General features: G+C 66.2%; 52 protein-coding genes and 2 tRNA genes (2 of these 54 running past the window's edge). 34 read left to right on the top strand and 20 right to left on the bottom strand.

Going from position 1 to position 56,052, the window contains the following annotated elements:
* Positions 1-319: the 5' end (the start) of an FUSC family protein gene (locus HWY37_RS11865; protein WP_175205057.1), read on the bottom strand. Its footprint begins 1,904 nt before the window's first position; 319 of the gene's 2,223 nt are visible here — the first part of the coding sequence; it begins with the start codon at positions 317-319; its stop codon lies beyond the left edge, outside the window.
* A gap of 418 nt (positions 320-737) precedes the next feature.
* Between HWY37_RS11865 and HWY37_RS11860 the strand changes: the two genes are divergently transcribed.
* The 4 genes from HWY37_RS11860 to pssA all read left to right on the top strand — a co-directional run bounded on the left by HWY37_RS11860 (position 738) and on the right by pssA (position 5,056).
* Entirely contained in the window at positions 738-2,507 is a 1,770-nt protein-coding gene (locus tag HWY37_RS11860; protein ID WP_258129260.1) for an acetolactate synthase 3 catalytic subunit, read from the top strand.
* Between the two features lie 11 nt (positions 2,508-2,518).
* Positions 2,519-3,010 carry an acetolactate synthase small subunit gene (ilvN, locus tag HWY37_RS11855; protein WP_006223608.1) on the top strand — a complete coding sequence of 164 codons (492 nt, stop codon included), beginning with the start codon at positions 2,519-2,521 and terminating at the stop codon, positions 3,008-3,010.
* A 76-nt stretch (positions 3,011-3,086) separates the two neighbouring features.
* Positions 3,087-4,103, top strand: coding sequence for a ketol-acid reductoisomerase (ilvC, locus tag HWY37_RS11850; RefSeq protein ID WP_175205055.1), 1,017 nt, complete (start codon positions 3,087-3,089; stop codon positions 4,101-4,103).
* A gap of 179 nt (positions 4,104-4,282) precedes the next feature.
* Positions 4,283-5,056: a CDP-diacylglycerol--serine O-phosphatidyltransferase gene (gene pssA, locus HWY37_RS11845; RefSeq protein WP_175205054.1), complete on the top strand. Its 774-nt coding sequence runs from the start codon at positions 4,283-4,285 to the stop codon at positions 5,054-5,056.
* A gap of 58 nt (positions 5,057-5,114) precedes the next feature.
* Here pssA and HWY37_RS11840 read toward each other — a convergent pair whose 3' ends face one another.
* Positions 5,115-5,633: a hypothetical protein gene (locus HWY37_RS11840; RefSeq protein WP_175205053.1), complete on the bottom strand. Its 519-nt coding sequence runs from the start codon at positions 5,631-5,633 to the stop codon at positions 5,115-5,117.
* A gap of 311 nt (positions 5,634-5,944) precedes the next feature.
* Here HWY37_RS11840 and rpsO point away from each other — a divergent pair, with 311 nt between their 5' ends.
* The 4 genes from rpsO to HWY37_RS11820 all read left to right on the top strand — a co-directional run bounded on the left by rpsO (position 5,945) and on the right by HWY37_RS11820 (position 10,630).
* The gene (rpsO, locus tag HWY37_RS11835) at positions 5,945-6,214 is read left to right on the top strand and encodes a 30S ribosomal protein S15 (protein ID WP_006223612.1); all 270 of its coding nucleotides are present in this window, start codon (positions 5,945-5,947) and stop codon (positions 6,212-6,214) included.
* Positions 6,215-6,304: 90 nt separating this feature from the next.
* Entirely contained in the window at positions 6,305-8,470 is a 2,166-nt protein-coding gene (gene pnp / locus HWY37_RS11830; RefSeq protein ID WP_176088699.1) for a polyribonucleotide nucleotidyltransferase, read from the top strand.
* Positions 8,471-8,673: 203 nt separating this feature from the next.
* On the top strand, positions 8,674-9,399 hold the full coding sequence (locus tag HWY37_RS11825) for a hypothetical protein (RefSeq protein ID WP_176088698.1): 726 nt from the start codon (positions 8,674-8,676) through the stop codon (positions 9,397-9,399).
* Between the two features lie 13 nt (positions 9,400-9,412).
* Complete coding sequence (locus HWY37_RS11820) at positions 9,413-10,630, top strand: threonine ammonia-lyase (protein ID WP_175205050.1); 1,218 nt, start codon at positions 9,413-9,415, stop codon at positions 10,628-10,630.
* Between the two features lie 13 nt (positions 10,631-10,643).
* Here the strand turns inward: HWY37_RS11820 and HWY37_RS11815 are convergent, their stop codons facing one another.
* The 3 genes from HWY37_RS11815 to HWY37_RS11805 all read right to left on the bottom strand — a co-directional run bounded on the left by HWY37_RS11815 (position 10,644) and on the right by HWY37_RS11805 (position 13,549).
* Positions 10,644-11,207: a PIN domain-containing protein gene (locus HWY37_RS11815; RefSeq protein WP_246302277.1), complete on the bottom strand. Its 564-nt coding sequence runs from the start codon at positions 11,205-11,207 to the stop codon at positions 10,644-10,646.
* Positions 11,208-11,418: 211 nt separating this feature from the next.
* Entirely contained in the window at positions 11,419-12,108 is a 690-nt protein-coding gene (locus HWY37_RS11810) for a glutathione S-transferase family protein (RefSeq protein WP_176088696.1), read from the bottom strand.
* Between the two features lie 517 nt (positions 12,109-12,625).
* A complete protein-coding gene (locus HWY37_RS11805) occupies positions 12,626-13,549 on the bottom strand; it encodes a carbon-nitrogen hydrolase family protein (RefSeq protein WP_176088695.1) in 924 nt (307 codons plus the stop codon).
* An 80-nt stretch (positions 13,550-13,629) separates the two neighbouring features.
* On the opposite strand from HWY37_RS11805, the gene HWY37_RS11800 reads away from it, so the two are divergent.
* Positions 13,630-14,562 (top strand): LysR substrate-binding domain-containing protein, encoded by a 933-nt coding sequence (locus HWY37_RS11800; protein WP_176088694.1) that lies wholly within the window; start codon positions 13,630-13,632, stop codon positions 14,560-14,562.
* 9 nt (positions 14,563-14,571) lie between these two features.
* Here the strand turns inward: HWY37_RS11800 and HWY37_RS11795 are convergent, their stop codons facing one another.
* Positions 14,572-16,107 (bottom strand): tetratricopeptide repeat protein, encoded by a 1,536-nt coding sequence (locus tag HWY37_RS11795; RefSeq protein WP_176088693.1) that lies wholly within the window; start codon positions 16,105-16,107, stop codon positions 14,572-14,574.
* Between the two features lie 21 nt (positions 16,108-16,128).
* Positions 16,129-17,214, bottom strand: coding sequence for an RDD family protein (locus tag HWY37_RS11790; protein ID WP_176088692.1), 1,086 nt, complete (start codon positions 17,212-17,214; stop codon positions 16,129-16,131).
* A 106-nt stretch (positions 17,215-17,320) separates the two neighbouring features.
* Between HWY37_RS11790 and HWY37_RS11785 the strand changes: the two genes are divergently transcribed.
* The 4 genes from HWY37_RS11785 (at position 17,321) to HWY37_RS11770 (ending at position 21,667) form a co-directional block, all read left to right on the top strand.
* Positions 17,321-18,244 (top strand): LysR family transcriptional regulator, encoded by a 924-nt coding sequence (locus HWY37_RS11785; RefSeq protein WP_176088691.1) that lies wholly within the window; start codon positions 17,321-17,323, stop codon positions 18,242-18,244.
* Between the two features lie 227 nt (positions 18,245-18,471).
* Complete coding sequence (locus HWY37_RS11780; RefSeq protein ID WP_176088690.1) at positions 18,472-19,680, top strand: CaiB/BaiF CoA transferase family protein; 1,209 nt, start codon at positions 18,472-18,474, stop codon at positions 19,678-19,680.
* Between the two features lie 75 nt (positions 19,681-19,755).
* Entirely contained in the window at positions 19,756-20,715 is a 960-nt protein-coding gene (locus HWY37_RS11775; RefSeq protein ID WP_176088689.1) for a Bug family tripartite tricarboxylate transporter substrate binding protein, read from the top strand.
* A gap of 25 nt (positions 20,716-20,740) precedes the next feature.
* Complete coding sequence (locus HWY37_RS11770) at positions 20,741-21,667, top strand: hydroxymethylglutaryl-CoA lyase (protein ID WP_176088688.1); 927 nt, start codon at positions 20,741-20,743, stop codon at positions 21,665-21,667.
* Positions 21,668-21,683: 16 nt separating this feature from the next.
* Here the strand turns inward: HWY37_RS11770 and HWY37_RS11765 are convergent, their stop codons facing one another.
* Both HWY37_RS11765 and HWY37_RS11760 read right to left on the bottom strand, forming a co-directional pair.
* The gene (locus HWY37_RS11765) at positions 21,684-22,121 is read right to left on the bottom strand and encodes a universal stress protein (RefSeq protein ID WP_175205039.1); all 438 of its coding nucleotides are present in this window, start codon (positions 22,119-22,121) and stop codon (positions 21,684-21,686) included.
* A gap of 96 nt (positions 22,122-22,217) precedes the next feature.
* Entirely contained in the window at positions 22,218-23,774 is a 1,557-nt protein-coding gene (locus tag HWY37_RS11760) for an AMP-binding protein (protein WP_175205038.1), read from the bottom strand.
* Positions 23,775-23,998: 224 nt separating this feature from the next.
* On the opposite strand from HWY37_RS11760, the gene HWY37_RS11755 reads away from it, so the two are divergent.
* Positions 23,999-25,012: a Bug family tripartite tricarboxylate transporter substrate binding protein gene (locus HWY37_RS11755; RefSeq protein ID WP_175205037.1), complete on the top strand. Its 1,014-nt coding sequence runs from the start codon at positions 23,999-24,001 to the stop codon at positions 25,010-25,012.
* Here the strand turns inward: HWY37_RS11755 and HWY37_RS11750 are convergent.
* Entirely contained in the window at positions 25,009-25,935 is a 927-nt protein-coding gene (locus tag HWY37_RS11750) for a LysR family transcriptional regulator (RefSeq protein ID WP_175205036.1), read from the bottom strand. The genes HWY37_RS11755 and HWY37_RS11750 overlap by 4 nt on opposite strands.
* 87 nt (positions 25,936-26,022) lie before the next feature.
* Between HWY37_RS11750 and HWY37_RS11745 the strand changes: the two genes are divergently transcribed.
* Positions 26,023-27,177: an acyl-CoA dehydrogenase family protein gene (locus HWY37_RS11745; RefSeq protein WP_176088687.1), complete on the top strand. Its 1,155-nt coding sequence runs from the start codon at positions 26,023-26,025 to the stop codon at positions 27,175-27,177.
* Positions 27,174-28,313: a CaiB/BaiF CoA transferase family protein gene (locus tag HWY37_RS11740; protein ID WP_176088686.1), complete on the top strand. Its 1,140-nt coding sequence runs from the start codon at positions 27,174-27,176 to the stop codon at positions 28,311-28,313. The genes HWY37_RS11745 and HWY37_RS11740 overlap by 4 nt, the downstream gene beginning before the upstream one ends.
* A gap of 93 nt (positions 28,314-28,406) precedes the next feature.
* Here HWY37_RS11740 and HWY37_RS11735 read toward each other — a convergent pair.
* Positions 28,407-28,494, bottom strand: a tRNA-Ser gene (locus tag HWY37_RS11735).
* Positions 28,495-28,609: 115 nt separating this feature from the next.
* Here HWY37_RS11735 and HWY37_RS11730 point away from each other — a divergent pair.
* The 9 genes from HWY37_RS11730 (at position 28,610) to HWY37_RS11690 (ending at position 39,119) form a co-directional block, all read left to right on the top strand.
* A complete protein-coding gene (locus tag HWY37_RS11730; protein ID WP_176088685.1) occupies positions 28,610-29,587 on the top strand; it encodes an NAD(P)H-quinone oxidoreductase in 978 nt (325 codons plus the stop codon).
* 140 nt (positions 29,588-29,727) lie between these two features.
* Entirely contained in the window at positions 29,728-30,474 is a 747-nt protein-coding gene (gene tpiA, locus HWY37_RS11725) for a triose-phosphate isomerase (protein WP_054450238.1), read from the top strand.
* A gap of 21 nt (positions 30,475-30,495) precedes the next feature.
* The gene (gene secG, locus HWY37_RS11720; protein ID WP_176088684.1) at positions 30,496-30,993 is read left to right on the top strand and encodes a preprotein translocase subunit SecG; all 498 of its coding nucleotides are present in this window, start codon (positions 30,496-30,498) and stop codon (positions 30,991-30,993) included.
* 132 nt (positions 30,994-31,125) lie between these two features.
* The gene (locus HWY37_RS11715) at positions 31,126-32,067 is read left to right on the top strand and encodes a LysR substrate-binding domain-containing protein (protein WP_176088683.1); all 942 of its coding nucleotides are present in this window, start codon (positions 31,126-31,128) and stop codon (positions 32,065-32,067) included.
* Between the two features lie 79 nt (positions 32,068-32,146).
* Entirely contained in the window at positions 32,147-33,532 is a 1,386-nt protein-coding gene (hglS, locus tag HWY37_RS11710) for a 2-oxoadipate dioxygenase/decarboxylase HglS (RefSeq protein ID WP_176088682.1), read from the top strand.
* Positions 33,529-34,704, top strand: coding sequence for an alpha-hydroxy acid oxidase (locus tag HWY37_RS11705; RefSeq protein WP_176088681.1), 1,176 nt, complete (start codon positions 33,529-33,531; stop codon positions 34,702-34,704). Before hglS ends, HWY37_RS11705 begins: the two co-directional genes overlap by 4 nt.
* Positions 34,705-34,803: 99 nt before the next feature.
* On the top strand, positions 34,804-35,793 hold the full coding sequence (locus HWY37_RS11700; RefSeq protein ID WP_175205029.1) for a Bug family tripartite tricarboxylate transporter substrate binding protein: 990 nt from the start codon (positions 34,804-34,806) through the stop codon (positions 35,791-35,793).
* Positions 35,794-35,946: 153 nt separating this feature from the next.
* Positions 35,947-36,031, top strand: a tRNA-Leu gene (locus HWY37_RS11695).
* 184 nt (positions 36,032-36,215) lie between these two features.
* Entirely contained in the window at positions 36,216-39,119 is a 2,904-nt protein-coding gene (locus HWY37_RS11690) for a tetratricopeptide repeat protein (RefSeq protein ID WP_176088680.1), read from the top strand.
* A gap of 116 nt (positions 39,120-39,235) precedes the next feature.
* On the opposite strand, the gene HWY37_RS11685 is transcribed toward HWY37_RS11690, so the two are convergent.
* Positions 39,236-40,486, bottom strand: a complete 1,251-nt coding sequence (locus HWY37_RS11685; protein WP_175205027.1) for a flavin-containing monooxygenase — start codon at positions 40,484-40,486, stop codon at positions 39,236-39,238.
* 410 nt (positions 40,487-40,896) lie between these two features.
* On the opposite strand from HWY37_RS11685, the gene HWY37_RS11680 reads away from it, so the two are divergent.
* The 5 genes from HWY37_RS11680 to HWY37_RS11660 all read left to right on the top strand — a co-directional run bounded on the left by HWY37_RS11680 (position 40,897) and on the right by HWY37_RS11660 (position 45,187).
* On the top strand, positions 40,897-42,018 hold the full coding sequence (locus HWY37_RS11680; protein ID WP_175205026.1) for an ABC transporter ATP-binding protein: 1,122 nt from the start codon (positions 40,897-40,899) through the stop codon (positions 42,016-42,018).
* Positions 42,019-42,105: 87 nt separating this feature from the next.
* Complete coding sequence (locus HWY37_RS11675) at positions 42,106-43,104, top strand: NAD(P)H-quinone oxidoreductase (protein ID WP_175205025.1); 999 nt, start codon at positions 42,106-42,108, stop codon at positions 43,102-43,104.
* 15 nt (positions 43,105-43,119) lie between these two features.
* On the top strand, positions 43,120-43,734 hold the full coding sequence (locus HWY37_RS11670; RefSeq protein ID WP_175205024.1) for a glutathione S-transferase: 615 nt from the start codon (positions 43,120-43,122) through the stop codon (positions 43,732-43,734).
* 10 nt (positions 43,735-43,744) lie between these two features.
* Positions 43,745-44,215, top strand: a complete 471-nt coding sequence (locus tag HWY37_RS11665) for a type II 3-dehydroquinate dehydratase (RefSeq protein ID WP_176088679.1) — start codon at positions 43,745-43,747, stop codon at positions 44,213-44,215.
* Between the two features lie 12 nt (positions 44,216-44,227).
* Complete coding sequence (locus HWY37_RS11660) at positions 44,228-45,187, top strand: 2-hydroxyacid dehydrogenase (protein WP_176088678.1); 960 nt, start codon at positions 44,228-44,230, stop codon at positions 45,185-45,187.
* A gap of 578 nt (positions 45,188-45,765) precedes the next feature.
* Here HWY37_RS11660 and HWY37_RS11655 read toward each other — a convergent pair.
* The 8 genes from HWY37_RS11655 to HWY37_RS11620 all read right to left on the bottom strand — a co-directional run bounded on the left by HWY37_RS11655 (position 45,766) and on the right by HWY37_RS11620 (position 52,487).
* Entirely contained in the window at positions 45,766-46,587 is an 822-nt protein-coding gene (locus HWY37_RS11655) for an ABC transporter permease (protein WP_175205021.1), read from the bottom strand.
* Between the two features lies 1 nt (position 46,588).
* Complete coding sequence (locus HWY37_RS11650; RefSeq protein WP_175205020.1) at positions 46,589-47,443, bottom strand: ABC transporter permease; 855 nt, start codon at positions 47,441-47,443, stop codon at positions 46,589-46,591.
* Between the two features lie 71 nt (positions 47,444-47,514).
* Positions 47,515-48,540: an ABC transporter substrate-binding protein gene (locus HWY37_RS11645; RefSeq protein ID WP_176088677.1), complete on the bottom strand. Its 1,026-nt coding sequence runs from the start codon at positions 48,538-48,540 to the stop codon at positions 47,515-47,517.
* A gap of 25 nt (positions 48,541-48,565) precedes the next feature.
* Positions 48,566-49,351 (bottom strand): amino acid ABC transporter ATP-binding protein, encoded by a 786-nt coding sequence (locus HWY37_RS11640; RefSeq protein WP_246302264.1) that lies wholly within the window; start codon positions 49,349-49,351, stop codon positions 48,566-48,568.
* Between the two features lie 37 nt (positions 49,352-49,388).
* Positions 49,389-50,078, bottom strand: a complete 690-nt coding sequence (locus HWY37_RS11635) for an ABC transporter permease (protein ID WP_175205018.1) — start codon at positions 50,076-50,078, stop codon at positions 49,389-49,391.
* The gene (locus HWY37_RS11630; RefSeq protein WP_175205017.1) at positions 50,068-50,781 is read right to left on the bottom strand and encodes an ABC transporter permease; all 714 of its coding nucleotides are present in this window, start codon (positions 50,779-50,781) and stop codon (positions 50,068-50,070) included. Before HWY37_RS11630 ends, HWY37_RS11635 begins: the two co-directional genes overlap by 11 nt.
* Positions 50,782-50,851: 70 nt before the next feature.
* Positions 50,852-51,643: a transporter substrate-binding domain-containing protein gene (locus tag HWY37_RS11625; protein ID WP_175205016.1), complete on the bottom strand. Its 792-nt coding sequence runs from the start codon at positions 51,641-51,643 to the stop codon at positions 50,852-50,854.
* 46 nt (positions 51,644-51,689) lie between these two features.
* Positions 51,690-52,487 carry a maleate cis-trans isomerase family protein gene (locus HWY37_RS11620; RefSeq protein ID WP_176088676.1) on the bottom strand — a complete coding sequence of 266 codons (798 nt, stop codon included), beginning with the start codon at positions 52,485-52,487 and terminating at the stop codon, positions 51,690-51,692.
* A gap of 384 nt (positions 52,488-52,871) precedes the next feature.
* Here HWY37_RS11620 and HWY37_RS11615 point away from each other — a divergent pair, with 384 nt between their 5' ends.
* The 4 genes from HWY37_RS11615 to argE form a co-directional block, all read left to right on the top strand.
* Positions 52,872-53,285 (top strand): RidA family protein, encoded by a 414-nt coding sequence (locus tag HWY37_RS11615; RefSeq protein WP_175205014.1) that lies wholly within the window; start codon positions 52,872-52,874, stop codon positions 53,283-53,285.
* A gap of 20 nt (positions 53,286-53,305) precedes the next feature.
* A complete protein-coding gene (locus HWY37_RS11610; protein ID WP_176088675.1) occupies positions 53,306-53,977 on the top strand; it encodes a DUF1028 domain-containing protein in 672 nt (223 codons plus the stop codon).
* Between the two features lie 176 nt (positions 53,978-54,153).
* Positions 54,154-55,119: a LysR substrate-binding domain-containing protein gene (locus HWY37_RS11605; protein WP_175205012.1), complete on the top strand. Its 966-nt coding sequence runs from the start codon at positions 54,154-54,156 to the stop codon at positions 55,117-55,119.
* A gap of 47 nt (positions 55,120-55,166) precedes the next feature.
* On the top strand, positions 55,167-56,052 hold the 5' portion of the coding sequence (gene argE, locus HWY37_RS11600) for an acetylornithine deacetylase (protein WP_176088674.1). 290 nt of this gene lie beyond the right edge of the window; only the first 886 of its 1,176 coding nucleotides appear in the window; its start codon is at positions 55,167-55,169; the stop codon falls past the right edge of the window.

The raw sequence follows: 56,052 nt of genomic DNA, 5'->3' as shown, positions 1-56,052 counted from the left end.
AATAGACGAAGCACTGCACGATGACCGCCAGCCAGATCAGCACGGGATGCGATGACGCCAGGCCGGTGATGATGACAGTCAGCGTGCCCAGCGCGGCGCCGCCCAGCATCTCGTTGGTGCGGTGGCGCTGCGGCCCGCCCGGCTGGTCGATGATGGCCAGGCATTGCGCGCCGAAGGTCGCGACCAGTCCGGTGGTGTAGTTGCCGAACAGCCCGCCCAGCACCAGCACGGGCAACAGCATCCCCACCCCCTGCCGCACCCCTCCGAAGAAGTAGTGGCTGTAGAGGAAGCGGCGGATGCTGGCGATGCGCAAATCCATGAGGCGGCGGCTTGGTTCTGGATGACGAAACAAGTATAGAGAGACTGTTCAGATTTTTGGGGCCGGATGGTTACCGAACCTTCCACGCAACGCCCTGGGAAAGGTCGATTTGCCACCTTTGACGCAACGCGGTAAATTGCTCCACTTGCGCCGGTCTGCCTATCCGAAACCGGTGCGTTGAGGCGGATTGCCAGGGTCACCTCCCAGCCATCCCGCAGCAGTTACACCTGCCGTTGGCCGCGCCACAAGCGTGTGTTGCCAAGGCTTCCATTTCGACCTCCAGCGTCCCCCAGGGGCGTTTGCACTGCGTTCTGTCGAGCGTGTGCCGGGTCGGCAAGGTGTCCGGGTGGCGTGGCTCCGTGAGCCGCAAAGCGCCGGATCATGTTGTCGGAACCGGTATGGGTTCAGTTGCCGCCGTATCCGGGCGAGCAGCAGTCAGGGTTGCAGGGCCGGTACTGAAAGGAATGACAACATGGAACTGAATGGCGCCGATATCGTCGTGCGCTGCCTGGCCGATGAAGGCGTGGAACACGTTTTCGGCTACCCCGGCGGCGCGGTGCTTTACATCTACGACGCGATTTTCAAGCAAGACAAATTCCAGCATATCCTGGTTCGTCACGAGCAGGCCGCCGTGCACGCCGCCGATGCCTATTCGCGCTCGTCGCAAAAGGTCGGCGTCTGCATCGTGACCAGCGGACCGGGCGTGACCAATGCCGTCACCGGCATCGCCACCGCCTACATGGACTCCATCCCCATGGTCATCATCAGCGGGCAGGTGCCCACTGCGGCCATCGGCGAGGACGCCTTCCAGGAATGCGACACCGTCGGCATCACGCGTCCCTGCGTCAAGCACAACTTCCTCGTGCGCGACGTCAAGGACCTGGCCGAAACCATGCGCCGCGCGTTCTACATCGCGCGCACCGGCCGTCCCGGCCCGGTGCTGGTGGATATCCCCAAGGACATCACCGTCGCGCAGTGCAAGTACACGCCGCCCAAGGGCGAGATCTCGATGCGTTCCTACGCGCCCGTCAACAAGGGCCACCAGGGGCAAATCAAGAAAGCCGTGCAGATGCTGCTGGCCGCCGAGCGGCCCATGATCTACACGGGCGGCGGGGTGATCCTGTCGAACGCCGCGCCCGAGCTGAACAAGCTCGTGACGCAGCTGGGTGCGCCCTGCACCAGCACCCTGATGGGCCTGGGCGGCTACCCGGCCAGCAGCGGCCAGTTCGTCGGCATGCCCGGCATGCACGGCACCTACGAAGCCAATATGGCGATGCAGCATTGCGACGTGCTGCTGGCCATCGGCGCTCGTTTCGATGACCGCGTTATCGGCAACCCCAAGCACTTCGCCCAGAACGCGCGCAAGATCATCCACATCGATATCGATCCTTCGTCGATCTCCAAGCGCGTGCGCGTGGACGTCCCGATCGTCGGTAACGTCAAGGACGTCCTGGCCGATCTCAGCGCGCAGTACGACATCGCCGCGGCCGAGCACAAGCCCGCCTCCATCACCAAATGGTGGGAGCAGGTCGAGACCTGGCGCGGCAAGGAATGCCTGAAGTTCGCCAACTCGGACGAGGTCATCAAGCCGCAGTACGTGGTGGAAAAGCTCTGGGAAGTGACCGGCGGCGACGCCTTCGTCACCTCCGACGTGGGCCAGCACCAGATGTGGGCGGCGCAGTACTACAAGTTCGACAAGCCGCGCCGCTGGATCAACTCCGGCGGCCTGGGCACCATGGGCGTGGGCCTGCCGTACGCCATGGGCGTGCAGATGGCCAATCCTGGACACGACGTTGCCGTCATCACCGGCGAAGCGTCGATCCAGATGAACATCCAGGAACTGTCGACCTGCCACCAGTACCGCCTGACGCCGAAGATCGTCTGCCTGAACAACCGCTTCCTGGGCATGGTCCGGCAGTGGCAGCAGATCGACTACGGTTCGCGCTATTCCGAGTCCTACATGGATTCGCTGCCCGATTTCGTCAAGGTGGCCGAGGCCTATGGCCACGTGGGTCTGCGCATCGAACGCCCGGCGGACGTCGAGCCGGCGCTGCGCGAGGCATTCAAGAAGCACAAGGACCGCCTGGTCTTCCTGGACTTCATCACCGACCGCACCGAGAACGTGTGGCCGATGGTCAAGGCCGGCCGCGGGCTGACCGAAATGCTGCTTGGCTCTGAAGACCTGTAAGGAGGCCACCCATGAAGCACGTGATTTCCGTCCTCCTCGAAAACGAACCCGGCGCGCTGTCGCGCGTGGTGGGCCTGTTTTCCGCGCGGGGCTACAACATCGAGACCCTGACGGTGGCGCCCACCGAGGACTCCACGCTATCGCGCATGACCATCGTGACCACCGGTTCCGATGAAGTCATCGAGCAGATCACCAAGCACCTGAACCGCCTGGTGGACGTGGTCAAGGTCGTCGACCTGACCGAAGGCGCGCACATCGAGCGCGAACTGATGCTCGTGAAGGTGCGCGCGGTCGGCAAGGAGCGCGAGGAAATGAAGCGCATGGCGGATATCTTCCGCGGCCGCATCATCGACGTCACCGACAAGTCCTACACCATCGAATTGACGGGGGTGCAGGAAAAAGTACAGGCCTTCCTGGAGGCCCTGGACCGTAGTGCCATCCTTGAAACCGTGCGCACCGGCGTGTCCGGCATCGGACGCGGTGAACGGATTTTGAAGATTTGACCGGCCTTCCAGGCCAAGCCGCACCCTACATCTGAACCAAACAATTATCCAAAATACTGGAATCTGGAGCACAACCATGAAAGTTTTCTACGACAAAGACTGCGATCTCTCCCTCGTCAAGGGCAAGACTGTCGCCATCATCGGCTACGGTTCGCAAGGCCACGCGCACGCGCAGAACCTGCATGACTCGGGCGTGAAGGTCGTGGTCGGCCTGCGCAAGGGCGGCGCCTCGTGGAACAAGGCCGCCAACGCCGGCCTGGAAGTCAAGGAAGTCGCCGACGCCGTCAAGTCCGCCGACATCGTCATGATGCTGCTGCCCGACGAGAACATCGCTTCGGTCTACAACAAGGAAGTGCACGCCAACATCAAGGCCGGCGCCGCCCTGGCGTTCGCCCACGGCTTCAACGTGCACTACGGCCAGGTCGTGCCGCGCGAAGACATCGACGTCATCATGATCGCGCCGAAGGCTCCGGGCCACACCGTGCGCAACACGTACAAGCAGGGTGGCGGCGTGCCCCACCTGGTGGCCGTGTACCAGGACAAGTCGGGCGCCGCGCGTGACGTGGCCCTGTCGTACGCCAGCGCCAACGGCGGCGGCCGCGCCGGCATCATCGAAACCAACTTCCGCGAAGAAACCGAAACCGACCTGTTCGGCGAACAGGCCGTGCTGTGCGGCGGTACCGTCGAACTGATCAAGGCCGGTTTCGACACGCTGGTGGACGCCGGCTACGCGCCCGAAATGGCGTACTTCGAGTGCCTGCACGAACTGAAGCTGATCGTCGACCTGATCTATGAAGGCGGCATCGCCAACATGAACTACTCGATCTCGAACAACGCCGAATTCGGCGAGTACGAAACGGGTCCGAAGATCGTCACCGACGAAACCCGCAAGGCCATGCGCCAGTGCCTGACGGACATCCAGACCGGCGAATACGCCAAGAAGTTCATCCTGGAAAATAACGCCGGCGCCCCGACGCTGACCTCGCGCCGCCGCATCAACGCGGAATCGCAGATCGAGCAAGTGGGCGGCAAGCTGCGCGCCATGATGCCCTGGATCGCCGCCAACAAGCTGGTGGACAAGTCCAAGAACTGATCCAGGCCGGCGCGGGGCTTGCCCCGCGCAATCCGGGTCAAAGCGGCATGCCTGCGAGGGCATGCCGTTTTTTTTGCGCTGGGACGCCTGGCGATTCGCCCAGGCATGCCGCTTGCTCCGCCCCGCAAGCGGGGCCAGATGGGTTAACCTTTCAATGTCCGTTGTAAGTTATTGAGACCATGCCCAATTTTTCCATGCGCGATTCCGAGAATCGTCACCGAAGCATCTACCTGCTGCCCAACGCGTTCACCACCGCAGCGCTGTTCGCGGGGTTCTACGCCGTCGTGCAAGCCATGAACGACCGCTTCGAAGTCGCCGCCATCGCCATTTTCGTGGCCATGGTGCTGGACGGCATGGACGGCCGGGTGGCCCGGCTGACCAACACGCAGTCCGCCTTCGGCGAACAGTACGACTCCCTGTCCGACATGACCTCCTTCGGCGTCGCGCCCGCGCTGGTCATGTACGAATGGATCCTGAACGACCTGGGCCGCTGGGGCTGGCTCGCCGCCTTCGTCTACGTGGCTGGCGCCGCCCTGCGCCTGGCGCGCTTCAACACCAACATCGCCGTGGTGGACAAGCGCTACTTCCAGGGCCTGCCCAGCCCGGCCGCGGCCGCGCTGGTGGCGGGTTTCGTCTGGCTGGCGGTGGACAACAAGCTGCCCATCCACGATAGCCTGATGGCATGGGTGGCGTTCACGCTGACCATGTACGCGGGCATCACCATGGTGTCGAATGCGCCGTTCTTCAGCGGCAAGAGCTTCGCCCTGGGCCGCAGCGTGCCGTTCTGGGGCATCCTGCTGGTGGTGGCCGTGTTCGTGTTCGTGTCCAGCGATCCCCCGGTGGTGCTGTTCGGCCTGTTCGTGCTGTACGGCCTGTCGGGCTGGGTCATGTGGGCCTGGCGCTGGAACCGCGCCCGCCGCCTGACGCAGGAACGCCGCGGCCAGTCTTCCTGATCCGCCTGCCCAAAAACAAAACCCGCCTCTCGGCGGGTTTTGTTTTTTGGGCGGCGTTTCAGCGCCACATGAAGCGGTCGTCGTCGTACATGGGATCGGGGCCCGGATGGAAATGCGTGAGCTTGCTGCCGTCACGGCTCATGTACACGTACATCAGCGAATTCCAGACGCCGTTTTCCTTGTAGCGGTACGACCAGACGACCTCGCGCTTCTCGCCCAGGCCGGCTTCCTCGATGCGCGCGGGCGGACCGAATTCGCAGCGCACGCGGTCGGGCCCCCATTCGCCTTCGCTCAGCACCTTGAAATGGGCGTCCGTCAGCAGCGGCACCACGGGGCCCACGCGGCCATCGGTGCCGACGTTGGTGCCCCAGGCATACTGGCCCATGGGCTGCTGGGTCCAGATCACGCGGCGTCCGCCGCCGGCTTGCGGGCATTCGAAATTGGGCTGGCCGAACTTGGACAGCACGTCGGCATACGGGGTGCCGGGCGGAATCTGGGCCATGTTTGCGCAGGCGGTCAGGCCGGCCAAGGCGGCGGCGACAAGCGCGACGCGGGCAGTTCTGTAATATTTAGACATATGTTCTCCTGACGTCGGATCGCGGCCTGCGGCGGGGCAGGCAGCCCTCACTGGGGTAATTCTAGCGAATCGGCTATAATCATCGAGCTTTATCAAGTGTATTGATCTTGCAACATACTTTGCGCTGGCCGCAGATCTGGCCCAGGTGCCTGGTTCCGGTGTCGAAACACCGCGCCTGCTCCCGGTTTCCAGGGTTCTGTTTGAGTCATCAATGGCAGCAGTGAGAAAGCGAATTCAGCCAGGTTCGCGCAAATTTTTTCCAAACCACGTCAGGGCGCCTCGGCCCTGTCGCATGTCCGAAGAGGTCATCAATGTCTGTAGCTGACATCAAGAAATCCGATATCGTCGCGCAATTCCAACGCGCTCAAGGCGACACCGGCTCCCCCGAAGTTCAGGTGGCTCTGCTCACCGCCCGCATCAACGAACTGACCGGTCACTTCAAAGAACACATGAAGGACCATCACTCGCGCCGCGGTCTGCTCCGTATGGTCAGCCGTCGCCGCAAGCTGCTCGACTATCTCAAGGGCCGCAATCCCGATTCGTACCGCGCACTGATCGAAAAACTCGGTCTGCGCAAGTGATCGACGGGGCTGGCTCCCCATGACGCAACCGTGGTCGGTGCGACGCATGTCGCGACGGCCACGGTTTTTCATTTGTAAGGAATAATCGTCATGTTCAACAAAGTGACAAAATCGTTCCAGTACGGCCAGCACACGGTCGTCCTGGAAACTGGCGAGATCGCTCGCCAGGCTTCCGGCGCCGTTGTGGTGTCGATCGAGGACACCGTCGTCCTGGCCACCGTCGTGGCTTCCAAGAAGGCCAAGCCGGGTCAGACGTTTTTCCCGCTGACCGTTGACTACATCGAGAAGACCTACGCCGCCGGCCGCATTCCGGGCGGCTTCTTCAAGCGCGAAGGCAAGCCCTCCGAGAAGGAAACGCTGACCTCGCGCCTGATCGACCGTCCCCTGCGTCCGCTGTTCCCCGAAGACTTCTACAACGAAGTCCAGGTGGTCATCCACACGCTGTCGGTCAACCCCGAGATCGATCCCGATATCGCCGCCATGATCGGCGCGTCGGCTGCCCTGGCCATTTCCGGCATCCCGTTCAACGGCCCGATCGGCGCCGCGCGCGTGGGCTACATCGATGGCCAGTACGCCCTCAACCCGACCGCCTCGCAACTGAAGTCGTCGAAGCTGGACCTGGTCGTCGCCGGCACCGAAAACGCCGTGCTGATGGTGGAATCGGAAGCCCAGCAGCTGTCCGAAGAAATCATGCTCGGCGGCGTGGTCTACGGCCACCAGCAGATGCAGGCCGTCATCAACGCCATCCACGAACTGGTCAAGGACGCTGGCAAGCCCGATTGGGACTGGCAAGCTCCCGCCAAGGACGAGGCCCTGATCGCCGCCGTGACCTCGGCTGCCCAGGAAGGCCTGAACGCCGCCTACCAGATCCGCGAAAAGCAGGCCCGTACCGCCAAGCTGCGTGAAGTGTCGGCCGACGTGTCGGCCAAGCTGGCCGCCGCCGCCGCCGAAAAGGGCGAGTCGCTGCCGGACGCCGTGACCGTCGACAACATCATGTTCTCGCTGGAATCGGCCATCGTCCGCGGTCAGATCCTGAACGGCGAGCCGCGCATCGACGGCCGCGACACCCGCACCGTGCGCCCGATCAGCGTGCGCCTGGGCGTGCTGCCGCGCGCTCACGGCAGCGCCCTGTTCACCCGCGGTGAAACCCAGGCGCTGGTTGTGGCCACGCTGGGCACCAAGCAGGACGAGCAGATCATCGACGCGCTCATGGGCGAGTACCGCGACCGCTTCATGCTGCACTACAACATGCCTCCGTTCGCCACCGGCGAAACCGGCCGCATCGGTGTGCCGAAGCGCCGCGAAATCGGCCACGGCCGCCTGGCCAAGCGCGCGCTGATCCCGCTGCTGCCGGCTCCCGAAGACTTCCAGTACACCATCCGCATCGTCTCGGAAATCACCGAGTCCAACGGCTCGTCGTCGATGGCTTCGGTCTGCGGCGGTTCGCTGGCCATGATGGACGCCGGCGTGCCGGTCAAGGATCACGTGGCCGGCGTGGCCATGGGTCTGATCCTGGACGGCGGCAAGTTCGCCGTGCTGACGGACATCCTGGGCGACGAAGATCACCTGGGCGACATGGACTTCAAGGTCGCGGGCACCGAAAACGGCGTCACCGCGCTGCAGATGGACATCAAGATCCAGGGCATCACCAAGGAAATCATGCAAGTGGCGCTGGCTCAGGCCCGCGAAGGCCGCCTGCACATCCTGGGCAAGATGAAGGAAGCGCTGGACGGTTCGCGCGGCGAGCTGTCGGCTTTCGCTCCGCGCATGCTGACCATCAAGATCAACCCCGAGAAGATCCGCGACGTGATCGGCAAGGGTGGCGCCACCATCCGCGCGCTGACCGAAGAAACCGGTACGCAGATCGACATCTCCGACGACGGCACGATCGTGATCGCCAGCGTCGACGAAGCGCAGGCCAAGGAAGCCCAGCGCCGCATCGTCGAGCTGACCGCCGACGTCGAAGTGGGCCAGATCTACGAAGGCTCGGTGCTGCGCCTGCTGGACTTCGGCGCCATCGTGCAAGTGCTGCCGGGCCGCGACGGCCTGCTGCACATCTCGGAAATCGCCAACTACCGCATCGCCAACATCAACGATGTGCTGAAGGTCGGCCAGCAAGTCCGCGTCAAGGTCATCGAGGCCGACGACAAGGGCCGTCTGCGCCTGTCCATCAAGGCCATCGGCGGCATCGAGCAGCAGCAACAAGCTGCTGCGGCTCCCGAAGCTGCCCCGCAATCGGAACCGCAAGCTGAATAAGCTCGCGTAACCGGTAGCAAGAAACGGCGCCCTCGGGCGCCGTTTTTCATGGGCTGGCCGGATTCATCTTCTTGCTTCTTCGCGCTGCGGACATCTCCCAACTGCGCCTACCTTCCTGTAAAGTCTTGCGCGAGAGCGTAGCCGCCCGCGCGGAAGTCGGCATACGCGACGTGACAGAAAAGGGGGAAACGGATGGGCAAGGCATGACGGCATGGGTCAGACCCGCCGGTGCCGCGGTGCTGCTTGCGGCGCTGCTGACCGGTTGCATGAGCAGCCCCGGGCCGGGCCAGGGCGGCCCCAAGAGCGAGGACATGTCCGCCGACCAGTTCGGCCAGACGGACTTCAACCGCACCGTCACGCTGGAGGTGCGCGACAACCTGGCCAGCCTGTACGTCCTGCTGGACAAGCTCTACCGCCGCAATCCGCGCGAATGGCGCAAGACCGGAGCGCCCGATCAGGCCAAGGCGGTGGCGCTGGTCAGGCATTCCATCGAAGTCCGAATCCCGCCCAAGGACCTGGTCGGCCTGCGCGACATTCAGATCCTGGCCGTGTCGCTGGATCCCAACTATTCCGGCGACCGGGTCGGCGCCTTCATTTACGGCCTGGCCGACACCATCATCGCGGCCCACAACGGCAAGACCCGCCTGTACGCGACCGACGCGCTGGACGGGCAGCGGGTCTACAATGCCGCACGGAACGTCGAGGCAGCCGCCTGGCTGCTGGCGTCGCGCCGCAATACCCAGGGCGAACCCCTGCTGCTGGCCAACGAAATGTCTCAGAACGCCACCAACCTCAGCTTTGAACGCGAATTCGGCGCCATCATCGGCCGCCTGGATCTGATCGCCAATCTGCTGGGCGAAAACACGCGGCGTATCGGCATCAACTATGCCCAGGGCCTGCTGCTGTTCAATTTCCTGCCCGTGCGCTAACAGGATTCCCATCGTGATCGATATCGCCTCAATTCAGACTGCCCGCGAGAACCTGCGCGGCCAGGTGCTGAAGACCCCGTTTACCCTGTCCCGCACGCTGTCCGACATTTTCGGCGCCGAGATCTGGCTGAAGTTCGAGAACCTGCAGTTCACGGCCTCGTTCAAAGAGCGCGGCGCGCTCAACCGCATGCTGACGCTGTCGGAAGAGGAGCGCGCCAAGGGCGTGATCGCCGTGTCCGCCGGCAACCATGCGCAGGGCGTGGCCTACCATGCCCAGCGCATGGGAGTGCCGGCCGTGATCGTGATGCCGCGCTTCACGCCCACCGTCAAGATCGCCAACACGCGCCGTTTCGGCGCCGAGGTGGTGCTGGCGGGCGATACCTTCGACGACGCCAAGGCGCGCGGCTATGAGCTGGCGCAGGAACGCGGCCTGATCATGATCCACCCCTACGACGACGAGGCGGTGATTTCGGGCCAGGGCACGGTGGCGCTGGAAATGCTGGAAGACCAGCCGCAGCTGGACACGCTGGTCATCGCCATCGGCGGCGGCGGCCTGATTTCCGGCATCGCCACGGCGGCCAAGGCGCTCAAGCCGGGCATCGAGATCATCGGCGTGCAGACCGAGCGTTTCCCGTCCATGTACGCGGCCGTCAAGGGCGTGAGCATGCCGCAAGGCGCATACACCATTGCCGAGGGCATCGCGGTGAAATCGCCCGGCGCGCTGACCCAGCCCATCGTGACGCAACTGGTCGATCGCCTGGAACTGGTCAGCGAAAGCGATATCGAGCACGCCATCGTGGTGCTGCTGGAGATCGAGAAATCGGTGGTCGAAGGCGCTGGCGCCGCCGGCCTGGCCGCGCTGCTGCGGGCCCAGGAAGAGGGCAGCGACCGCTACAAGGGCAAGCGCATCGGCCTGGTGCTGACGGGCGGCAACATCGACCCCCTGATGCTGGGCGAACTGATCGAGCGCGGCATGGTGCGCGCCGGCCGCCTGGCCCGCATCCGGGTGGACCTGCGCGACCTGCCGGGCGCGCTGGCCCATGCCACCAAGCTCATCGCCGACGCGCAGGCCAACATCACCGAGGTGCACCACCAGCGCGCCTTCACCTCATTGCCTGTGCGCAATGTCGAGGTGGATTTCGTGCTGCAGACTCGCGGCCATGATCACATCCAGGAAGTGATCGAGATCCTGAACGCGGCGGGCTTCGCCGCCAGCAACCACGATCACTGAGCGCGCACGCGCCTCAGGCGGCGCCGCTCTGCGCGGCGTCGCGCGCCAGCAGGCTCTTCAGGCCGTACAGGCGTTCGCGGTGCAGGGTTGCCGACAGCGGCTCGGGCTCGCGGCCCAGCGCGATGTAGTCGGCGGGCACCTGCGCCGCCGCCGCGCGGATGGCATCGGGCGCGGCCTGCCACCAGTGGGTCAGCATGCGGTCGGGGTTGTAGACGTCCAACCCCTGGCGCCGCAGTTCAGATCGATTGAAATCCTTCAGGTTCCAGGTCAACACCTGCACCACCGGCGGCTGCTGCAAACCGCAGCGCGCGCGCCGCGCCAGGCCGGCCGCGATCACATGGAAGTCCTTCGGGTCGCTGTAGCGCAGGGACGCCTCGTAGACTTGCGTGTCCGTTTCGCGGGCCTCGGGGAAGCGGGTATTCATGTCGTCCCACAGCTCCATCATCACTTCCGGCGGGATCTCCCAGATGCGCGAGGCGTTGCGGCGCCATTCCTCGCCGATGCGGTCGGTCCAGACCGGCGTGTACACGCCGGACTCGGCCAGCCTGAGCAAGAGGCGGCGCAGGATGCCGGACATGAGGACGCAGGCGTCGAGGACGATGAAGGGAGGGGAGGCGGGAGCGGCGGTCAAGTCAGGTCTGCAGCCCTGCTGGCGGAGGCTATCCGGACGGCGCGCAGGGCGAAAAAATGGAAAACGAGGCGCAAGAATACCTTTTTTTGGGAAGCGGCCGGAACGCGGCCCGGCCGTTCAGGGTTCATGCGGCATCCCTTTCGCGCGAGGGCAAAGCCTAGCCCAGCTCCGCTCGAACGGCACTGCAGTGGCTCACCAGATTGCGCCGCGACGCCAGGCACTGCTTGAGCGGCGTGTCGATGGCGTAGAAATAGATGTTGGCCAGGAAGCCGTAGAGTCCCGCGTCCACGCTGCCGGGATTGGGGCCGAACATGAAGCTTTTCTCGCCCAGCAGGCTGGAGATGACCTCCAGGTCGGCGACCCCGCGCGCGTAGACGTCGTCGGGCGCGTAGCGGCCGATGCCCTGGTAGTGGTAGCGCTGGAAGTTGTACTGGCGGGCGGCGTCCAGCTGTTCGGGCGTGACGTCCGGGTGCGTGTCCAGCAGCGCCTTGCGGAACACCGGCCAATAGCGGTCGTCGCGCCAGCGCGAATAGGACATGACCCAGTACAGGTCGTCCAGGGCGCGGCGCACCAGCAGGTCCAGCCCGCGCTGCTGCGGCGTGAGGCCGTCGTCGATGGTCAGGTCGTACTGCCGCTTCAGGTACGCGACGATGACGTCGCTGTCGCCGATCCGCTGGTCGCCGTCGGCAATGTAGGGCAATTGCCCGCGCGGCGCGGACTGCACGTCCAGGGTGTGGCGGTGGTCGAACGGCAGCCGGCAGAGCTTGAGGAAGGCGTAGATCTTCAGGCCGTAGGGATTGTTGTCTTCCAGCCCATAGAGTCCGGGGTACGAGTAGAGGGTGATCATGGCGCGCTCCCAGGTGGTCCGCTCTAGGTTAGAACGGCGGCGGGATTTTTGCGCGCTACGGTTTGGCGGGGAGGGGCGGCTTGCGACGATTGGCCGAGGCCTTGCGCAAAGGGGTGGTGCCCGAGACCGGAATCGAACCGGTACGGCCGCGAGGCCGAGGGATTTTCTTACCACTTCGGCTTTCGCCGCCAGCGCGGATGCGCTGTTCGTGGTCTGGAGCACGCCTTCACCTTAGCCTTCTGGCCTTAGGTGCCCGCCGTCTGCTCTCTACACCTTCCCGGGTCATGCAACCTGGGCTTGGCTCGGCGTTGGCTCGGAACGGGTCCAGGGCATTCGCCGAGTTTGACGGGCTACACCTTTGGAGTTTCCCCCAAAGGGCTCAAATTAGTTCAAGTCCCTTGTGTCTACCAATTTCACCACTCGGGCGTTGCGCGATCCCGGAAGGGCCGGCAGCGGGCGAGACTATACCATCTTGCCGCATTGGGGCCGGCCAGCGGCCCCGGCGCGGCGCGAGGGGTCAGGAGATGAATTGCACGGGCGGGCGGGCGCGGTCGTCCACGGTCAGCGAGAAGACGTCGGGGCGCGAGTAGTGGCCCACCACGTCGAAGTCGTAGCGGGCGCGCACCAATTCATCGGTGTCGACCTGCGCCGTCAGCAGGCCGGCCTTGCCGCGCAGGGGGCCTGCCAGCACGTCGCCCAGCGGGCCGACGATGACCGAGCCGCCGTTGATCAGCGGGCGCTTGGCGTCCCAGCCCGGCACGTCCTGGCCCAGTTCGGCGGGCGAGGGCTGCACCTGGCAGGCGCTGACCACGAAGCAGCGGCCTTCATGGGCGATATGGCGCATCGAGCATTGCCAGATGTCGCGTTCGTCCACCGTGGGCGCGCACCAGATCTCCACGCCCTTGGCGTACATGGCGGTGCGCAGCAGCGGCATGTGGTTTTCCCAGCAGATGGCGCCGCCGATGCGGCCGGCTTCGGCATCGACGACCGGCAAGGTCGAGCCGTCGCCCTGGCCCCAGATCAGCCGTTCGGTGCCGGTGGGCATGAGCTTGCGGTGCTTGGCGACGAGGCCGGTGGCGGGCTCGAAGAACAGGGCGGTGCAGTACAGCGTGTTGCCGCTGCGTTCGATCACGCCCACGACCAGGCTGGCGCCGGTGCGCTGCGACAGGCCGGCCAGCGCCTCGGTCTCGGGGCCGGGCACGTCGATGGCGTTGTCGTAGTAGCGGGCATAGGCTTCGCGGCCTTCGGGCAGGCGGTAGCCCAGGCGGGTGCCGAAGATTTCGCCCTTGGGATAACCGCCCAGCAAGGCTTCCGGCATGACCACCAGCGAGGCGCCGCTGGCGCGGATGTCGTCCTCGTAGGCCAGGATTGTTTCCAGGGTGCGGGCTTTGCCCTCGGGGGAGGAGCCGATTTGCAGGGCGGCGACGGTCTTTGCAGTCATGTCGGAGTCTCGGGGCGTGGCAGGAGCTTCAGTGTCCGGCCGGCCCTAAAATCAATCAATCCTGGTCAGAGATAAATGATATGAACCAGATTGATATCGAGTCGGCCGACCTGAACCTGCTCAAGGTCTTCGAGGCTATTTACGACGAAGGCGGGGCCGGGCGCGCCGCGTTGCGTCTGGGGGTGACGCAGTCCGCCGTCAGCGCGGCGCTGGGCCGGCTGCGCGCGCTCTACGACGATGCGCTGTTCACGCGCACCGGCCGGGGACTGACGCCCAGCCTGCGGGCGCGAGAACTGCGGCCCGTCATCGGCGAGGCGCTGGACAAGTGCCGCCAGAGCCTGTCGCTGGCACGGCCGGGCGCGGCGGGATTCGCGGGGCGCTCGGTCACGCTGGGGCTGTCGGACGATTTCGAGATTGCCCTGGGGCGCGACGCGATCCGCGCCCTGGCGCAAAGCGCGCCGGGCCTGCGCATCATCTTCCGCCAGACCCACAGCCGGCTGGCTGCCGACATGCTGATGGCGCGCGAGGCCGACCTGGTGATCGCCTCGGGCGGGCTGGCCGCGCATGCCTTGCAGCGCGTTACGGTTGGGCAGGGCGGCTATGCCTGCCTGCTGGATCCCGCCAGCCTGGCGCCGGGCCAGACCGCGCTGTCGCTGGAGGAATTCATCCGCCGCCAGCACATCCTCGTGTCCTCCGGCGGCTTCATTGGCGTGGTGGACGAGGTGCTGCACGGCATGGGGCTGGCGCGGCGGGTGCAGGCCTCGACCACGCATTTCGCGGCGCTGGCGTTCCTGCTGCCCGGCAGCGATGCCCTGTCGACCTTGCCCGCGCACGCGGCGCGCGGCCTGGCTGCGGCATCGGGCCTGCGCATGCTGCCCTGTCCGGTGGCGATGCCGGGGTATGCCATCGAAATGGGGTGGCGCGCCGACGCCTTGCGCGACGAGGCGGTGGCCGCGGCCCGGCGTGGCTTGCTGGGCTTGCTGAACGGCTATGAGTGGGAGCGCGCCGCGTAGGCGCGCGGCCTACTTGCGCCGGAACAGCCGGCTTAGCAGGCCACGCGGCGCGGCGTCAGCCTGTTCCGCGGCCATGGCCCTGTCCAAGGACAGTTCCTGGTATTGCGGCTTGCCATTCTGTTGATAGGCTGCGGCAGCCTGACGATAGGCCATGGCGGACTCGGCGTGGCGCTTCATCTCGCCATAAGCCTGGCCGCGCGAAAACAGCGCCCAGCTGCGGTATTCCGGATCGACCGCGATCAGGCGGTCGCAGGCGGCAAGCGCTTCGTCGTGGCGTCCGGCCGCGATCAGCGCGTTGACGCGTTCGGCATGCAGGGCGCCGTCATCCGGCCAGCGCTCCATGGCGCGGTCTGCGTCAGCCACGGCCTCGTCCGCCCGGTCCAGGCGGGTCAGCGCTTCGATGCGGACGCGGCGCCACTTCAACCATGCCGGATCGAGCGCGATTGCGACTTCGGATAGCGGCAGGGCTTCGGCGTAGCGTTCCAGCCGGTTCAGCATGTCGGCGGCGTTGCCGGGCAGGAAGTCGTTGTCGGACGCCAGCTCGTAGCCCTGCAGGTAGTACGCCAGGGCCTCGTCCCAGTTGCATTGGTCGCGTTGCGCGTTGCCGGCCACGAACAGCAGCTGGGCATCGCCGCTGTTGATCGGGTCCAGGCCTTGCAGCGCCTGCTCGGCCAGTTCTGGATCGCCGCTGCGCACGTACTCGCGGGCCTGCTCCCTGCGGCCTTCCCAGCCGCTGTCCGACAGCGAGTCCAGATGCCGCCACAGCGGCGCGGCTTCGTCCGCGCGGCCCAGCCGGTGCAGGGACCGCGCCTTGCCTTCCAGGGGCCAGTCCCAGTCGGGTTCGCGGCGCAGCAGGCTGGACCATTCCTCGACCGCGTCCGCATGGCGTTCCAGCGCTTGCAGGCACGAGGCGCGGTTGTGTTGGATGGCGTTTTGCTCGCCCAGGATGGCGCGGGAGCGGTCGAACATTGCAATCGCGTTGCGCAGGTCGCCCAGGCTGCGGTAGGTGTTGCCGGCGTCGTACAGGAACATGCCGTTGCCTGGCGCCAGCGACGTTGCGCGCCGGAAGTAGGGCTCGGCTTCGGCATGGCGTCCAGCGTTGGCCAGGTTGGACGCGATATAGCAATGAGGCGCGCCGGCTGAAGGACGCAACTGCGAGGCGCGGGTCCAGCACTCGATGGCTTCGTCCAGCTGGCGCTCGTTGATGAGCAGATAGGCTTGCGCCATCAGTAGCCCGAAGTGCGAAGGCGCGCGCTGCCGGGCGTCGCGCAGGATGCGCCAGGCTTCCTGCCGTTCGCCCGCGTTGTGGAGCGCGGTGGCCTGGACCCGGATGGCGTCGGCGCAATGCGGGTCCAGGGTCAGCGCCCGCTCCAGATCGGTCTGGCGCGCCGCGTGGGCGCCGCGCTTGTCGTGATAGCGGGCGCGCAGCGCCCACATGAGGGCGGAGCCGGGCTGTTCGCGCAGTCCCTGTTCGCACAGCGCCAGCATGCGCGCGTGTTCGTCGCCGTCGTCGGCGCGGTGGATGGACTCGATCAGGGTGGACATGCGCGGGATTCCGTGTCGGGACTAGGGAGCCGAGGCGCCGGCTTCGTGGCGGCAGCTGTAGGGGCGGTCGGCGCGCGGGATGTCGTCGCTGCCGCACTGCCAGCGCCGCACGCCGCCGCCTTTCTTTTCCGAGCGCAGTTCGGGCAGGTAGACGAGATGCTTGCCGCCGAGCGCGGGCGCGTCCGCTGTGCCGGGTTCGCCGGCGATGGTAAAGCGCAACACGCCGTTGACCGGATTCAGGCTTAGCGCGCTGAAGCCGCTGCTTTTCAGAGATTCCAGGGTGACGCCGAGCGCTGCCATATCCGGGGCATAGGCCCCGGTGCGCCGGTAGTGGTTTTCGGCCAGCATGCGCACGGGTTGCGAAACCAGGTCCAGGCGGATCACCTCGGCGCGCAAGGGATTGTCTTCCTGCTTCGGATTCATGACGATGGCGCCGATGATCATGCCGCCTGCGACCAGCGCCAGCACGCCGAGCACGATGAAGATGAACTTGCCCGCGCCCGTGACGGATCGGGTCTTGGCGATGGCGGGCCGGACGGCCCGCGGGTCTGCCAGGCTGGACACCACATAGGTGCTGGAGATCCAGTTATGCATTGCGCGTTCGCCAAACATGGCGCGCTGGATGCGGTAGAAGATTCCGGGCAGGGCCAGGTTCAGCGCGTATTTCATCAGGTGCCGCCAGCTTGCGCGCAGGATGCCGGGATTGTCGCCATTGCGGTTCACGACACGCAGTTTCAACAGCCGCTTTCCCGGCGAACCGCCGCCCCAGGCATCCATCAGGGCCGGCAGCATCAGGCCGATGAAGCCGGCGGCCATGGTCAGCAGGCCGGAATGCGGATTCCCGGTCAGCGCTACGTAGGTGAGGTTGGCAGCCGTGCTGAAGCCGACCATCGCCGCGACCATGACCACGGCGTCGATCGCCGTGGCGCCCAGCCGTGGCCAGATGCCGGGGAAGACCGGCGCATTGCCGGGGCGGGCCGGGGCGCTCTTGGCGGCCTTCGCCGCTGGCGCGGCAGCGGCCGATGCAGAGGCGGCCAGCGGCGCATTGCAGCTGAAACACAGGGTGTTGGAGGCCGGATTCTGCCAGTTGCAGCGGGGGCATTGCATGGGAGACGGTGGCGGCGCGGGAAAGCCGCAAGAGCGTTGGGAGTGCGGATGTTACCGGGAAAACCCCGATCCCTGGACGCTGCCACTAAGCACGACACTTCCCGCCATGAAGCCCGTCCAGCCCCCTTTGCCACATCCCCGCGATATCGATCCCGTTTCCCTGCGCCTGTTCCTCGCGGCGCTGGAGGAAGGCAGCCTGGCGCGCGCCGCCGCGCGCGAGAATATCGTCCCTTCCGCCGTCAGCAAGCGCATGTCGGAAATGGAGGACGCCTTCGGCGTACCCCTGCTGGAACGCGGGGTCAAGGGCGTGCAGCCCACGCCGGCGGGCAATGCCCTGGCCACGCACGTGCGCATGGTGCTGCAAAGCATGGACCGCATGCGGCGCGAGATGGCGGGCTTTGCGACCGGGGTGCGCGGCAGCATCCGGCTGGCGGTCAGCGTGGCGGCGCTGTCCGGCGAACTGCCGGCGCAGATCCAGTCCTTCCGCCGCGCCTATCCGCAGATCGACATTTCCCTGGAAGAGGGCACGACCCAGGAGGTGTTCCGCGCGGTGCTGGACGGCCAGGCCGACGTGGCCGTGGGGTCCGACTTCGGCCACGACGGCTTGCAGGTGTTCACTTGCGGCCGCTGCGACCTGGCGGCGGTGGTGCCGGGCCAGCATCTGCTGGCCGACTGCGAGACGCTCGACTACGCGCAGCTGCTGCCTTTCGAGCAGATCGAACTGAACCGCGACAACGGCATCAGCGCCGTGTTCCAGCAGGCGGCGCAGAACGCGGGCGTGGCGCGCCGCATCAGCGCGCGGGTCAGTTCGCACGAGACCATCTGCATGCTGGTGGCGCGCGGCATGGGCGTGGCCGTGGTGCCCATGTACCTGAAGGCGCGCCACGCCAATCTGGATATCCGCTTCATTCCGCTTTCTGGAGCCTGGTCCAGCACCTCCTTGTGCATTGCCGTGCTGGGGCTGGAGGCCTTGCCGCCCGCCGCCCGCGTGCTGTTGGCGCATCTGGGCGTGGCCGGCGCGGCGGCTTGAACAGCGCATTGCGGCCAGGGTGCGCGGTACCCGTGGCGTCGCGATGAGCGCCATGGTCGGCATATGGCTCAGGGCTTTCCCGGACGTTCCCAAACGAGAATGCCCCCGTGCTGAAAGACCGCTACCCGCAAGCCCGGCATGCCGCCGATGATGCAGGCATCGGGGCGGCGGCATGCATGGCCTGGCCGCCGCCCGTGTTTCATCGCGTCAGGCCAGAGGATATGCAGATGGCAGCAACACCGGCTTCACCCTTCATGGACCACTCCGAATTGCCGCTGCGCGGCATCAAGGTGCTGGAGCTGTCCCACATGATCATGGGCCCGGCGGCCGGCCTGGCGCTGGCCGACCTGGGCGCCGAAGTCATCAAGGTGGAGCCCATCGAAGGCGACCGCACGCGTCGCCTGAAGGGCTCGGGCAGCGGCTATTTCCCCGTCTTCAACCGCAACAAGCAAAGCCTGGCCATCGACCTGAAGACGCCGGATGGACAGGCCGTGGTGCGGCAGCTGGCCCTGCAGGCCGACATGGTGGTCGAGAACTTCCGCGACGGCAGCCTGGCGCAGTACGGGCTGGATTACGAATCGCTGTCCGCCGAAAACCCGGGGCTGATCTATGTCTCGCTCAAGGGTTTCCTTTCCGGCCCCTACAAGCAGCGCACCGCGCTCGACGAAGTGGTGCAGATGATGGGCGGCCTGGCCTACATCAACGGCGGGGCGGACACGCCGCAGCGGGTCGCGGCCTCGGTCAACGACATCCTGGGCGGCACCTTCGGGGTGGTGGGGGCGCTGGCGGCGCTGCACGACCGCCATGCCACCGGGCGCGGCAGGCACGTGCGTTCGGGCCTGTTCGAGAACAATCTGCTGCTGGTGGCGCAGTTCATCGCCCAGTACCAGCTGACGGGCGCGGCGCCCAAGCCCATGGGCGCGGAACGCCGGCCGCCCTGGGGCGTGTACGACGTGTTCGAGACGGCGGACGGCAGAGTGTTCGTGGCCGTGGTCGGCGATGCGCAATGGCGCAACTTCGCGCAGAAGTTCCTGCCGCCCGAATGGGCCGCCGATCCGCGCCTGGCCACCGCCGTCGACCGCGAGGCCGCGCGGCCCTGGCTGGTGCCGGGCGTGGGCGAGATCCTGAAGGCCTGGAAGACCGATGAATTGTGCGCGGCGCTGGAGGCCGCGGGCCTGTCGTACGGCCCGATACGCCAGCCGCACGACCTGCTGGAAGACGCGCACCTGAACGCCGGCGGGGCGCTGTTGAAAACCCGGCTGCCGGACGGCGGGGAAATATCCGCCGCCGCGCTGCCCATCGAGTTCGACGGCCTCAAGGCCGGCAAGCGTTCCGACCCGCCCCTGCAGGGCGGCGACACGCAGGCCATTCTGCAGGGGCTGGGCTGGGACGCCGCGCGCATCGAGGCCTTGCGCAGCGCCGGAGTCATAGCCTGAGCGGACCGCAGCGTCCGATACCTGTCGAGGCGGCGCAGACCGCCAAGACATCCATCAAAGAGGAGACAACCCGAGATGATCCGCAAACTGTTCGCGGTGGCCGCGCTGGCCGCCGCCTGTGTCGCCCACGCCCAGGACTATCCCAGCAAGCCCATCCGCATCATCATCCCGTCCACGCCGGGCGGGGGCACCGACTACATCGGCCGGCTGATGAGCAGCAAGCTGCATGAGCTCAATGGCTGGTCCGTCATCCCCGAGAACAAGCCGGGCGCCGGCACGGCGCTGGGCCTGGCCGAAGCGGCGCGCTCGCCGGCCCAGGGCTATGACCTGGTGATCGGCCAGTCCGACAACGTCACCCTGATTCCGCTGCTGATGAAGGTTTCGTACGACCCGGTCAAGGACCTGGCGCCCGTGGCGCTGGTGGCCACCACGCCGATGGTGCTGCTGGTGTCGGAGAATTCGCCGTACAAGACCTTGCCCGAAGTGATCGACGCCGCCAAGAAGGATCCCAACAAGATCTCGTACGGCACCTCGGGCACGGGCGGCGGCGTGCACATCGCCATTGAAATGCTGCAGCACGCGGCCGGCTTCAAGATGCAGCACGTACCGTACAAGGGTTCGGCGCCGGCGCTGGCGGACCTGATGGGCGGGCACCTGCAGTTCGCGGGTTCCTCGATCTCCTCGGCGGCCACGCTGATCAAGTCTGGCAAGGTGCGCGCGCTGGCGGTCACCTCGCCCAAGCGCAATCCGGCGTTGCCGGAAGTGCCCACCGTGGCCGAGCTGGGCTACAAGGATTTCAGCGTGGTGACCTACTACGGCGTGCTGGCCCCGGCCAAGACGCCGCCCGCCATCGTGGCGCGCCTGAACAGCGACTTCAACAAGCTGCTGGCGCGCAAGGACGTGCAGGAAGCGCTGGCCATGCAAGGCCTGGAGACCGATCCGGTATCGACCGAGCAGTTCGCCGCGCTGATCCAGTCGGACATCGCCAAGGCGCGCCAGACGATCGAGAGCGCCGGCATCGTGGTGCAGCAGTAACTCGGCACGGACGACAGGACCGCACATGAACCAGGAAGTCAGACTTTGCGAAGTGGGCCCGCGCGACGGGCTGCAAATGGCCAAGGGCATGATGTCCGCGGCCGACAAGCTGCGCTGGATACGGCAGCTGGCCGACGCCGGCCTGCGCGAGATCGAGGCGGGCAGCTTCGTGTCGCCGCGGCTGGTGCCGCAGATGGCCGATACCGGCGCGATCCTGCCTGAAGTGCTGAAGATCGAGGGCCTGACCGTGGTGGCGCTGGTCTGCAATCTCAAGGGCGCCATCGCGGCCTACGAGGCGGGCGCGCATGCGCTGTCCTTCCCGGTCTCCGTCAGCGACACCCACAGCCATGCCAACGTCGGCAAGGGTACCGATGCGCAGGTGGAGGTGCTCGCCTCCATCGTCGACTGGGCGCGGGCGCAGCCGCGTCCCATGCGCATCGACGCGGCGGTGGCCACGGCCTTCGGCTGTTCGCTGGAGGGCGCCGTGCCTGTGCGCCGGGTGGCGCAGGTGGCCGCCGCCACGGCGCTGGCGGGCGCCGACGAAATCGCGCTGGCCGACACCGTGGGCTACGCCCATCCGGCCCTGGTGCGCGAGGCGGTGCGCGCCGCGCAGGACGCGGTGGGCGCGCGGCTGGTCAAGCTGCATCTGCACGACACGATGGGGCTGGGCCTGGCCAATGCATTGGCCGGCCTGGACGAGGGCATCCGCGCTTTCGATGCCTGCCTGGGCGGTTTGGGCGGCTGCCCGTTCGCGCCAGGCGCGTCGGGCAACATCGTCACCGAAGACCTGGTCTTCATGCTGGAGAGCATGGGCTACCGCACGGGCGTGGACCTGCCGCGGCTGCTGGCGGCGCGGCCCTTGCTGGCCCAGGCGCTGCCGCGGGAAAGCCTGCGCAGCGGCGTGGCTGCCGCCGGCATCCCCAAGACCTACGGGGCGCGGGCAGCGGCCTAGGCCGCGCCCGCCTTGCTTAGCGGTAAACGATCACCGGCAGCGTCGAATGCGCCATGACCTTCTGCGTCTGACTGCCCAGCAGCACGGCGGTAAGTCCGCCGTGGCCGCGCGAGGCCATGGCGATCAGGTCGCAGCCCTGTGTCATCGCGACATCGATGATGGTTTGCGACGGGTCGCTGCTCTCGCGCATTTCCGTGGTGCAGGGTACCCCCGCGGCGCTGGCCTGGGCGGCCGCCTCGGACAGGTACGCCTTGGCCGATTCCGTGGCCTCGCGGACATATTCCGAATGCACGCCTTCCAGGTGCACGGTTTCCATGGAGGTCGGACGGAACGGGCTGTACACCGTCAGCACCGTGACGCTCGCGCCTAGCGCGCGGGCCAGGCCCAGCCCTTGTGCCAGGCCGGCAGAGGAGCGGGCGGATCCGTCGATGGGGATGAGTATGTGCTTGTACATGACGACCTCCTGAGGGTGGGGAGGGCTGCGCGAGTCCGGGCGGCCCTAGGAGCGTGAACAGCAACCGCTATGCCCATGCTACCCCTTGTGGAGGCCCTAGCCTACCTTCCGCTCTTCGAGCACCCAATGCGCGTCCCGCAATTGCTTGCGCGCCAGCTTGCCGTTGGCGTTCTTGGGCAGTTCGGCCACCAGTTCGATGCTGCGGGGCTTCTTGAAGTCCGCCAGGTGCTTGCGGCAATGCTCGATAAGGTCGGCCGCCGTCGTGCCGTCGCCCGGCTTGAGCACCAACACCGCCTTGACGGCTTCGCCCCACACCTTGTCGGGCACGCCGAAAACGCAGGCTTCATACACGCCCGGATGCTGGTATAGCGCTTGTTCGACCTCGGTCGGATAGATATTGAATCCGCCCGAGATGATCATGTCCTTCTTGCGATCCACCACGTAGAGAAAGCCTTCGTCGTCCGTCCGCGCGAGGTCGCCCGTATGCAGCCGGCCGTTGCGCAGGGCTTGCGCGGTCAACTCGGGTTCGCGCCAGTAGCCGGCGAAGACGTCAGGACCGCTGACGGTGATTTCGCCCACCTCGCCGGGCGCGACCTCCCGGCCGTCTTCGTCCAGCAGGCGGACTTCGCTCTCTCCGAAGGGACGCCCGCAGGACAGCAGCCGCTCGGGGTGGCGCGCCATGGCTTCCGCGTGATCCAGAGCGCTCAGCAACACCAGGCCGCCGGTGGTTTCCCCGGCGCCATAGCCTTGGCTGAGCTTGGGGCCCAGGGCCTCCCAGGCCTCGCGGATGCGGGCCGGCGCCATGGGCGCGCCGCCATAGGAAATCTGCCGCAGCGACGTCAGGTCATGCTGATGCAGGCGTGGATGCGCGATCAGCATGTTGACCATCGTCGGCACCATGAAGCTGAAGGCGGCGCGGTGCCGGGCCGCGGAAGCCAGGAAGCTCTCCGGGTCGTAGCGGTCGTGCAATACGATGGTTCCGCCCTGGAACAGGAACGGCTGCATGAACATGCCGCTGGCATGTGTGATAGGTCCGGCCAGCGCCAGCACTTCGCCCGGATTGGCGCGCATGCGGCCCATCACGACCTTGCGCAGGGATGCCAGCCGGTTGCCGACGGTCTGCATGGCCGCCTTGAGCTTGCCGGTCGAGCCCGACGTGAAGTGCAGCACGGCCAGGTCGTCGGGCTGCATCGGAATGTCCGGGTTGCTGTCGGCGGCGGCTTCCAGCAGGCGCTCATACGAACGCCAGCCTTCTATGTCGCGATTTCCCGTCACCAGCCTGTGCCGCACGCCCTCCAGTCCGCCGAGTATGGACTCCGCTCCTTCCACATGGGCCGGGTCGACAATGAAGGCCGCGGCCTGGGCGTTGTTGACCGAGTCCAGCACTTCCTGGTTCGACAAGCGCGCGTTCAAGGCCACCTTCACCAACCCGGCCTTGTAGAGCGCGCATTCCAGCTCGATGATCTCCGGGCAGTTCCAGGCCAGGATCGCGACCCGGTCTCCCTTGGCCAGCCCAAGGCCCAGCAGCGCATTGGCCAGGCGGTTGGACCGGGTCTCCAGCTGTCCGAAGCTCAGCGTCCTGTCGCCGAAAATGACGGCGGGGCGGTCGCGCCAGTAGCGCGCGTTGCGGGTGGTGTATCGGCCTTGGTTCATGGTCTGTCCGTGTCGGGGTTTTGCGTGGCGCTATCGTGCGATGCCGCAAGCCCTGAGCGGATAACCAAGCCGCGGATTCTCATGCCGCGCCGTTATCGCGGCAGCGCGATTCCCTGGCGTTATGGAATTCGCCCGCTGCGGCATCATGTGCCGACGGCTCGCGGGTTACCTCTATGCGAAAGCGGGCCGGCACCGGCGCGCCTCGTACAAGAACTGGAGACAAGATGAACAAGCGAAATCCCCGCCTCAGGGGCAGAGCGGCCCGTGCCCTGGTGTGCGCTGGCCTGGGCCTCGCCGCGCTGATGGCGGGCCCCGCGCAGGCGTCTGGCGCGGCGGCGTCCGGATATCCCGACAAGCCCATACGCTTCGTCGTGCCATTCTCGGCCGGCGGCCAATTCGACTACATCGCCCGCCTGGTCGCGGTGCCGCTGGGCAAGGATCTGGGCCAGACCATCATTGTCGAGAACGTGGGCGGGGGCGGCGGCAACCTGGGCGGAGCCAAGGTCGCGAACGCGCCCGCGGATGGCTACACCCTGCTGGAATACGGCGGCAATTTCGCCATCGCCAAGCACCTTACGCCCAATCTGTCGTTCGACCCCATTGCCGATCTGACGCCGGTATCCGGCCTGAGCATCGCGCCGCACGTGGTCCTGGTCAGCAAGGCCTTGCCGGTCAAGACGTTTCCGGAGCTGCTTGCCTATGCCCGCGCCAATCCGGGCAAGCTCAGCTATGGCAGCCCCGGCATAGGCTCTTCGATGCACCTGACGTTCGAAACGCTCAAGCAGCATTTCGGCCTGGATGCGATCCACGTGCCATACCGGGGCGGCAGCAACGCGCTCAACGATCTGGTGGGCGGCCAGATCGATATCGCCATCGTGGCGGTGGCGCCGGCCATGCCTTTCATCGCGTCGGACAAGATCCGCGCCTTGGCCGTCACCAGCGCCAAGCGCGCGGCATCCCTGCCAGAGGTTCCCTCGGTGGCGGAATTGGGCTACGCCGGGTTCGACAGCGGCAGCTGGGCCGGCATCGCCGTGCCCAAAGGCACGCCGCAGGCCATCGTGGACCGGCTCAATGCCGCCGTCGGCCGCGCGATGCAGGACCCTCAGGTATTGCAGGCGCTGGCGTCGCAGTCGTTCACGCCCATTCCCGGCACGCCGCAGCAACTGCGCACGCTCATCGACGAGGAGTCGGCCCGCTACGGTCCGCTGATCAAGAAACTGGACCTGAAGGCGGACTAGGCGGGGCGCGGGGCCGAGGCGCCCGAGCGGGTGCGGGCATGGTCCCGCAGTATTTCCAGCAGCCGCTGCGTGAGCGGCGATTGATAGCTGTTGCGCCGCGTCAGCACGCCGATCTGACGGTGCCAGGTCATGTCGTCCAGGGGCAGGATGCTGAGGCCCTGGCCGGCATGCGCGGACAAGGTGATTTCGCTGACCAGCGTCAGCAGGTCCGTGCTGTGCAGGATGCCCAGCAAGCCCGATACCGATGCATTGGATTCGATCATCACATTGGGCGGAGCCGAGCCGTGCTGCTCGAATTTGGCTTCCAGCCAGCGCCGCGATGCTGCTTGCGGGCCGGGCAGCATCCATTGGTAGCCCGCAAGGTCGGCAAAGCGGATCTTGCGGCGGTCCAGCAAGGGATGGCCGGGCCGGGCGGCGACGAAGAGTTTGTCGGAGAACAAGGGTTCGCGGTCGAATTCCGCCGCCGTGGCGGATTCGAACAGCGAACTGATGGCGAAGTCCAGGTCCCCCTGGCGCAGGGCGGGAATCAAGGCGTCGTTCAGGCTGACCATGACCTGGACCTTGGCCGCGGGCCGTTGCGCCAGCAGTTCCACGCAGGCCGGATTGAAGAAAGGTTCGGCCAGCAGGGGCGTGACCCCGACGCGCAGCAGGCCGATGCTGCCGCGGTGCAGGTCGCCGGCTTCCTGCATGGCGTCGTCGAGCTCTCGTCTTGCCTGCATCGAACGCTGATAGAACGCCCGCCCTGGCACCGTCAGTTCCATGCCCTTGGGGGTGCGGATGAACAGCTGCAGCTTCAGTTCTTCTTCCAGGCGCCGGATGCCTTTGGTCAGCGCGGGCTGGCTGACGCCGATGCCATCGGCGGCCCGGCCCACGTGGCCCAGCCGGGCGACCGCCAGGAAATAGTCCAGATCTTCCAGCCTCATGATTCCGCCGCGTTATCGAAAACGAAGAAAAGATAATTGCGAGGATGCTGGGTGCTGTCAAGCTGGGGGCTACTCAGAGGAGACGACATGCCCCAAGACAACACGCTGGCCGGCCTGCGTGGCCGTTTGCAGCAATACCTGCAGGACGAGCTGATACCGCTAGAACAGTCGCTGGGACTGGGCTACGAGGACAAGTTCGCGCGCGACCTGGTGCAGTCCGTGTGGAAGCGGTGCCGGGAGCTGGGGTTCTATGGCGCGCAGCTTCCGCGCGAACTGGGCGGACAGGGGCTTTCCTACCGCGACCTGTGCCTGCTCAAGGACGACGTCGCGGCGTCCGGCGCGATCCTGTTTCCCCATGTGCTGGGCGATTGGGGCGGCCCTTCGCGCATCGGCAACCTGGTCCAGTACGCGACGCCGTACCAGCATGATCGCTACATCATGCCCGTGGTCAATGCCGAGCGCGGGGCCTGCTTCGCCATGACCGAGCCGCAGTCGGGCTCCGATGCCACGCGCCTGCAGACCACTGCCGTGGCCGACGGCGAAGACTACGTCGTGACGGGGGTCAAGCACTACATCACGGCCTCGACCTTCGCCGACTTCGCCATCACCATGTGCGTCACCGATCCCGAGCGGGGAGCGGAGGGCATCTCGGCGATTTTCATCGACCTGGACAGCCCGGGCGTGCGGCTGGTGCACGATTGCGTGCCGATGACGGGGCAGTACGTCGATGCGGACATCGTGCTGGACCAGGTCCGCGTGCCGAAGAAGAACCTGATCGGCCAAGAGGGGCAGGGTTTCAAGATCGCCATGAACCGCGTCAGCGTGAACCGCCTGCTGCATTGCCCGACCATGATAGGGCTGGCGCGCCAGGCCTTCAGGCTGGCGCTGGACTATGCCAGGCACCGCCAGCAATTCGGCGGCCCCATCAGCCGCTTCCAGGCCATACAACACATGCTGGCCGACATGGCGACGGCGCTCTACGCCTGCGAACAGATGGTGCTGGCCACGGCCGACCGCGCCGATGCGGGCGAGGACGTGCGCGAAGCCGCCTCGATGTGCAAGCTCTTCGTGTCGGAGCGCTGCTTTGAAATCGCCGACAAGGCCATGCAGATACACGGCAACGTTGGCGTGACGAAGAATCATCCGGTGGAATTCATCTTCCGCCGCCTGCGCCTGTACCGCATCGTCACCGGCACCAGCGAAATCCAGCGCAACACCATTGCCAAGGGGCTGCTCGCATGAGCGCCGGCGCGAAGCCGGACGCGGCGGGCTATCTGAGCGGCTTGTCGGTGCTGGACATGGGGCAGCTGCATCCCGGGCCCTACACCGCCATGCTGCTGGGGCAACTGGGCGCAACCGTGATCAAGGTGGAGAAGCCGCAAGGCGACACCGCCAGGCAACTGGGCGCGGAGACTTTCGCCAAGTACAACCGCGGCAAGCAGTCCATCTGCCTGGACCTGAAGCGCGAGGAAGACAGGCGCATCCTGCTGGATCTGGCGGCGGGCAGCGATGTCGTGGTGGAGGGGTTCAGGCCCGGCGTGATGGCGAATCTGGGGCTGGACTATGCGCAGTTGGCGCGAGCCAACCCGCGTATCGTGCTGTGCTCGATTTCAGGCTTTGGCCAGACCGGTCCCTATGCGCAACGTCCCGGCCATGACGTGAACTACATGGCCCTGGCCGGATACTGGGCCGTGCCGTCGCAGGTCCGCGATGTGGTGGCGCGGCCCCGGCTGCGCCTGTCGGATTACTGCGCGGCCATGCATGCGGCGCTTGCCATACTGGCTGCCGTGCAGGACGCGCGCCAGTCTGGCACAGGACAGCATCTGGACGTGTCTATCCACGACACCTTGACGGCATGGATGGCGCCGGCCCTGCATGCCATGAACGGCCCGTCAGGTGGCGCCGTGGAGAACCTGACGCACGTCATGCCCGACAATGACATCTTCGAAACGGCGGATGGCCGGCATCTGGCCCTCGGCATCCTGGAGGAATCGTTCTGGCACAACCTGTGCGAGGCGCTCGCGCCGGCCTGTCCCGAGCTGGCCCTGCCGCGCTATCAAACGAGGGCGGGGCGGATGCGGGAGAAGCGGGCATTGCACGATAGCCTGAGCGCGCTGTTCAAGAGCCGCCGCCTGGCCGATTGGGAGCAGGTCTTCGCGGGTCGGGACATACCCTGGGCGCCGGTGCTGCTGCATGACGAGGTGTTCGAGGATCCGCATGTGCGCCACCGCGCCATCGCCGCGGATACGCCGGACGGACTCCGGGTCGGTTTCCCCGTGAGGTTCTCCAAACCCTTGCCGGCCTCAGGGGGCGAAGTGCCCGGGCTGGATCAGCATCGGGAGCAGATTCTGGCGCGCTTGCGCGCCGGCCGCGGCTGAGGTGCAAGGCGCGGCTTCTGGACATCCTGGCCCGCGCACACGGCGCAAACAAAGAAAAAGCCCTTGCATGCGCAAGGGCTTGATTTCTTGTCCTGGCGGAAGCGGTGAGATTCGAACTCACGAACGGTTGCCCGTTGCCGGTTTTCAAGACCGGTGCAATCGACCACTCTGCCACGCTTCCGGGTACTGCATATCGCCAGGCAATCCGGCCACTGGGCAAACAATCTGCCACGCCGGAAACACGATACGCCGTAAAGGGCGCAATAATAATCCATTTGCTGCAAAGGAGGCACGCGATGCACGCCGTAGAAATCTCTCGCCCTGGTGGCCCCGAGGTCCTGGTCCCCGTGGAGCGCCCCACGCCGGAAGCCGGCGCGGGTGAAGTCCTGATCAAAGTCAGCGCGGCGGGCGTCAATCGCCCCGACGTGTTCCAGCGCAAGGGCAACTATGCTCCGCCGCGCGGCGCCTCGGACCTGCCGGGCCTGGAAGTGGCCGGCGAGATCGTCGGCGGCGACCTGGCCGGCAGCGGTTTCGCGTTGGGCGACAAGGTCTGCGCCTTGGTGGCGGGCGGCGGCTACGCGGAATATTGCGTCGCGCCCGCGGCGCAATGCCTGCCCATTCCCAAGGGCCTGTCCGACATCGAGGCCGCCGGCTTGCCGGAAACCTATTTCACCGTCTGGAGCAACGTGTTCGACCGCGGGCGCCTGTCCGAAGGCGAGGCCCTGCTGGTGCACGGCGGCGCCAGCGGCATCGGCACCACGGCGATCCAGCTGGCCCGCGCCATGGGCCACAAGGTCTACGCCACGGTGGGCAGCGACGACCGCGCCCGCGCCGTGGAAGCGCTGGGCGCCGAGCGCGGCATCAACTACAAGACCCAGGATTTCGTGAAGGAAGTGCTGGACGCCACCGGCGGCCGCGGCGTCGACGTGATCCTGGACATGGTGGCCGGCGATTACATCGGCCGCGACATGCAGTGCCTGGCCGATGACGGCCGCATCGTCATCATCGCCCAGCTGGGCGGAGCCCACGCCAATGTGGATACGGCCCAGGTCATGCGCCGCCGCCTGACCATCACCGGCTCCACCTTGCGTCCCCGTCCGGTCGCGTTCAAGGGCGCCATCGCCCGCGCCCTGCGCGAACAGGCCTGGCCCCTGCTGGAAAAAGGGGCCATCAAGCCCATCGTGCACGCCACCTTCCCGCTGGCCGAGGCCTCCCGCGCCCACGCCATGATGGAAAGCGGTGAAAACATAGGCAAAATCATCCTGACCATGTAAGAAATGGGGGGCGCTCGGCGTAGCGCCCCGCAACAGGATACAATCACGGGTTTCGCCTGGAATTTTTTCCAGGCAGGCCCGTGGGCGGTTGCTACGCAGCTCCAGGCTCGCCCCAGTCCAACCGTTACAGATACCTCGCCATGACTTCAGTCGAAAACCGCGCCCGCCTCGTGCTGGGCAACTGGAAGATGCACGGCAACCTGGCCGAGAACGCCGCGTTGCTGACCGAGCTGCGCGCCGCGGATGCTGCGAGCCACTGCGAAATCGGCATCTGTGTGCCGTTTCCCTATCTCGCGCAGGCAGCGTCGGCCCTGACCGGCAGCAGCGTGTCCTGGGGCGCGCAAGACGTCAGCGCCCACGAAAAGGGCGCCTACACCGGGGAAGTCTCCGGCGCCATGCTGAAGGAATTCGGCTGCCGCTGGGCCCTGGCCGGCCACTCCGAGCGTCGCGTGCTGCACGGCGAAACCGACGAAGCCGTGGCTGCCAAGGCCCAGGCTGCGCTGGCCGCCGGCCTGACGCCGGTGGTCTGCGTCGGCGAATCGCTGGCCGACCGCGAAGCCGGCAATACGCTGGCCGTGATCGAACGCCAGCTGAAGCCCGTGCTGGCGCTGGGCGCCGAGGCGGTTTCACGCATGGTCCTGGCCTACGAGCCCGTCTGGGCCATCGGCACCGGCCGCACCGCCAGCCCCGAGCAGGCGCAGGAAGTCCATGGTGCCATCCGCGCCGCCCTGCGCGCGCTGGGCGCTGCGCAGGTGCAAGTGTTGTACGGCGGCAGCGTCAAAGCTGCCAACGCCGCCAGTTTGTTCGCCATGACTGATATCGACGGAGCCCTGGTCGGCGGCGCGTCGCTCGTGGCCGAAGAATTTTTGCGAATCGCCGCCATCTAAGTTTCCGTTCCGGAGTCTGTAATGCCCTTGATGCTCAAAGTTTTGCTGGCCGTCCAAGTGATCTCGGCGCTGGCTATCATCATGCTGGTCCTGCTTCAGCAGGGCAAAGGCGCCGACATGGGGTCCGCTTTCGGCAGCGGCTCGGCCGGCAGCCTGTTCGGCGCCACCGGCGCGGCGAACTTCCTGTCGCGCGCGACCAAGTGGGCCGCCGTGGTCTTCTTCGCCTCCACCGCCGGCCTGGCCTATGTCAGCCACAAGGGCACTAGCGGCCCGGCCGTCGATTCCGGCGTGATGCAGAGCTTCCCGGCCGACCGTTCGGTGCCGCAAGTGCCGGGCGCCGCGCCTGGCGCGCCCGCCGGCGCTTCCTCGGTGCCGGGTTCGTCCTCGGTTCCCGGCGCCGGTTCGGCGCCCGCGGCTCCGGCCAAGCCCGACGCGTCGGTGCCCTCGGTGCCCGCCGCGCCCGCCACCCCAGCCGCTCCGGCCGCAGGCGACAAGCCCGCCGAAACGCCGGCGAAGTAAGCCGCAGCGAACGGAAAGGCCGGCATATGCCGGCCTTTTTCATGGGTTGCGCCAGCCTGCGATAATGCGCAGGCGCGGCGGCCGGCGACAGTATCTGGTCCCCGCCTGCACAGGCATACCCGGATTGGCCCCATGGAAAAGCGTTTGATGCCATCGATGATGGCGCTGCAATGTTTCGAGGCGGTGGCGCGGCACATGAGCTTCACGCGCGCCGCCGAGGAACTGCACATGACCCAGAGCGCGATCAGCAAGCAGATCGCGCAGCTGGAGGCGCTGCTGCGCAACCCGCTGTTCCTGCGCGTGCGGCGGCGCCTGCAGCTGACGCCCGCGGGTGCGCTGTACCAGTCCGAGGTCAGGGCCATCCTGAACCAGGTGGACATGTCCTCGCGCTACATCCTGACCTACGGCAGCGAGACCCAGGTCCTCACCATCGGCACCCAGCCCACCTTCGGCGCGCGCTGGCTGATTCCGCGGCTGCAGGGCTTCATGGCCGCGCACCCGGACATCCAGGTCAAGGTCCGCAGCGAGACCCGGCCCTTCGACCTGATGCAGGCCAAGATCGACATTTCCTTTTTCTTCGGCCACGGCACCTTGCCCGGCGCGCAGTGCCGCGAACTGTTCGAGGCCGAGGTGGTGCCGGTATGCGCGCCCGGCTATCTGCCAGGCGACCGCGTGGAGAGCCTGGAAGCGCTGAGCGCGCACGCGCTGATCCAGTGCGCTTCGCGTCCGGAAGCCTGGCACGACTACTTCTCGCGCCAGCAGTTCCAGTCCGACCGCAGCTACCACGGCCCCCGCTTCGATACCTTCTACATGTGCGTGCGCGCGGCCGAGGGCGGCTGCGGCATCGCGCTGACGCCGCGGCTGCTGGCCGAAGAGGAACTGCAGGCCGGCAAGCTGGTGATTCCCTGGGACTACGTGCAGCCCAGCGATGGCGCGTACTTCGTCGCGTACTCCGAGCATTCGGCCGAGGTGCCGAAGATCAAGCACTTCGTCGCCTGGGTGGAAGACGAGGCCGCGCGCAAGCGCGCGCGCGATGCCCAGCGGGCGCGGTCCATGAAAAAACGGACTGATTAAGCCGATTTTTTTCATTTGATCGCGGGCGCGTCGCGTGATTTCATGCGGCCATCTTGTTTATCGATGCGCCGAGCCCGCCATGAGTCAGAATTTCGTCAATCCGGATCAGATCCGAGCCTGGTTCTCCCGCGCCATGTCCGACATGTACAAGTCGGAAGTGCCGCTGTACGACACGCTGCTGGACCTGGTCGCCCAGGTCAACGCCAAGACCCTGGCCGCACAGCCGGAACTGGCCGCGCAACTGGCGCGCACGGGCGAGATCGAGCGCCTGGACATCGAGCGCCACGGCGCGATCCGCGTCGGCACCGCGCAGGAGCTGTCCAATATGCGCCGCGTGTTCGCCGTGATGGGCATGCAGCCGGTGGGCTATTACGACCTGTCGCCGGCCGGCGTGCCGGTGCATTCGACCGCGTTCCGCGCCACTCACGAAGCCTCGCTGCAGGCCAGCCCGTTCCGGGTCTTCACCTCGCTGCTGCGGCTGGAACTGATCGACGACGAGGCGCTGCGCGAGAAGGCCGCCCGCATCCTGGCCGCGCGCCAGATCTTCACGGATCGCGCGCTGAAACTGGCCGCGCGCTTCGAGGCGCAGGGCGGGCTGGACGAGGTCGACGCGCGCGAGTTCGTGGCCGAAGCCCTGCACACCTTCCGCTGGCACAGCGAGGCGACCGTGAGCCTGGCGGACTACCAGGAACTGCATGGCCAGCATCGCCTGATCGCCGACGTGGTGGCCTTCAAGGGTCCGCACATCAATCACCTGACCCCGCGCACGCTGGACATAGACGAGGCCCAGGCCGAAATGCCGCGCCGCGGCGTGTCCGCCAAGGCCGTGATCGAAGGTCCGCCGCCGCGCAAGTGCCCGATCCTGCTGCGCCAGACCAGCTTCAAGGCGCTGGAGGAAGCGGTCCGCTTCGCCGGCTCCGACGCCGGCAGCCACACCGCCCGCTTCGGCGAGATCGAGCAGCGCGGCGTGGCCCTGACCCGCAAGGGCCGGGCGCTGTACGACCATCTGCTCGACCTGGCCCGCAGTCGCATCAGCGGCGCGCCCAACGAAGGCAATGCGGACGCCTACATGCGGAACCTGCAGGACAGCTTCGCCGCGTTCCCGGACGACTACGAGCAGCTGCATGCGCAGGGACTGGCCTATTTCCGCTACTTCCTGACCGGCAAGCAAGGCGCCGAGCCTGACGCCGACCTGCAGACCTTGATCGCGCAGGGCCATATCCGTTTCGAGCCGCTGGTGTACGAGGACTTCCTGCCCGTCAGCGCCGCCGGCATCTTCCAGTCGAACCTGGGCGACAAGGCTCAGGCCGAATACGCGCAGAACGCCAGCCAGGCTGCCTTCGAGCAGGCCCTGGGCGCCAAGGTGCAGGACGAGCTGGCGCTCTACCAGGACACGCAGGACCGTTCGCTGGCCGCCTGCCTGCAAGCGCTGGGAGCGCAAGCCGGCTCGCCGGTGGCCGCATGAGCCGTCTGGACCGCTGCCTGTCCGTGCGCGACTTCGAGCGCGAAGCGCGGCGCATCATGCCGCGCTGCGTCGAGGGCTACGTCTGCGGCGGCACCGAGGACGGCGCTTCGCTGGCCGAGAGCGTGCGCGCACCGGGCGAGGTCGGCTTCCGGCCGCGCGGCCTGCGCGTGGTCGAACAGCGCAGCAGCCAGGTCGAGCTTTACGGCCAGACCTACGCCATGCCGGTCGGCTTCGCGCCCACCGGCTTCTCGGCCATCGTCATGCATGAGTGCGACCTGGCGCTGGCGCAGGCCGCGCAGCAGGCTGCCATCCCCTTCATCATCAGCGGCGCGTCCAGCGTGCCCCTGGAACGCCTGCAGCAGGCCACGGGCAAGCGTTGCTGGTACCAGGCCTATCTGCCGGGCAATACCGAGCGCATCGCCAAGCTGTTGGCGCGGCTGCGCCAGGCCGAGATTCCGGTGCTGGTGGTGACCATCGATACCTGCGTGGGCGCCAACCGCGAGAACCTGCAGAAGCTGGCCTTCACCGTGCCCTTCAAGCTGAGCCCCAGCGTAATGCTGGACGGCATGCGCCATCCGCGCTGGAGCCTCAACGTCTTTCTGCGCACGCTATTGGGCAGCGGCATCCCCAGGTTCTCGAACCTGTACGAAGAGATCGGCCCGCCCATCACGCAGGATCCGCCCAACGGCTTTCGCGGCGAACGCGACAAGCTTTCATGGGAACACATCCGCTGGATCCGCGAGAACTGGCCGGGCAAGCTGGTGCTCAAGGGCGTGATGCATCCCGACGACGCGCGCCTGGCCTGCGCGGCGGGCGCCGACGGCGTGATCGTGTCGAACCACGGCGGACGCCAGCTGGACGGCTGCATCTCGCCCCTGCAGGCGCTGCCCGACGTGGTGGCCGCGGTGCCGCCCGGCTTCCCGGTCATGGTGGACGGCGGTTTTCGCCGCGGCTCCGACGTGCTCAAGGCCGTGGCCCTGGGCGCGCGCATGGTCTTCACCGGCCGGCCCCAACTCTTCGGTGCGGCCGTGGCCGGCAGCGCCGGCATCCGCAAGGTGGCGGAGATATTCCGCAGCGAGATTTCGACCAACATGGCGCTGCTCGGCTGCGCCACGCTGGCGGACCTGACTCCGGATCTGATCGCGCCGCTGCGGCCGGCAGGCTCCGCGTAGCGCAGGCGGCGTCGCCGCCTCGGGGCAGGACTGCCCGCACAACAACAAAAAAACGGCGCGCACCCCATGCGCGCCCATCCGTTTTCGACAGGAGGAAACATGAAGAAGATCTACACCAAACTGGCCGGCGCGGCGGCGCTGCTTGCCTGCGTCGCCAGCGCCCCGGCGCAGGCCCAGGCCGGCGCCTACCCGACCAAGCCCGTGAAGCTGGTCGTGGGCTATGCCCCCGGCGGCACCACCGACATCAGCGCGCGCATGATCGCCGAGGTGTTGGGCAAGGAATTCGGCCAGACCTTCGTGGTCGAGAACAAGCCCGGCGCCAACAGCAACATCGGCGCCGAGTCCGTGGTTCGCGCGCAGGCCGACGGCTACACCCTGTTCGTGGGCTCGATCTCCACCGCGATCAACCAGTCGCTCTATTCCAAGATGTCCTATGACGCGCTCAAGGATCTGGACGCAGTCGCCTTGCTGAACGTCGTGCCCAACATCCTGGCCGTCAACGCCAGCGTGCCGGTCAAGTCGGTGCAGGAATACATCGCCTATGCCAAGAAGAATCCCGGCAAGCTGACCTGCGCCTCGCCTGGCAACGGCTCGTCCGCGCACCTGGGCTGCGAGCTCTTCAAGATGAAGACCGGCATCGACATCCTGCACGTGCCGTACCGCGGCAGCGGCCCGGCCGTGGCCGATCTGCTGGGCGGCCAGGTGGATTCCATCTTCGACAATCTGCCGCCGCTGCTGCCGCACGTGCGCGCCGGCAAGCTGACCGGCCTGGCCGTCACCACCGGCAGCCGTGTGCCGTTCGCCCCGGAAATCCCGACCATCGCCGAATCCGGCGTGGAAGGCTTTGACGTGGCGGCCTGGTTCGGCGTGTTCGCGCCCGCCGGCACGCCGCCGGAAATCGTCCAGAAGGTCAATGCCGCCATCAACAAGGCCCTGAGCTCCGACGCCACCCTGGCCGCCAACTACCAGACCAACGGCTTCCTGATGCCGCCGCCGCCCAACACGCCGCAAGCGTTCAAGGCCTTCATGGAAAGCGAAACCCGCAAGTGGGGCGAAGTCGTCAAGGCGACCAACCTGCAGATCAACTGATCGGCCAGGGCAGGGCCGCTTGCGGCCCTTCCGCGCTTCAGGGGACGGATCGGTGGCATTCGCGCGACAAAGCGGGCAGGGCTCACCGGATTCTCGATTTGCGTGATAGAATGTTCGACTTTCCAGGAAAGCACGCTTTTCTGGCTTGATTTAGCCGACGTGGTGAAATTGGTAGACACGCTATCTTGAGGGGGTAGTGGCGAAAGCTGTGCGAGTTCGAGTCTCGCCGTCGGCACCAAGATTTTTTCCAGGCATGCTCCTGGAATGCAGAAAGCCCGCAAGAATCCATTTCTTGCGGGCTTTTTTGTTGCCCGGCGCAACGGGAGGCGGAGCAGGGCAAGGCTGGCTATGGCGCCGGGCAACCAAGAGCCGGCAACCAAGAGCAGATAACATGGCGCACACGCCAGTATCCGCTCCGCGCCATGACTCAGACGATTTCCGCACAGCAGGACCTTGATAAGAGCCAGGCGGTCATAGACCGTCTCTTGCCGCTGACCACGCCGTTTTCCGGTTCGGATCAGGAGCTGAAGGAGCATCTGGTGGCCGCCTGGTTCACCAAGCTGCGGAACTTGCGGCGCTTGGGAAAGACGGCCGAGGAAGTTCAGTCGGCCGATGCGCTGGCCGTGCATCTGGAAGGGGCGGTTCCCGAGGATTGGCCATGGATGGCCAGGGCGCAGTTCGCCAAGGGCGCGGCCCTGGCCGCCGACGGCAAGCATGAGGATGCCTTGGCGGCCTGGCGTCACCTGGAGCAGCGCTTCGAGCATGTCGAGTCGCTGGCGGTGCGCGAGTGGCTGGCTCGCGCGGGCATGGAGGTCATCGCGCTGACCGTGCATCGCGGCGCGACCTTTGCCCGCGTCGACATGGTGCGCGAGGCGGATCGCCTGGAGCAGCGCTTTGGCGATGACGCATGGCCTGCCACGCAGGCGCTGGTGGCCAAGATCCGGCTGCGCAAAGCGGAGCTGTTCGAGGATCTGGGATATCGCCAGCAGGCGCTTGAAGGCTATGCGCGGCTGCAGAGCGATTTTCAAGAGAGCGATGCCGACGATCTGCGCGAAGCCGCCGCCGACGCGGCCCTGGCGCAGGCGCGGCTGTTGGCGGACAAGGACTGGCCCGGCGCTTTGCAGGCCATGGACGCGTTGTTGCGGACTCATGGAGGCAGTTCAAGCACCGGCATACGCCAGACCCTGGCCCTGGCGCATCTGGATCGTGTCTTCTGGTGGCATCTGTCCAGTCTTGACGCGCCGGAGCACAGCAGCAAGCCTGAACAGGCGGTGCTCGCCTGCGAGCAGATGGAGGCGCAGTTCTCCGACACCGATAGCGTGATCGAGGTGCGTTGCCTGGGACGCTGCTTGCAGGCCCACGCCGAGGCTTTGCACGAACTGGCTGACCAGACCGAGGACGAAGAGCAGGCCGCGAGCCTGACGAGCAGGGCCGAGGCCTTGAGCGAGCAGCATTGGCAGCGCCATTGCGGGCATGCCGATGCGCAAGTGCGCCGCACGGCCGTGATCGCCTGGATCGATGCCCTGGAGATGCGTGACGAGGAAACCGCAAGGCAGGGCTATGGGCAGGTGCTGGAAAGACTGGGCGATGACCGCGTCGCCGCGCTTCAGGAGCCTCTGGCCAGGGTCTGGTACAGGCTGGCCGGGACCGAGGACACGCTGGGCTCGCCCGAGCGGGCCCTGGAAACGCTCGATGCGTTGCGGCGGCGTTTCGCGGATGACGATGACGCGGCGGTCCGCCTCGTCGTATGCCGCGCCATGCGGCAGAAGGCCCGCTTGCTCAAGCACATGGGCCAGCATGAGGCTGCCCTGGGCGCGCTGGAGGACATGACGAGGCTGTCATTGCCCGTCGAGCCCGGCGGCGCGCAGCAGACCGCATGGCGTCAGCTGCAAGCATCGTCCATGGAGCTGGAAGCGGAAATCTGGGGCGATCTGGCGCCGCCCAAGCATGCGCATCCCAGCGGAAAGAATGACAACGATGAGCCGATACCGGTTCCCGACGTGACCGAAGCCGAGCGGCGGCGGGCCGCCGTGGGCGATAGCCTGCTGGAGCGCTTTGGCGACGACGAGGACACGGCCGTGCGGCTTTCCGTCCTGGACGCCCTGTACGACCTGGCCGTCAGCCAGCGCGAGCGCCTGCATTTCGAGGAGGCCGTGCAGACCTACCAGAAGCTGCTGCGGAAGTTTGCCGCCGACAAGACCGAAGCGATCGAGTCGCGCGTGGCCAGCAGCTACCTGAATCTGGCCTATCTGCAGATGCAACTGCTGGAGCGCAACGAAGAGGCGCTCAAGACCTACGATGCGCTGCTGGCCCACTGCGGCTCCAGCACCCGGCCGATTGCCCGCGACACCGTGGCCCGCGCCAATGCCAGCCGCCTGACCTGTCTGAACCGCCTGCAAGGACAGGGCGTTGCGGTGGACTATGGCGCGCAATACGAGCCCGTGGCGCCGCAGCGGCTGCAGGAGATGAAGGCTGTGGTGGCGGAGGGCCGCAAGCTGCAGGATCAGGAAAACTACGGCGATGCGATCGCGCGGTACGAGCAGGTCGCCAGTGCGCATGTGGAGTCGCTGCATCCCGAACTGCGCGCCATCTGCCTCGACGCCCTGGTCAACAAGGGATTCTGCCTGGCGCGGCTGGGGCAGCGCGAGGCCGCGATCGTCGTCAACGATGAAATCGTCGCGCGCTACAGCGACGACATGAATCTGTCCTTCGACAAGGATGTGGCGCTGGCGCTGTCGAACAAGGCGGTGCAGCTGGACAAGCTGGGGCGCCATGAAGAAGAGCTTGCCGTCTACGACGAGATCATTCGCCGCTGGGAGGGCAACACGCTGAGCTATCTGCGCCTGCGCGTGGCGCGCGCCATGTGGAGCAAGGCGCTGACCCTGGCCGAGCGGGACGTGGCCGGGGCGGAGGCACAGTACCGCCGCGTCGTGCACAACTATCTGGACGACGGCGAACCCGACGTGCGGCTGGAGGCGGTCAAGGCCTGCGTCAACCTGGGGGCCTTGCTGCGCAAACAGGGGCGCTACGCGGAGGTCATTCCCTGGCTGGAAGAGAAGCTGCAGCAGCTCGGCGACGAAAACGCTCCGGGCTTTGCGGTGCAGATCAACTGGATGCGCCTGCAGCTGGCGCGTTCCTACGGCAAGGTCGGCGCGAGCAAGCAGCAACTGGCCCTGTACGAGCAGTTGATCCTGCTGCCCAAGGGGGTATTGAATCGGGAGCAGCTGGATGCCACGCTGGCCGAATACCGGGCCTGCAAGCCTGGGACGGGATTGCAGATACTGCGCAAGAAGCTGGCCGGCATGTTTGGCGGGAAGAAAGGCTAGGCGTGTCGCCAGTCCGCCCCGGTCCTGCCGGCATGGCCGAAAAAAAAACCCGCAGCTCCCACGAGCGTGCGGGTTTTTTGCGCCTGGCCCCGGAAGCGGGCCAGACACCGGTTGCATCATTCCTTCTTGTACGCCAGGTAATCCTGATGGATGCCAATGTGATCGGCGATGTAGCGGGCGTCGTGCCAGACCCCCCAGATGAATGAGGAACTGCGATTGGTCAGGTTTGGCAGGCCAAGAAAGTAAATGCCCTTTTCGGCGGAAATGCCGCGCTTGTGGATGGGGTAGCCCTTCTCGTCGAAGGTGTCGACGTCGATCCAGCTGAAATCGACCTTGAAGCCCGTGGCCCACAGAATGGTCTTGATGCCGGCCTCGGCCAGATTCAGGCTGAGGATGGGGTAGGTGAGGCATTCCGGATCGGGCAGCAGCTTCCAGGCCTCGGGCTCGGGCGGAAGGTCGAGGCCGTTCTGCTCGATGTAGGCATCGGCCTCGCGCAGCACTTCGAAGTAGTCGGCATCGCCCTGGGCAACATCGCGGCCCAGGTTGTCGGCGAAGTGCAGCACGCCGTTCTCGTAGGAGGTCGTGATGCCGACCAGCTGGATGCCGTCGCGGGCAAGACGCCGGAAGTCGACGGTCTTGCCGTTTTCGTAGCCGCTGACGGCAAAGGCCACGTGTTCGCGCTTGGGCTTCTTCTTGACTTCATCCCACATGCCCAGCGCGCCCAGCCACCAGCAGTAGTCGCGTTCGCGGTAGGAGCGCGGCGGCCGGTAGTGTTCGCCCACGGACAGATAGACGGTGCGGCCGGCCTGGCGGAGTTCTTCGGCGATCTGCGAGCCGGAGGCGCCGGCGCCCACGACGAGCACGGCGCCGTCGGCCAGTTGGCCCGGGTTCTTGTAAGCCGAGGAATGCAGCTGCTGGATGCCGGCGCTTTCCGGCACGATCTTCGGGTAGGTGGGGACCTGGAAGGGGCCGGTCGCGGCGACCACGTGCTGGGCTTCTATGGTGCCCGCGGAGGTGGTGACGGTGAAGCCCGGGCGCTTCTCATTGCGCTTGACGCGCAGGACTTCGACGCCGGTGCGCACGGGCGCCTTCAGCATCTTGGCGTAGTCCTCGAAGTACTGGGCCATGCGCTCCTTGGGCGGGAAGACGTCGGGCCCGACGTCATCGAACTTCAGGCCGGGAAAGCGGTCGTGCCAGGCGGGGCCGTTGGCGACCAGCGAATCCCAGCGCTCGGAGCGCCAGCGTTCGGCGATCCGCTTGCGCTCGAGCACGATATGCGGAATCCCCATGGCGCCGAGGTGCTCGCTCATTGCGATGCCGGCCTGGCCGGCGCCGATCACCAGCGTATTGGTTTTTTCAATTGACATGTGAAGATCCTAAGGAATACCGAGACCCTGGTGCGTCTCGAGGCTGACACGAAGATCAAGGAACGGAAGGCCGGCGTACCGCAAGCACGATCAGAGTGCGCGCTGGACGATTGGCAGGCAGTGTGATCCCGAAGCCCCGAGTTGATAACTTCGTTTTTCGGACGGCTGACTTAGGAAAAAGCAAAGGTGCCGGTTTGGCCGTCCGGCGGGCGTCGCTGAGCCCCCGGGGGATCGCGATTTCTTTTTTCCGATGGCCCCCATCAGCTTCGGCAACGCACTGCAAATAGGGCTTTGCCGTATTCTTGAAACCACCAGAACGCTGACGTCGCACCCTTGCGCGCCATGTGGCCATCGCCTGTTTTTCCCGGGATTTTCGCGCCGGGAGACTGAACTCCGTGAGTGCAGCAGCCATGCCGAACAGTCCCTATTCCTCCGATAGCTCCAGCGCGGTCAGCCTGGAGGGAGTGGTCAAGAAATACCGCGATCACGCGGTGCTCCAGCAGGTGTCCCTGAAAATCGGGCGCGGCGAGTTCCTGACGCTGCTGGGCCCGTCGGGCTGCGGCAAGACCACCTTGCTGAACCTGATCGCGGGCTTTGCCGACGCGGATGAGGGCGAGATCTTCATCGACGACACGCCGGTCACGGCGCTGCCGCCGTATCAGCGCCAGATCGGCATCGTGTTCCAGAACTACGCGCTGTTTCCGCACATGACGGTGGAGCGCAATATCGCCTATGGCCTGCGGATGCGGCGCGTGCCGGCCGCCGAGATCGAGCGGCGGGTGCGCGAAGCCATGGCCCTGGTCAAGCTGGACGGGTTGGGCGAGCGCAAGCCGCGCGAGCTGTCCGGCGGCCAGCAGCAACGCGTGGCGTTGGCGCGGGCGCTGGTGATCCGTCCCAAGGTGCTGTTGCTGGACGAGCCTTTCTCCGCGCTGGACAAGAGCCTGCGCGGCGCCATGCAGGTGGAAATCCGGGATATCCAGCGCAAGCTCGGGGTGACCACGATCTTCGTCACGCATGACCAGGGCGAGGCCCTCAGCATGTCGGATCGCATCGCCGTGATGAGCCAGGGCGTGATCCGGCAGGTCGCCACGCCGGACGAGCTGTACCGCAATCCGCAAGACCCCTTCGTGGCGTCATTCCTGGGCGACGTCAACATCCTGCCCGCCCACTATCACGGCACCAGCGCGGAAACCATACAGCTGCGCCTGGGCGCGGGGCTGACCCACATCCCGCGCCACCGCCTGGTGGGCGGCTCGCACGAGGGGCACCGGCTCGATCTCTACGTGCGGCCGGAACATATCAAGCTGGAAGCCCTGCACAGCGGCTCGGTCCTGAGCGGCACGGTGGTCAATCACGTCTTCCAGGGCGACCACGTGGACCTGTACCTGGAAGTGCACATTCCCGTGGAGGGGCGCCAACACGTCATGGTGCGCACCTTCGACCTCAACAGCATCCATGAATGGCCCGTGGGCGCCGTGGCAGGCCTTGCGCTGCCCGGCCACGGGGTCAGTGTCTTCAACGCGTCGTCCTGAAGACGGCGGCCACGCTGTTCCACACCTTTCCTGGCGGCCGCGCCTGCGCAGCCGCCGAGTTTCCATTCGTCCGCGAGGCACCCCGCCATGACCCAAATCCCCGCTGAAATGCAAGCCATCATCGCCCGCGAGCCCGGCGACGCCACGGTGTTGACGCTGGCCAGCCGGCCAGTGCCCGCGCCCGGCCCCGGCGAAGTGTTGCTGCGCGTGCTTTCGGGTGGCATCAACCGGCCCGACGTCATGCAGCGCCAGGGCCTGAGCAAGCCCGCGCCGGGCGCGACCGACGTGCTCGGGCTGGAGGCCTGCGGCGAGGTGGCCGCTTGCGGTCCCGGCGTGCCGGAATCCATGATGGGGCAGCGTCTCATGAGCCTGCTCGCGGGCGGCGGCTATGCGCCGTGGTGCGTGGCGCGGGTAGAACATTCCCTGGCGGTTCCCGAGGGGCTGGATGACGCGCAGGCGAGCGCCTTGCCGGAAGGCCTGTTCACCGTCTGGCACAACCTGTTCGAACTGGGCCGCCTGCGCATGGGCGATACCGTGCTGATCCACGGCGGTGGCGGCGGCATCGGCACGCTGGCGATCCAGATGGCGCATGCCGCGGGCGCGCGGGTCATCGTCACGGACGGCGAGCGTGACCGCTTCGATGCCCTGCGTGAACTCGGCGCGGCCGAGGTGATCTGCTTTCATGACACCGATTTCGTGGAGGCCTGCGCGGCCCTCACGCAGGGCCGCGGCGTGGACGTGGTGCTGGACATCGTCGGCGGCGACTATGTGCGGCGCAATCTGCAGGCGCTGGCCTTCGGCGGACGCCACGTGAGCCTGTCCTTCCTGCAGGGTTCGGCCATCAACATCGAGCTGCTGACCCTGATGCAAAAGCAGCTGAGCCTGCATTCCTCGACCATGCGCCCGCAGACCGATGCCGAGAAGGCCAGGATGGCCGTGGCGCTCAGGCGCCATGTGCTGCCGTTGCTGGCCGCGGGCCGCATCCGGCCCAAGATGGCGCAGAGCCTGCCCCTGGCCGACGCCGTGCGCGCGCATCAGTTGCTGGAAAGCGGCAAGGTGTTCGGCAAGCTGGTCCTCAAACCCTGATAACCGGAGAACGGCTTGAAACTCCTCTATGCCCCCACGTCTCCCTTCGTGCGCAAGGTCATGGCCTGCGCCCACCTGACCGGCCAGGCCGGACGGATCGAGTGGCTGGCCAGCGCGGCGCATCCAGTCAACCGCGATGCGCGTATCGCCGCCCACAATCCCCTGGCCAAGGTGCCGACCCTGATCCTGCCGGACGGGAGGTCGCTCTACGACAGCCGCGTGATCTGCGAGTACCTGGCCGAGGCGGCCGGCGACAAGCAGCTGTTTCCGTCGGGCCCGGCGCGCTGGGTGGCGTTGACGCGCCAGGCCCTGGGCGACGGCCTGCTGGATGCCGCCCTGCTGGCGCGCTACGAGCGCACGGCCCGGCCGGCCGAAATCCAGTGGCCGCAGTGGCGCGAGGCGCAGCTGGTCAAGGTGCAGGCTTGCCTGGCGGAAATCGAGGCGCAGGCGGACGAGCTGCCGCGCTCGGATCCGAGCATAGGCGACCTGACCATAGGCTGCGCCCTGGGGTATCTGGATTTCCGCTTTCCCGAGCTGGACTGGCGCAAGGCGCATCCGCGCGCCGCGGCCTGGTTCGCCGTGTTCAACGCATTGCCTGCCATGCAGGCGACCCTTCCCCACGAAAGCTGAGACTGCCGCCATGACGACGCCTAGCGCAACCCCATCATCCTCCAAGGTCTGGTTCCTTAATGGGCCGAACGCCAATCTTTACGGCCTGGACGCCAACAAGACCTATGGTTCCGACAGCTTCCCCGTGCTGCAGCAGCGCTGCGAAAGCAAGGCCGCCTCGCTGGGCATCCAGCTGAACTTCGTCCAGTCCAACTACGAAGGCCAGCTGGTCGACTGGATACAGGAAGCCCGCGGCAGCGCGCAGGGCGTCATCATCAACGCGGCCGGCCTGACCTACTCATCGGTACCTATCCTCGATGCCTTGCTATCCTTTTCGGGCCGGATCATCGAGGTCCACATGAGCAACATCTGGCGGCGCGAGGCCTTCCGCCATCATTCGTATATTTCCAAGGCCGCCGATGGCGTCATCGCGGGGCTGGGCGGCGATGGCTATGAACTGGCCATCGAGGCCATGTCCCGTCTGATAAACCGCAGTACCTGAGGTAGACCGCCCATGCATGCATCCTCCCGCCCCGCCGTGTCGGGCGCCATGATCTTCTACAGCGAGTTCGACGACTACACGGCCTGGCGCGAAGCCATGCAGGCGCGCCTGCCGGACCTGCGCATGGTGCATGGCAGCGAAGCGCATGATCCGGCCAGCATCCACTACGCGCTGGCCTGGAAGGCGCCGCAGGGCTTCTTCGACCGCATGAAGAACCTGCGCCTCATCGTGAACCTGGGCGCGGGAGTGGATTCGCTGGTGGGCCGCGAGGACCTGCCGGCCGGCGTGCCCATCACTCGCATCACCGATCCCAACATGGCGCGCATGATGGCGGGCTACGTGCTGTTCGCCACCCTGCGCTATGCGCGCGATATTCCCTATTTTGAAGCGGCGCAGCGGCGCGGCGAATGGGCCTACCGTCATCCGCGTTCGCCCGAGGACGTGCGCGTGGCAGTGCTGGGCCTGGGCGAACTGGGCGCCTGTGCGGCGCAGGAGCTGCGCCGCCAGGGGCTGACCGTGCTGGGCTGGTCGCGCAGCCCGCGCAGCATCGAGGGCGTCGAGTGCCACAGCGGCATGGAATCGCTGGACACGGTGCTGTCGCGGGCCGAGATCCTGGTGGTGATGCTTCCGCTCACGCCGCAGACCCGCGGCCTGCTGGATCGCGAACGCCTGCAACGCCTGCCGCGAGGCGCGGCCCTGATCAACGTGGCCCGGGGTGCGCTGGTGGACCAGACCGCCCTGAACGATCTGCTGCGCAGCGGCCACCTGGGCGGCGCGACGCTGGACGTGTTCGAGCGCGAGCCGCTGCCCGCGGGCGACCCACTCTGGGCAATGGACAACGTGCTGATCACGCCGCACCTGGCTTCAGTGGCCATTCCGGCATCGGCCGCCGGACAGATCGCCGACAACATATTGCGCGTCAGCCAGGGCCTGGAGCCCGCCAACCGCGTCGATCCCGCGCGCGGCTATTGAAGCTGGGTCTTGCGGATGTCGGGGTTCTTGAGCCGCCGAGGCAGCCCTGCGCCATTCCGATGCTCGCCCCAATGGGGCTGCGCTTCGGATGGCTCCGGGCCGCCTCGGCTGACAGCCGCCTAATGCGTTGGTTTCAGCCTCCGTGCATGGTCAGATGCCGTGAGCCGGTGGCCGGACGGAGGGATCCGAAGCGCAGCCCCACCGGGGCGAGCATCGGAATCCCGCAGTCCGGACGCCGGCGGCTTAAGAACCCCACCTCACAGAACCGAAATGCAGAGCGGCAGAACTTCGAGCTTGCGGATGTCGGGGTTCTTTAGCCGCCGAGCCTGCCCTGCGCCATTCCGATGCTCGCCCCATTGGGGCTGCGCTTCGGATGGCTCCGGGCCGCCTCGGCTGACAGTCGCCTAATGCGTTGGTTTGGACCGCGTGCATGGTCAGATGCCGTGAGCCGGTGGCCGGACGGAGGGATCCGAAGCGCAGCCCCACCGGGGCGAGCATCGGAATCCCGCAGTCCGGCCACCGGCGGCTCAAGAACCCGCCCTCACAAAGCCAATCGACAACATCCCACCCAGAATTCCCTAGTGGTTGTCCTCGATATTGAGGATCCGACCCAGCCCCAGGAAGCGGTTGGCGAAGATCAACAGCGCAGCCGTCACCACGATGTACACCACCGACAGCGCCGCCAGGGTCGGGTCGGCGAACTCGCGCACATAGTTGTACATGGTCACCGGCAGGGTCTGCGTGCTTTGCGTGGTCACGAACAGCGAGGCGGTGAATTCGCTGAACGACATGATGGCCGCGAACAGCCAGCCGCCGAACAGGCCGGGCGCAAGCAAAGGCACGGTGATCGTGAACAGCACCCGCACCGGCGAGGCGCCCAGGCTGGCGGCGCTTTGTTCCAGGCGTTCGTCCAGGTTCTCCATCGACACATAGACGCTGCGCAGCACGAAAGGCAGGACGAGCATGACGTGGCACAGGATCACGATGCCGTAGCCGCGGTCCACGTTCAGCTGCGCCGCCAGGATCAGCAGGCCCAGCCCCACCGTGAAATGGGGAATCACCAGCGGCGAGAGCAGGATGGCCTGCAGGATGTTCTTGCCGGGGAACGCCATGCGCTTGACCGCGATGGCCAGGCCGGTGCCGATGATCAGCGCCAGCAGCGACGACCACAGCGTCACCACCAGGCTGGCGCGAAAGCCGTCGCGGAAATCGGAGTAGGTGAAGACGCGCTCGAACCAGCGCCAGGACCAGGCCTGCGGCGGAAAAGTGAGCAGGGCCTTGTCGTTGAAGGCGGCCAGCGTCACCACCACGACCGGCAGCAGCACGAAGGCGAGGATCAGCGTGATCAGCACCGGCGCGCCGATGCGCAGCCAAAGGGGCAGGGACTTGCGGATGCTCATGTCAGTGTCCTCCGATGACCTTGAGACGGCGCGTGACCCGGCCGAGCAACATCAGCGCGATGGCCGTCAGGCCCAGGCCCATGACGCTCAGACTGGCCGCCAGGGGGAAGTTCATCGACGAGAATCCCAGCTGGTAGACCAGCGTAGAGACCGTGGGCACGCGGCCCCCGCCTATCATCTGCGGCGTGGCGAAGGCGCTGAAGGTCCAGGCGAACGAGGTGGTGATGCTGGCCAGGATGCCCGGCATGGACAGCGGCAGGGTGACCGTCAGGAAGGTGCGCACCGGCCCCGCGCCCAGGCTCTCGGCGGCTTTTTCGTAGTCGCGGTCGATGTGCGAGATGGCGGTGGCCAGCATCAGCACGACCACGGGGATGGTGACGTGCACCAGCGCCACCAGCACGCCCAGGTGGCTGAACATCAGCTTCAGCGGCGTATCGATCAGTCCCATCTTGAGCAGCATTGAATTGATGAAGCCCGTGCTGCCCAGCACGATGATCCAGGAATAGGTGCGCACGATCTCGCCCAGGAACAGCGGCGTGATAGACACGATCAGGATGAAGGACTTGATGTAGCGGTTGCGCACCCGGACCAGGGCGTAGGCCAAGGGGTAGGCCACCAGCAGGGAGCAGACCGTGGTCTCCACGCTCAGGCGCAAGGTGTTGGTGAAGGCATCGAGGTAGATCTGCTTGCCCATGCCCGAGAAGTTCGTCAGCGTCAGGCCGCCGACATCGAGCGAACCCGGAATGAAGGTGCGCAAGCTGTACTGCAATACGGCCGCCATGGCGACGCAGATGCACAGGGCTATGAAGCTTGCCGGGGATATCAGCCATCCCTTCAGGGTGGTACGCGCATCCATGGTGGACCCATCCTTGGTTTACGTTGAGGACGTGGCAAGGCCGCGGACCCAAGGGCCGCGGCCGCCGGCTATCAGTTCATGATGTTCTCGGTAAACCACTTGCGCCATTCGGCGGTCTTCTCGGCGCGCAACTTGTCGTCGATGACGATGGCCTGGGTATCCCATTGCTGCTTGGTCGTGAAGACGCCAGGAAGCGCGGCATCCTCGGGCGAGACCTTGGCGTTGTCGATGACGGGGCTGGCCTTCTTGGCCGCCACGATCTTGGCCTGCACCTCGGGCGACAGCGCGATGTTCATGAACTTGTAGGCCAGGTCGGTCTTGGCGCTGCCTTTCATGATGGCCATGGTGTCCACGCCCAGTACCGCGCCTTCCTTGGGCATCGCCACCTTGATGGGCACGCCCTGGCCGATCATGTAGTACGCGTTCATGGACAGCACGACCTGCACCGGCGTCTCGCCGGCGGCGATCAGTTGCTGGCTGTTGGCATCGTTGGTGTAGAAGGCCTTGAAGTTGGGTTTGAGGGCCTTGAGCTTGTCCTGGCCTTTTTCCCAGGTGCTGGCGTCGCCGCCGGAGAGCAGGGCGGAAATGTCGATGATGTGGCTGGGGTCGAAGTCGGGCGCGGACAGCTTGCCTTTCAGCGCCGGGTTCCAGAGATCGTTCCAGCTGTTGAAGGTGATGCCGGCGGGAACCAGGTCGGGACGGTAGCCGATGGTGTAGACGTAGGCCCAGCTGCCGATGTGGTACGGGCTGATCTTGGCTCGGTCGACCAGATGCGAGTAGTTGGGAATCTTGCTCAGGTCGAGCTTTTCGTACAGGCCGGAATTGACGTAGAGCCAGCCGATGTGCGACGTGGTGAACGTGATGTCGCTTTCCGGCTTGTTGGCGAGCTTGGCCTTGTTCAGGCGGTCTATGGTGCCGCCCGTGATGTACTTCACCGGCACGCCGGTCTGCCGCGTGAACTCGCGGCCGATGTTCTCGTCGATGAGATCCCGGAAGCTGCCGCCCCAGGTGCTGACCACCAGCGCATCCTGCGCCTGCGCCGTGCCGGTGAGAGCCGCGCCGGCAAGCATGCCGGCGAAAATGAGTTTCTTGATCATGACAACCCCTTGTCGATATGGTTGACTACAGAACCTGCTCTAGGAAATTCTTCAGGCGTTCGCTGCGGGGCGAACCAAAGAACTGTTCGGTGGGCGCGGTCTCGATGATTTCGCCCCGCTCCATGAAGACGCAGCGGTCGGCCACCTTGCGGGCGAAGCCGATCTCGTGGGTGACGCAGATCATGGTGATGCCGGTCTGGGCCAGGTTTTCCATGATGCGCAGCACGGAGCCGACCGATTCGGGATCGAGGGCCGAGGTCGGCTCGTCGAACAGCATGATGCGCGGGCGCAGGCAGAGCGCGCGCGCGATCGCCACGCGCTGCTGCTGCCCGCCGGAAAGCTGGATCGGATACTTGCCGGCCTGTTCGATCACATTGACCTTGGCCAGGTATTCGCGCGCCGTCTCTTCGGCCTCGCGCGCCGGAACCTTCAAGGCGATCTTCAGCGCAAAGGTGCAGTTGTCCAGCACCGTCATGTGCGGAAAGAGGTTGAAGTTCTGGAACACCATGCCCAGCTGGCGCCGCACCTGCTCCACGCTTTCGGGGCGCCGGGTCAGTTCGGTGCCGTTGACGCGGATGTCGCCCGAGTCATGTTGTTCCAGATGGTTGATGCAGCGGATGAGCGACGATTTTCCGGAGCCGGAAGGGCCGCACAGGATGACGATCTCGCCGTTGGATACTTCGAGGTGGATATCCCGCAGGGCATGGAAGGTGCCGTAGAACTTGTTCAATCCCGAGATGGAGACCGCGGGCGCGCACTCCGACAGGGTGGCGGATACAGGCGGCGTGATGCTGGACAGGATGGCAGTCATGATGGTTCGCGCTCTGATGGTCGGTCGGCCGGGCGGTTCAGACCCTGGCGAGATAGCGGTTCAGCCTGCGATCCGCGATCGAGAAGCCCAGGCGTATGCTGTTGGTGATGCACCAGTAGATGGCCGCCGCCGTGATCAAGGGCGTGAACGGGTCATAGGTGTAGTCGAACACGGTGTTGGCGGCCGCCGTCAGGTCGACCAGCGTGATGGCGCTGACGGCCGCCGTGCTTTTCACCATGATCAGCAATTCGTTCTGGTAGGCGCGCAGCACATAGCGCGCCACCAGCGGGAGCCGCAGGCGGAACAGGATCTGCGCGGGCTTCAGGCCCAGGGTCTGCGCGGCTTCGATGGTGCCCTTGGGAATCGCGGCCAGCCCTCCGCGGATGATCTCCGCCATGAAGCCCGAATGGGTCAGGGCCAGGCCCAGCCAGGCGCAGACATAGGCGCTGGAAAAGACATTCCACAGAAAGGTGTCGCGCACGAAGGAGAATTGCGGCAGTCCGCTGTAGATCAGGTACAGCAGCACCAGGCTGGGCACGCCGCGGAAGAAGCCGATGTAGCTGCTGGCGAAGACGGCGCGCGGGCCAGGCCGGAAGCTCGCCAGGGCGACCGGCAGCGCCAGCAGCAGGCCGATGACCAGCACCGGCAGCAGCACGGCGAAGGTCGTGCCGGCGCCGGCCAGCAGTTTGGGCAGGCTGTCCCAGGCCACCTGGAAGTCAAAGTGCATGGGACGCTCCCTTGGTCACGACGGGATGGAAGCCGCGCGAGGCCCAGGTTTCCACGCGGCGGGCCACGTAGTAGGTGAGCCACGTCATCACCAGGAAGAAGGCGGCCGCAAGCATGTAGTAGACGAAAGGCTCCTTGGTCACGCCGGAGGCGAGCTTGGCGTAGGCCATGATCTCCTTCAGGCCGATCAGGGAGATGAGGGCCGTGTCCTTGAGCACGACGATCCACATATTGGTCATGCCGGGCAGGGCCAGGCGCAGCATCTGCGGCAGGATCACCTTCAGCCAGATGGCGCTGCGCGGCACCAGCAGCACGCGCGCGGCTTCGAACTGGCCGTGCGGCACGTTCTGGATCGCGCTGCGTATCAGGTCGGCCAGATAGGCGCCGTACACCATGCCCAGGGCCGCCACGGCCGCCATGAATGGCGTGATCTCGATGCGCTGGCCGATGCCGAACGGCGCGAGCAGGCTGGCGACGATCTGCGAGCCGCCGTAATAGAACAGGAACGCGACCAGCAGCGAGGGCACGCCCGTGAAGATAGAGGCGTACGGAATCCAGACGATCTTGGCCAGCAGTGTCGGCCGTAGCGTGATCAGGGCGAAGAACGTCCCGATCGCCAGCGCCAGCAGATAGGCACAGACGGCGACCTGGATCGTCATCATCGCGCCGGTCGCGAGTTGCTGCACGAAACCCATCGAAGGCATGAGGTATTCCTAGCAAGCGTGTGTAGAGTGCCGCCCGGCCCGGCGGCCCGGGCGGCGTGCGCCGGTCCGGCTAGCGGCAGGCCGCTTCCTCGGGCAGCAGCTCCACTTCCATGTACGGCTTGCGCAGCTTGGTGAAGGTGCAGTCCTTGATGATGGTTTCCAGCGTGGCGTTCATGCGGTTGAGCAATTCGCCGCTGTCCTTGCGGGCGATCCAGCTGGAGCCGGCTTCGCCGCCGCCGGTCCACAAGTCGCCGCCGGCGAATTTCCAGCCCTTGCCCTGGGGCTTGGACAGGAACTCGTTGGTCCAGCTGATCTTGGGGCCCAGGCTCATGTCCAGCCGCCCGTTGGCCAGGTCGAGGCGGATCTGGTCGGGGTTGTCGTAGAACACGATCTGCACCGCATTGCCGAAGGTCTCGCCCACGTACTTGGCCTGGGCGGAACCGCGTTGCAGGCCGATGCGCACGCCCTTGAGGCCTTCAGGCGTGAACGTGTAGTTCTTCGCCTCGGGCACCACATAGGAATCCGGATTGAACAGCACCGGGCGGCCGAAGAGCACCTTTTCCTTGCGCTCCGGCAGCGGCTTGGTCTGGCTGACCACGGCATCCAGCTTCTTCTGCAGCAGCGCCGGGATCAGCCCCTTGAAGTCCATGACGACGATTTCGCAATCGACCTTCATCCGCTTGCACATCTCGCGCGCCAGATCGGGTTCGAAGCCGGTCAGGCGGCCTGACGGGTCGACCATGCTGAAGGGCGGATAACTGCCCTCGTTGCCCAGCACCAGCTTTTCCGCCTGGGCGGGCGCCAGGGCGAACAGCGAAGCGCCTGCGAGCGTCAGCGCCGTGATGGTTTGGTGTAGATGCATTATTTTCCCCTTGCTTATTTATTGGTCATGCACTTCGTTGGATTGCCTACGTCATGGCGGCCTTGCTCAGGTTGCCGTTGAACAGCGAGCCGTAGCCGGGCTTGGCTCCGGCCGCGCCGGTGAGATCCAGGCAATGCCAGAACGAAGCCTGGATGGCCGAGATCACCGGCTTGCCGAGTTTCTGCTCCAGCGCCTCGATGGCGCCGACGGTGCGGAAGTTGGTGCACGAGACGAAGATGGCCGTCGCGTCGGAGTGGTCGACCGAGAGCACATGGTCGTAGACCTGTTCCAGCGAGACCTCGGCCAGCGCGTGGTCGTCCGAGATGCCGAGGCAGGCGCTCTTGACGACCTCATGGCCGTTTTCCTGCAGGAAGCGGATGGCGCGCTCGTGGATCTCCGGGAGATAGGGCGTGGCCAGCGCGACCTTGCCGGCCTTGACCTTCTTCAAGGCCGCGAGCGTCGCGGTGGATGCGGTGGTGATCTGCGGCCCGGGCACCCATTGCCGCAGCTTCTGGATCAGCGCCTGGTCATAGGCGGTGCCGTGCAGGAACGAGGCGCTGGTGCCGCCGAACAGCAGCACGTCGATGGGGGCGGCGCCCGCCAGGCGCGCGGCCTGTTCGAGTTCCGGCGCGTTCATCATTTCCTCGATGCCCTGCACGGTCACCTTGGGCAGCTTGATGCGCGCCGTATGGGTGGAAACCCCTGGAGCGGACATGGCCCACATTTCTTCTTCCATCACGACGCTGGAGGCGATGTAGATCAGGCCGATGCGGGCGAGGTCGCCGGAGCCGTCATAGCGGAATCTGGGGTAGGCGGCGGGGGCGGGCGTTGATGCAGTGTTCATCCGGATTCCCTGTAGGGTGAGGTTGCTTCAGCTTGCTGCAGATGGCTTCGGCCATCGATCCGGGGCCGCGCATCGCCGCGCCCACCGCACCGGCCGGGCCAGCGAAAACCAATGATGAGAGAGCCGATCCGAGGGACCAAGTCGCCTTTTCCTTTGGCGTGAATAGATTTTCCTGATGGTCGCGGGAGGCGCCCCAAGGCAGTGCGCAAGCGCATTGGCGCGTGCGCCGCCCGCGTCAGGATTTCCGAGATGGGACGCCGGAAAAAACAAATAGGCTGCTGCCCTGCTTGAGCCGACCATCAACGGGCAGGTCACGGCCTTGTGCGATGCCGCTTACCAGGCGGGTACGGGGTCTCCGGATAAACCCTAATAAAGATACGAGCCATGAAGCACAAGCGCATACGCACCTTCAATACCAAGGCAACCTACCCGGAACAGAAACTCGACAACGACCTGTGCCAGGCCGTCGTCGCGCGCGGCAGCACCGTCTTCCTGCGCGGCCAGATCGGGCAGAACCTGGACACGTCCGAGAGCGTCTGCATCGGCGATGCGGGAGGCCAGGCGGAGCAGGCGATGAAGAACATCGACATGCTGCTCAGGGAAGCCGGCGGCGAACTGCAGGATATCTGCAAGATCACGATCTACATCATCGATCCCCGCTATCGCGAAGAGGTCTATCTCGTGGTCGGCAAGTGGTTGAAGGGCGTGTTCCCGGTGTCCACCGGCATCGTGGTGTCGGCATTGGCGCGGCCCGAATGGCTGGTGGAAATCGACGCGACTGCCGTTATTCCGGATTGACGCCACAGGAGGCCCTGGTCATGACTTTCTCCATCATTGCCCGTTGCCCGGCCACCGGCCAATTCGGCGCGGCCGTCTCGTCCTCGTCGCCCGCGGTCGCGGCGCGCTGCATCCGCGCGCGCGCCGGCGTGGGCGCCGCGGTCAGCCAGAACATCACCGACCCCGCCCTGGGGCCGCTCATGCTTGATGCGATGGCCGAGGGCCATGCGCCCGAGCAAGCGCTGCAAGGCCTGGCGGAACGTCCCTTCATCAGCTACCGGCAACTGATGGCCATCGACGCCACGCGGGCGCCGGCCATCTACACCGGCTCGAACGCGCTGGGCCGCCTTGCCAGCGCGCAGGGCGAGCATGCCGCGTGCGCCGGCAATATGCTGGCGTCGCTGGATGTACCCGCCGCCATGCTGTCGGCCTTCGAGAAGACCTCGGGCTCGCTGGCCGAGCGCCTGATGCAGGCCATGCTGGCCGGGCAGGCGGCCGGCGGCGAAGAGGGGCCGGTGCATTCGGCCGGGCTGCTGGTGGTGGCGGACCTGGATTGGCCCATCGTCGACCTGCGCATGGACTGGGTGGAGAACTGTCCCGTCGAAACGCTATACGAGGCCTGGAAGGTCTACGAACCGCAGATCCAGGATTACATCACCCGCGCCAGGGATCCGCGCGCCGCGCCGAGTTTCGGCGTGCCAGGCAATTTGTGACTGCTTGCTGCAGGCGGCTAGTGCGAGAAAACCCGAGGAGCGCCATGCCCCGCTGGCCGGGCATAGTGGATACACTTTTGCTCGGTACGGCTCATGCCGGCGCCGCGCCACGATGGCGGCCCGCAAGGCGGAACGCCATCTCCCTCCAGCCTGCTCCAGTTTTCTCACTTCGGACTATGCTCAATCGCATTTCGCTGCGCCAGATGGAGTACTTCGTCGCCACGGCCAAGCATGGAAGTATCGCTGCGGCATCCAGCCAGATCCACATTTCGGCGCCTTCGATCTCGGCAGCCATCGCGCATGTCGAAACCGAGCTGGACGTGCAGCTGTTCGTCCGGCATCCGTCCAAGGGCCTGGCCCTGACGGTGCTGGGCCAGCAGGTCATGAGCGAATGCGAGGACCTGCTCGAACGCGCGTCGCGCCTCTACAAGATCGCGTCCGTCTCCAGCAATACCATCCAGGGCACCTTGCGCGTGGGCTGCTTCCAGTCGCTCACGGCCATGATCGCGCCGGAGGTGATCTTCGGCTTCTCGCGGGCATTCGAAAAGGTCGAGCTGCACATGGTCGAAGGCGACCAGCAGTTGCTGATCGACAAGCTGCACACGCTGGAGATCGACGTGGCGTTGAGCTACGACCTGCGGCTGGGCGACGAGATTTCGTTCGAGGCGCTGGCGCGCCTGCCGCCGCACGTGGTGGTCAGCGAACTGCATCCGCTGTCGCAGCAGATCGCGGTGACGCTGGAGGAATTGGCCCGGCTGCCGATGGTGCTGCTGGACCTGCCCCTGAGCCGCGACTACTTCATGTCGCTATTCGCGAAGGTCGGGCTGGAACCGAACATCGTGGCGCGTTCGCGGTCGGAGGAAGTGGTACGGTCCATGGTGGCAAACGGCATAGGCTACGCCCTGTTCAACGTGCGGCCGAAGTCCACGCAGGCGCTGGATGGCAAGCGGCTGGTGCGGCTGCGCCTGGTGGGCGAACACCGGCCCATGCTGCTGGGCCTGACGACCTACAAGCCGATGAAGCCCTCGCGCCTGACCGAGGTGTTCATGCAGCGCTGCCGCGCCTATATCTCGGATCAGTACATACCCGGCATGAGCGAAGGCAGCTTCTTCGATCCCTACGTGTCTCCCGAAAACAAATGAGCGCAGGGCGCGTCTGAGCGCCTGGCGCCTTCCTGCAGGTCCATGCCATGAGCAAACCGACTCCGGACAATAGTCCAGACCTCTTGCGCGAGCTGCTCGCGTTCCAATCCGTCACGCTGACGCCCAATATCGAACTCATCGAGCGTGTGCGGGAACTGCTGGCGCAGGCAGGCATCGAGTCCACGCTGGTGGCCGACCCGCAGGACGCCGGGCGCAGCAATCTGTATGCGTCCGTCGGTCCGCCGGACGTACCCGGCATCCTGCTCTCGGGCCACACCGACGTGGTTCCGGTGACGGGCCAGCCCTGGACCTCGCCGCCCTTCGAGGCGACCTTGCGCGACGGCCGCATCTATGGACGCGGCAGCGCCGACATGAAGGGCTTCGTCGCCTGCGCCGTGATGGCCATGATCCGCGCGGCCCGCCTGCCGCTGGCGCGCCCGCTGCACCTGGCGCTGTCGTTCGACGAGGAGATCGGCTGCGTGGGCGTGCGCCACATGCTGCGCGCGCTGGAACTCATGGAACCGGCGCCGCTGCTCTGCGTGGTGGGCGAGCCCACGCTGATGAAGATCGGCACCGGCAACAAGGGCAAGGCGGCCTACCGGGCCTTATGTTGCGGCCAGGCGGGCCACTCGGGGCTGGCGCCGCATTTCGTCAACGCCATCCACACGGCCAGCGATCTGATCAGCGCCTTGCGCGACGTGCAGCATGACCTGGCCGAAAACGGACCACGCGAATCCGGCTATGACGTGCCGTACACCACAGTGCACGCCGGCACCATCAAGGGCGGCACGGCGTTGAACATCGTGCCGGCGGAATGCGAGGTCAATTTCGAGATCCGCAACGTCGCGCAGGATGATCCGAACCAGATCCTGGAGCGGGTGCTGGAACTCACCAGGACGAAAATGCGCGTCGCGGGCGCCCGGCCCGAGGCCG

Source organism: Achromobacter anxifer, from assembly GCF_903652925.1.
In the GTDB taxonomy this organism is placed as follows: Bacteria; Pseudomonadota; Gammaproteobacteria; order Burkholderiales; family Burkholderiaceae_B; genus Achromobacter; species Achromobacter anxifer.
Note: the sequence above shows the minus strand (reverse complement) of the source record. Positions and strands in the feature narration are given on the sequence as shown.

What these genes read in the sequence shown, in the direction of transcription:
- HWY37_RS11615 (WP_175205014.1), top strand. Translation starts at nt 52,872, where the DNA reads ATGAAGCACAAGCGCATACGCACCTTCAATACCAAGGCAACCTACCCG.
- HWY37_RS11740 (WP_176088686.1), top strand. Translation starts at nt 27,174, where the DNA reads ATGAGCGCCGGCGCGAAGCCGGACGCGGCGGGCTATCTGAGCGGCTTG.
- HWY37_RS11755 (WP_175205037.1), top strand. Translation starts at nt 23,999, where the DNA reads ATGAACAAGCGAAATCCCCGCCTCAGGGGCAGAGCGGCCCGTGCCCTG.
- HWY37_RS11775 (WP_176088689.1), top strand. Translation starts at nt 19,756, where the DNA reads ATGATCCGCAAACTGTTCGCGGTGGCCGCGCTGGCCGCCGCCTGTGTC.
- HWY37_RS11805 (WP_176088695.1), bottom strand. Translation starts at nt 13,549, where the DNA reads ATGACTGCAAAGACCGTCGCCGCCCTGCAAATCGGCTCCTCCCCCGAG.
- HWY37_RS11825 (WP_176088698.1), top strand. Translation starts at nt 8,674, where the DNA reads ATGACGGCATGGGTCAGACCCGCCGGTGCCGCGGTGCTGCTTGCGGCG.
- HWY37_RS11815 (WP_246302277.1), bottom strand. Translation starts at nt 11,207, where the DNA reads ATGTCCGGCATCCTGCGCCGCCTCTTGCTCAGGCTGGCCGAGTCCGGC.
- rpsO (WP_006223612.1), top strand. Translation starts at nt 5,945, where the DNA reads ATGTCTGTAGCTGACATCAAGAAATCCGATATCGTCGCGCAATTCCAA.
- HWY37_RS11730 (WP_176088685.1), top strand. Translation starts at nt 28,610, where the DNA reads ATGCACGCCGTAGAAATCTCTCGCCCTGGTGGCCCCGAGGTCCTGGTC.
- tpiA (WP_054450238.1), top strand. Translation starts at nt 29,728, where the DNA reads ATGACTTCAGTCGAAAACCGCGCCCGCCTCGTGCTGGGCAACTGGAAG.
- secG (WP_176088684.1), top strand. Translation starts at nt 30,496, where the DNA reads ATGCCCTTGATGCTCAAAGTTTTGCTGGCCGTCCAAGTGATCTCGGCG.
- hglS (WP_176088682.1), top strand. Translation starts at nt 32,147, where the DNA reads ATGAGTCAGAATTTCGTCAATCCGGATCAGATCCGAGCCTGGTTCTCC.
- HWY37_RS11630 (WP_175205017.1), bottom strand. Translation starts at nt 50,781, where the DNA reads ATGCCTTCGATGGGTTTCGTGCAGCAACTCGCGACCGGCGCGATGATG.
- HWY37_RS11605 (WP_175205012.1), top strand. Translation starts at nt 54,154, where the DNA reads ATGCTCAATCGCATTTCGCTGCGCCAGATGGAGTACTTCGTCGCCACG.
- HWY37_RS11690 (WP_176088680.1), top strand. Translation starts at nt 36,216, where the DNA reads ATGACTCAGACGATTTCCGCACAGCAGGACCTTGATAAGAGCCAGGCG.
- HWY37_RS11705 (WP_176088681.1), top strand. Translation starts at nt 33,529, where the DNA reads ATGAGCCGTCTGGACCGCTGCCTGTCCGTGCGCGACTTCGAGCGCGAA.
- HWY37_RS11795 (WP_176088693.1), bottom strand. Translation starts at nt 16,107, where the DNA reads ATGTCCACCCTGATCGAGTCCATCCACCGCGCCGACGACGGCGACGAA.
- HWY37_RS11685 (WP_175205027.1), bottom strand. Translation starts at nt 40,486, where the DNA reads ATGTCAATTGAAAAAACCAATACGCTGGTGATCGGCGCCGGCCAGGCC.
- HWY37_RS11665 (WP_176088679.1), top strand. Translation starts at nt 43,745, where the DNA reads ATGACGACGCCTAGCGCAACCCCATCATCCTCCAAGGTCTGGTTCCTT.
- HWY37_RS11785 (WP_176088691.1), top strand. Translation starts at nt 17,321, where the DNA reads ATGAAGCCCGTCCAGCCCCCTTTGCCACATCCCCGCGATATCGATCCC.
- HWY37_RS11660 (WP_176088678.1), top strand. Translation starts at nt 44,228, where the DNA reads ATGCATGCATCCTCCCGCCCCGCCGTGTCGGGCGCCATGATCTTCTAC.
- ilvC (WP_175205055.1), top strand. Translation starts at nt 3,087, where the DNA reads ATGAAAGTTTTCTACGACAAAGACTGCGATCTCTCCCTCGTCAAGGGC.
- HWY37_RS11675 (WP_175205025.1), top strand. Translation starts at nt 42,106, where the DNA reads ATGACCCAAATCCCCGCTGAAATGCAAGCCATCATCGCCCGCGAGCCC.
- HWY37_RS11640 (WP_246302264.1), bottom strand. Translation starts at nt 49,351, where the DNA reads ATGACTGCCATCCTGTCCAGCATCACGCCGCCTGTATCCGCCACCCTG.
- HWY37_RS11790 (WP_176088692.1), bottom strand. Translation starts at nt 17,214, where the DNA reads ATGCAATGCCCCCGCTGCAACTGGCAGAATCCGGCCTCCAACACCCTG.
- HWY37_RS11750 (WP_175205036.1), bottom strand. Translation starts at nt 25,935, where the DNA reads ATGAGGCTGGAAGATCTGGACTATTTCCTGGCGGTCGCCCGGCTGGGC.
- ilvN (WP_006223608.1), top strand. Translation starts at nt 2,519, where the DNA reads ATGAAGCACGTGATTTCCGTCCTCCTCGAAAACGAACCCGGCGCGCTG.
- HWY37_RS11680 (WP_175205026.1), top strand. Translation starts at nt 40,897, where the DNA reads ATGCCGAACAGTCCCTATTCCTCCGATAGCTCCAGCGCGGTCAGCCTG.
- HWY37_RS11780 (WP_176088690.1), top strand. Translation starts at nt 18,472, where the DNA reads ATGGCAGCAACACCGGCTTCACCCTTCATGGACCACTCCGAATTGCCG.
- pnp (WP_176088699.1), top strand. Translation starts at nt 6,305, where the DNA reads ATGTTCAACAAAGTGACAAAATCGTTCCAGTACGGCCAGCACACGGTC.
- HWY37_RS11800 (WP_176088694.1), top strand. Translation starts at nt 13,630, where the DNA reads ATGAACCAGATTGATATCGAGTCGGCCGACCTGAACCTGCTCAAGGTC.
- HWY37_RS11620 (WP_176088676.1), bottom strand. Translation starts at nt 52,487, where the DNA reads ATGAACACTGCATCAACGCCCGCCCCCGCCGCCTACCCCAGATTCCGC.
- HWY37_RS11655 (WP_175205021.1), bottom strand. Translation starts at nt 46,587, where the DNA reads ATGAGCATCCGCAAGTCCCTGCCCCTTTGGCTGCGCATCGGCGCGCCG.
- HWY37_RS11745 (WP_176088687.1), top strand. Translation starts at nt 26,023, where the DNA reads ATGCCCCAAGACAACACGCTGGCCGGCCTGCGTGGCCGTTTGCAGCAA.
- HWY37_RS11715 (WP_176088683.1), top strand. Translation starts at nt 31,126, where the DNA reads ATGGAAAAGCGTTTGATGCCATCGATGATGGCGCTGCAATGTTTCGAG.
- HWY37_RS11765 (WP_175205039.1), bottom strand. Translation starts at nt 22,121, where the DNA reads ATGTACAAGCACATACTCATCCCCATCGACGGATCCGCCCGCTCCTCT.
- HWY37_RS11760 (WP_175205038.1), bottom strand. Translation starts at nt 23,774, where the DNA reads ATGAACCAAGGCCGATACACCACCCGCAACGCGCGCTACTGGCGCGAC.
- pssA (WP_175205054.1), top strand. Translation starts at nt 4,283, where the DNA reads ATGCCCAATTTTTCCATGCGCGATTCCGAGAATCGTCACCGAAGCATC.
- HWY37_RS11700 (WP_175205029.1), top strand. Translation starts at nt 34,804, where the DNA reads ATGAAGAAGATCTACACCAAACTGGCCGGCGCGGCGGCGCTGCTTGCC.
- HWY37_RS11810 (WP_176088696.1), bottom strand. Translation starts at nt 12,108, where the DNA reads ATGATCACCCTCTACTCGTACCCCGGACTCTATGGGCTGGAAGACAAC.
- HWY37_RS11610 (WP_176088675.1), top strand. Translation starts at nt 53,306, where the DNA reads ATGACTTTCTCCATCATTGCCCGTTGCCCGGCCACCGGCCAATTCGGC.
- HWY37_RS11650 (WP_175205020.1), bottom strand. Translation starts at nt 47,443, where the DNA reads ATGGATGCGCGTACCACCCTGAAGGGATGGCTGATATCCCCGGCAAGC.
- HWY37_RS11840 (WP_175205053.1), bottom strand. Translation starts at nt 5,633, where the DNA reads ATGTCTAAATATTACAGAACTGCCCGCGTCGCGCTTGTCGCCGCCGCC.
- HWY37_RS11625 (WP_175205016.1), bottom strand. Translation starts at nt 51,643, where the DNA reads ATGCATCTACACCAAACCATCACGGCGCTGACGCTCGCAGGCGCTTCG.
- HWY37_RS11635 (WP_175205018.1), bottom strand. Translation starts at nt 50,078, where the DNA reads ATGCACTTTGACTTCCAGGTGGCCTGGGACAGCCTGCCCAAACTGCTG.
- HWY37_RS11770 (WP_176088688.1), top strand. Translation starts at nt 20,741, where the DNA reads ATGAACCAGGAAGTCAGACTTTGCGAAGTGGGCCCGCGCGACGGGCTG.
- HWY37_RS11645 (WP_176088677.1), bottom strand. Translation starts at nt 48,540, where the DNA reads ATGATCAAGAAACTCATTTTCGCCGGCATGCTTGCCGGCGCGGCTCTC.